Raw genomic sequence first — 57,671 nt, forward strand, 5'->3', positions numbered from 1 at the left:
CATCCGGTCCAGGAAGCGTTTCACGAGGAACACGCCCTCCAGTGTGGGTTCTGCACGAGCGGGTTCGTCATGTCCGCCCGGGACCTGCTCGCGGACAACCCGGACCCGTCACAGGAGGAGATGGAGGCGCACCTCTCCTCGAACATCTGCCGGTGTACCGGGTACCAGAACATCTACGACGCGGTGGAGCGGGCGGCCGACAAGATGGAGGGAGACTGATGTCGAAACCCGAGTCAGCCACCCTCGACGGCGAGGTCACGGAGGAGGCCGACGAGGAGACGTTCACCGGCACGGGGCTCAACCGCGTCGAAGACCGTCGCATCCTGACCGGCCGCGCGGAGTACATCCACGATGTCACGCCCGAGGCGTGCCGAAGTATGGGGCTGCTCCGGACCACCCACGCGTTCGCGGACATCGTCGACATCGACACGAGCGCCGCCGAGGACCACCCCGACTGCGACCTCGTGCTGACGGCCGAGGACATCGCCGAGGAGTACAACCCGATGCCGTGCGGTCTCGACGAGATGTCGGAGTGGGCGCTCGCCCGGGAGACGGTCCGGTTCGTCGGTGAACCCGTCGCGCTCGTCGTCGCGTCGGACCGCTACGTCGTCGAGGACCTGATCGACCGCATCGACGTGGAGTACGAGACCAGAGAGCCGGTCACCGACCCGGTCGAGGCCAGACAGGACGGGACGCTCGTCCACGAAGACCTCGGGACGAACGTGCCGGACGGCGAGCGGCTCACGTTCGGCGACGTCGACGCGGCCTTCGAGGACGCGGACAACGTCCTCGAGAACCAGTACTCCTGGGGTCGGATCTCCGGGGTCCCGCTGGAGACGGCCGGCGTCGTCGCGGAGTACGACGAGGAGACCGATAGCTTCGAGATCGACTGCAACATCCAGCTGCACACGCTCGTCGACGACACCATCTACGAGCCGCTCGGCTACGACCCCGACGATGTCGCGCTCAACGTCCCGCCGGACGTGGGCGGGAGCTACGGGACGAAGATAGCCATTCACCGCTACTGCACTCTCGCGGCGATGGCCAGCCAGCAGCTCGACGGCCGCCCGGTCAAGTACGTGGAAGACCGCATCGAGAACCTTCAGGGCGGAGACATGCACTCGTCGGACCGCGAGTACATGATGCGGCTCGCCTACGACGACGACGGGACCATCCGCGGGCTCGACGTGAACTTCGTCGACGACTTCGGGGCGTACCCCCGCTATCCGGTGAACCAGGTCCTCAAGCCGCTGTCGGTGGTCAGCAATGCGTACGATGTCGACCACGTTCGGTACAACTACGAGCTCGTGCTCACGAACAAGACCGCCCAGACCGCCTACCGCGGGTTCGGCGTCGACCCGCACCTCTACGCCCTGGAGACCGCCGTCGACGAGGCGGCTTACGACCTCTCGATGGACCCCTACGAGTTCCGCCACCGGAACCTCGTACAGCCGGATCAGATGCCCTACAAGCTCCCCACGAAGAACATCTACGACTCGGGCGACTTTCCCGAGGCGCTCTCCCGGATCCGGGACCTCGTCGAGAACGAGGAGCGGACCGAGGGTGGGCTCCTCGACCCGGAACTCGTCGAGGAGCGCCGGGCGGACGGGAAATACCGCGGCGTCAGTTACACCGTCCACATCGAGCCGGGTGTGAGCGGGGCCGACTGGACGGACCGCCAGCGTTCGGACCGGGAGGAACTCGCGGACCGCGAGATGGACGATGTCGACGAACTCCCCGAACACCTCCGCTGTGAACTCCGGGCGGACGGGACCGTTCGCGCCTCCCTCGCGACCGACTCCTCGGGACAGGGCCACCAGACACTCGTCAAGCAGCTGCTCGCCGACGAACTCGAGGTCCTGCCCAGCGACATCGACGTGGACTACCTCGACAGCGTCGAGGCACCGACCGAGTACGGCAGCGCCGCCTCCAGGATGGCGGTCATGCTGTCGGGCGCCGCGGAGGGGCTCGGGGAGCGACTCAGGAACAACCTCGAAGGGCTGGCAGCCCGACACTGGGCTGTCGACCGGGACGAGGTTACCTACAGCGACGGCGGCGTCGAGCGCGAGGACGGGGACGAGCGGCTGACGCGGGCCGACCTCGCGGCGATAGACGCCGAAACCGACGGCGACCGCCTGACCTATGCCGAGTACGACTACGAGCACCCGGCGCTCGACGTCGAGGCGTTCGGCGAGGCGTTCACCGGGAAGTACCCCGTCTACCCGACCGCCGCCTTCGCGGCTAACGCCCCCATCGTGGAGGTAGACGCCGAGACCGGCCAGGTGGACGTACTCAAGATCTACTCGCTGCGGGACTGCGGGACGCAACTCAACCCAACTATCGTCGAGGGGCAGGCCCACGGCGGGCTGGCACAGGGGATCGGCGCCGCGCTCTTGGAGGAGTTCCCCTACGACGACTCCGGCCAGCCCAAGGCGGTCACGCTCTTCGACTACTTGCTACCCTCGACGAAGAACATCCCCGAGATGCACCTCGAACACACGGAGACCCCGTCCCCGTTCACCGCGACCGGGGCGAAAGGCACCGGCGAGGGCGGGATGATAGATGGCCCCGCGAGCGTCGCGACGGCCGTCAACCGCGCGCTCGAACCGCTGGACATCGTCGCCGACCGCATCCCGATCACCCCGGACCGGCTCCGCCGGAAACTCCGCGAGCAGTAACTACCTCCCCGTCCCGGCGGTAGGGGCCGCCGGGCGGTCGATATCCCGTGCCACACTGGGGTCGCCCGTTTCGACCACGACCGCGTTCGGGCCGGTGTCGAGTATCCCCTGGTCGCCCGTGTCGCTCCCGACGGCGGCGAGGGCGGCGGCGAACGCGGCCAGTGGCTTCCCGGGGACCGCGAAGACGACCGCGTCAGGCAAGGGGGACCGCGGGCGGACGCCCGAACGGATCGTCGAAACTGACACTCAGTTGTATCTGGCAGATATTTCATTTTCAAATACTGAATAGCGTGCTGAAAATACGGATGTGAAACGGCGATCTACGAGCGGGTGAAGAGCGCCGATCTACAGCCGGAGTGTGACGGCGAACCGAATCAGATCGCGGTTGACGAGGCAGTGAATCGGGTCAACGGTCCACACGAGTGGCTACACCGTGCCGTCGCTCCGGAGCCGAACGGACTTCTCCACGTGCGGTTGTTTCAAGCGCGAAACCCGGGTATACGCTGTCGTTTCTTCGCGAGCGACAGCGGAAACACACCGCCGAACGGACCGAGTTTTTCGTCGACGGTGCGTCCTCCCTCAGTGCTACACGCAACCGCCTCGAGCTCCGATTTCAGACCGGACCCCATGGAAATCGGAATGCCATCGAACGTGTTTTTGATGGTATAAAAAGTCGAATTTTTCGCTTGCGAATGTGTTTCGAAACACGAGGTGAGAACCGGTCGAATCGTGGCTCCGAGCCTTCGCCGTCTGGCACGACCCGTGGCAACGGTGACACGACGGGGCCGAGATGTCCGACGTCGAGCGGCTTTCCAGCGGCGGCGCCCCGTTCGGCAGTCGCCCTTCCCGCTAACTGTACCCCACGATTCGCGCATACCAGACGGCGATAGGGTAACTCCAGTTGGTCGTGATTATTGGCGTAATCGAGACCAATCTGGACTGCTATCGCGTTCCACGATATCGCCGTTTGTCGGTCTCAAGCTGCTGCAGACGGACGAAATCAGCTCCGATAAACTCTATGTCGATATACGAATCCTCCCTCGCGGGGGCGTCGGAGCTTCGGTAGCTGAATATCTACAAACCGATAGAATACCTGTTCTGAGCCCGCTGAGATGACGATTGGGAGTTGATTGCATTCGGAGGCGGCCGGTACGCGATGTTGAATCACGCTACAGCCAGCAGGACCGTTCTCGACACGGTACTGGCCGTCGCTGAGGATACTTTCCGGTCGGGACGCACCAGTCAGCATGCACAGGATGCGTGACGGGTCGTGCGATCACCATTGCCGTCGGATTCGGGCCGTTCGTCGGCGGAAAGATCCACTCTGTGTGAAGACATCGACAGTCTTTGGCCGAAATGGCGCTAAAACTACCAGTTATATAAGTGATATTTTGTGCAGAATCCGAATTAATAGATTCATCTTGCAGCTATTTACACATTAATTAACGACTGTTTTTTCGGTATCTGGCAGTCGTCAGAAGGTCAAACGTAGTTACGTGGGCAGTAGGTATTCCGCCCCCTGGAAACGCTGGATCACGATGGCTGGTACCCCACCAGACGAAGAGAAAGATGACGACGAAGATGGAGCACACGTCTCCTCGTCCAGACGAACTGTGTTGAAACTCGCCGGACTGTCGGCCGTTTCCGGGCTCGGGCTCGCGACGGTTGCCCAAGAGAAGTCCCGTGCGGAGCCCACGGTGACCGGATTCACGTACGACGGGACACCGCTCGTTGCGGTCGAGAGCGCGCAGGCACCGACTGCGATTCGAGAAGTCGAGCCGAACGACAGCCGGGACGAAGCGATGCTGATCGGTCTGAACGTTCCCGTTACCGGGACACTGGCCTATAAGGAAGTGGACTGGTACGCAGTCGAAGTTTCGTCCGGCGACGCCTTCGTCGTCGAGTTCGAGCGCGCGGAGGCCTCCGGAATCACGGCAGTGGTCCTGTACGGCCCGGGCGGTCAGTTCCTCGATCAGCGCTACGTCGGACACAACGAACCCGTCAGCGTGACGGAAACGGCTTCGACAGACGGAGTCCACTACGTCCAGGTCGTCGACATCGCCGACGGTATCGATGAATACTCGATCGCGGTCAGAGACGGGACGACCAGTCCCACACCGACGACTGCAACGGCGACGGAATCGGATACGCCGTCCTCGACGCCGACCGAAACGGAGACCTCGTCGCCGACTGAAACGGAAACCCCGTCGCCGACTGAAACGGAAACCCCGTCGCCGACTCCGACCGAGGCGGCGTCCCCGGCCCCGACGGAGACGCCCTCCTCGACTCCGACGGCGACTTCGACTCCTACGCCGTCCCCGACCGACTCGCCGACTCCATCGCCGACACCGATCAGTGCCGAATACGGCCAGGTCGGCTACGGCGAATACGGATACGGCGGCGTCGTGAGCTGACGAACACGACCGTTCGAGAAACGGGACGGTTTCCGAATCGGTCCCGTTGTCGCGGTCGGCGCCGAGCCACCGGCCGGGGAGCGGTGCGGTTCTTCGGAACAGGGTCCGCGCGTCGGGCGTACCGAACTCGACTGTCAGCGCGCTCAGAGCACGCGGAAGACGCGGATCGTATCGCGGCTGGTCGGCTCGCAGAGCAGTTGCGCACAGCCCAGGTCGGTGAACACGGCCTTCCAGTTGCGATGATACAGCGGGAACTCGTCGTCGACCTGGCTCACTTCGGCCTCGCCGCGGCCGCGCTCGGGGCTGTTGCCCTCGTTCTCGGCGGTAACGAGTAGATCGCTCGTGACCCGTGTCAGCTCCTCGAACACCCACTCGTCGTCGGGGTGGATGTGCTGGAGCGTCTCGACGGAGTAGACGGCGTCGAAGGCGCCGTCGTCGTACTCCGGGAGGATCTCTTCGACCGCGCCGGTCAGGAAGGTACCCGTCTCGGCGAGTCGGGGGTACCGGTCGCCCATCACCTCGAAGGAGTCGGGGTTGATATCGATCCCGGCGAGGTTCTCGAAGCCGCGGTCGCGCAGCGACGCGAGGTGGCGGCCGGAGCCACAGCCGATCTCGAGGATCGCCGCCCCGTCGTCGAGATAGTAGTCGAACGCGTCGGCGAGCGTCTCGCTCACTTCGTTGGGACCGATCTCGGCGTAGTACTCGGGGGAGTACTCCTCCGAGCGGTCCGCCCACCCCCGTCGGTTGTCTTCGGGGTCCATAGTGGGGACTGTGTCGGCATCGTAATTAAACGCCATCGATGGTCCTCGACTAGCGGTGACAGCCCCTACGCCGCACGGGTCGCCGGTTCTCCACGGAAGGGGGAGAGAGCGAACACGGGGCTGACTACGTGTCGGAATCTCTCGTCCCCGGATCGAGTTACGGGCCCCGCACTCAAGAGTGGTCGCGTTCACGCGGATCGTCACTGTTCGCACGGCGGCGATTCTGTGTTTCTGCGCCGTCCTCGACCATCGCCTCGAAGCGGTCCAGTCCCGTCTCCAGCCTGTCGAGCCCGTTCGAGAAACTCAGGCGGAGGTGGCCCGCGCCGCCGGCGCCGAACGCCGACCCCGGCGCGGTCACGACGCCGTGGTCGGTGAGCAGTCGCGTCGCGATCTCGGTGTCCGACCCAGCGAGCCCGCTCACGTCGACGAAGGCGTAGAAGGCGCCCTCCGGTGGGGCGACCGACACGCCGTCGATATCGGCGATCCGGTCGAGGACGTACGCCCGGCGCTCGGCGAAAGCCTGGCGCATCTCCTCGACGGGCTCCTGGGGCCCGGTCAGCGCCGCGAGCGCGGCGTGCTGGGCGGGTGTGTTCACGCAGGAGGTCGTGTGTTCGCGGATCTTCGTCACCTGGCCGATCACGTCGGCGGGACCGGCGAGCCAGCCGACGCGCCACCCTGTCATCGCGTACGCCTTCGAGACGGAGCCGACGGTGAGCACCCACGACTCGCGGTCGAGTCGGTCGGCGACGGCCGCCGTGCGAGGCGGCCGCTCCGTGTAGGTCAACTCCCGATACACCTCGTCGGCGAGGACGTAGGCGCCGTGGTCGGCCGCCGCGCGCACGACGCGTTCGACCGCCGATTCCGGGAACATTCGGCCCGTGGGGTTCGACGGCGAGGTGAGCAGGACCGCGGCGGTGTCGGGACCGATCGCGTCGACGATCCGCTGGGGGTCGGGCACGAACCCGTCGTCGGCGGGCATCGGGACCTCGACGGGCGTAGCGTCGGCGAGTTTCGCCTGCGAGATGGGGTTCGGCCACGCGGGCGTCGGAACCACGACTTCGTCGCCGGGGTCGGCGACCGCGTGGATCGCCAGATGCAGCGCCTCGACGCCGCCGGTCGTGACGACGACTTCCGACTCCGGGTCGGGTCGCGGTCCGCCGTCGCGAGCGAGGGCGTCGGCCACTGCGGCCCTGAGCTCGGCGATACCGGCGTTGGCGGTGTAGTTCGTTCGCCCGGCCGTCGCGGCCTCGCAAGCGGCCTCGACCACGTGGTCGGGGGTGTCGAAGTCCGGTTCGCCGAGCTCCAGGTGGACGAGGTCGCCGTCCTGCTCGACGGCCAGGTCGAACATCTCGCGGATCCCCTGGGGTTCGACCGCTCGAACCCGCTCGGAGACGCGCGAGGCGTCGGGACCGGTGTCGGCGCGCTCTGTCATCGCCCGGATCCACCGCCGTGAGCGGCAAGTACGTTGGGATATGCACGGTGTCGGCCACGTCAGACCTGACCGCCGCGGGCCCCTGCGCGACCGTTCGGTCCCGCCGATCACTTAAATCGCCGAGCATCCCCGTGGCAACGCCGATTGTGGCGGCGACACACCGATCGCCTATGAGCCAGACGACGCAGGACGCGCCGCTCGCGCCGAAGCGTTCGGGCGCCCCGGTGATCGGCAGCGCCGTCGCGTTCGCCCGCGACCCCTACGCCCTCTACGAGGACATCGCAAGTCACGGCGACGTGGTGCGGTTCTCGTTGGGCACCTACGACATGGCGACGGTCCTCCACCCCGACGGTATCGAACAGGTGCTCGTCGACGACTTCGACCGTTTCCGCAAACCAGGGGCCGCAGCGAGCGGCGCGGACGTGCTCGCCGACGGGCTGCTCCTCTCGGACGGTGAGCAGTGGCACCGCCAGCGCACGGGACTCCAGCCGCTGTTCTACCGCGAGCGGATCGAGACCTACGCCGACACGATGGCGACCTACGCGGCCGCAGCGGCCGACGAGTGGGCCGCCGCAGACGCCGTCGACCTGGGCGATGCGACCTCGACGTACACCCTTCGCGTGCTCGGGAAGACGTTGTTCGGGATCGATACCGACGAGTACCGCGAGGCGGTGCGAGCCGGCGCCGAGGCCATCCTGGAACGGACCAGTCAGAACCCCGTCGCCATGGAGATCCCCCAGTGGCTTCCCACGCCGTCGAACCGCCGCTACGAGCGAGGGATCGAGGAACTCGACGGCGTCGTCGCGGACCTGCTGGCCGAACGGGACCCCGGGTCCGACCGCGACGACCTGCTCTCGCTGCTCGTCGACATGCGGAGCGACGGCGAGCTGGACGAGGCGGAGATCAGGAGCCAGCTCGTCACCTTCCTGTTCGCCGGCCACGAGACGACTGCGACCGCGCTGACTTGGGCGCTCGCCGAACTCGGTCGGAAACCCGGCGTCGCTCGGGGACTCCGCGAGGAGGTCGACACCGTCCTCGACGGCGAGTGTGCGACGCTCGCGGACCTGGCCGAGCTGACCTACACCGAACAGGTGGTCCGGGAGACGCTGCGTCGCTACCCGCCCGCGTCGGCGATCTTCCGGGAGACCGACGAGGCGGTCACCGTCGACGGCTACCGCATCCCGGCAGACACGTTCCTCNGTCGCTACCCGCCCGCGTCGGCGATCTTCCGGGAGACCGACGAGGCGGTCACCGTCGACGGCTACCGCATCCCGGCAGACACGTTCCTCACCTTGCCGCAGTTCCACGTCCACACCGACGACCGGTGGTGGGACGACCCCATGGAGTTCGACCCGAGCCGCTGGGACGATATTGCGGACCCGCCGGGCGACCGCCCGGAGTACGCGTACTTCCCGTTCGGCGGTGGCCCGCGCCACTGCATCGGGATGCGATTCGCGCGCATGGAGTTGCAACTCGCGCTCGCGACGGTCGCGAAACGCTGCCGGATCGTCGACGCTCCCGAGGACATCGAGGTCGCCGTCGGCTCGACCGTCCACCCCGCTGATCCCGTCGAAGTGACGCTCGAACGGCGGACGTAAGGGCGGTCCGACTGGCCCGAGCGGTCAGTACGTCTCGACGGGGACGCCCAGGACTTCGAAGTCGTCGACGTTGTCGGTGAGTACCGCGTCGTCGAGTATCTCCGCCATCGCGGCGATGTAGGCGTCGTTGCTGCCGACCCCCGCGGGAGCGCCGGCCTCGTCGTCGGCCGTCGCGAGCAGTTCGCCCGCCGTGCGTGCGACCTCCTCGTCGACCTCGATCCGCGGGTAGCCGAGCAGGCGGTTGCGGACTTCCGCCTCGGTCGTGTCGCTTCGGGCCGTCGCGACGCCGTAGTACGTCTCCGCCACGACCGGTGTCGGGAGCCACTGCATCTCGCCGCGCTCGACGAGCTCGCTCCCCTTCTCGAACGCGTCCGGGTCCTCGGCCATCAGGTCGAACAGGTACGACGAGTCGACGATCATTCCTCGTCGCCGTCGAAGGCCGCCCGCGCGGCCGCGAACCGGCCGGCGTCGCGCTCGCGCAGGTCGTCGACGGCCGCCTTCGCCCGCTCGGCCTCCTCGTCCGTCAGCAGTCCGGCCACGTCGCCGGGGTCCGGCCCGCGCGTCATCCGCCGAAGCGTCTCCTCCATGGTCTCGTCGGCCCGCTTGTGCGCCGAGAGCCACTCGTGGTACTCTTCCGAGACGCGGATGGTCTTGACCATGTCGTATATTGGGATATATGCCGTAAAGAGCGTTTCGACGGTGTAGGTGGCACCCCTCAGCGTCACTCGTCGTTCTCGCAGCCTTTGAACGCCCGCTGGCCCGACATGACCGAATCGACGGATTCGACGGCGACGCCGCCCGGGACGGTCTCGGAGTCACGAGCGATCCGCGCGATCTGCTCGGGGAGGTTGACGACGGCGGCCAGGAGGATGACAGCTGCGACGGCGACGCCCGCCGGGAGATAGAGCAGGCCCGTGAACGCGGCGACGACACCGACCCCGAGCGCGAGCGTGCCGGCGACGGTCCCGAGGATTGCCAGCGTCACGAGCAACGCCTTCCGGAGGTTGGTCCGCTGGTTGCGGCGGATCCAGTCGGCGTAGCCGTCGACGAGATATTCGAGCGCGGCCGTCTCCGAGCGGTCGCCCATCTCTTCCAGTCCCGAGGGGTCGGCGCCGACCCGCTGGCCTGCAGTCGCGTAGGTCAGTCCCGCCGCGGCCGCCGAGAGGACGAACAGCCCCGCTGCCGCGCCGACTGCGGGGTTCAACACCCCGCCGACCGCCGTCGCGTCGCTGGCGGCCGCGAAGGAGAGCACCGAGAGCAACACTCCGACGACCGCGACGTTCAGCCGGAACACCGACAGCGCCTTCGCGTCGATGTCGTCGAGCGTCGACAGCTGTGCGTCTAGCGTCCGCCGAGCCTCCTCCCGGGCGATCCGAAGCGATTCGACGTTCGGATCGTCCGACGAACCACCTGACATGTAAACCGTTTATCTCGGCAATCGTGTAATACTGTCGTCGCAACCGTTTTGTGACAGACGAACGAATACTTGGTATGGAGATCCCCGAATCGGTCCGCGACGACATCGAGTCGCGGGCGAACGTCGTCGGGACGGCGATCGGCCCCAAGCGCGTCGGTGACCGGCCGACCGACGAGGAAGCGCTCATCGTCCTCGTCGCCCGGAAACTCCCCGAAACGCAGCTGTCGGAGGCCGACCGCATCCCGACCGAAATCGAGTTCGACGACGCGAAGTGCAAGACGGACGTGCAGGAGGTCGGCGATGTGCGGACCCAGGCGACGGCCGAAGCCGAGGAGCGGCCCGACCGCGAGCGCCGCTGGCGGCCCGCGCCTGCGGGCGTCTCGTTCGGCCACGTCGAGACCACGGCCGGCACGCTCGGGAGCCCGCCGCTCGAAACTGCGGACGGCGAGACGGTCGTCTTGACGAACGCTCACGTCGCAGCGCCGATCGAGGCCGCCGAGCCAGGCGACGACGTGCTCCAGCCCGGCCCGGCCGACGGCGGGACCGAGGACGACGCGGTCGGATCGCTCGTCGAGGGCAGCGAGATCCGTCCCGACGAACCGAACACGACCGACAGCGCCATCGTCGCGGTCGATCCCGCCGACTTCGAGGACCGCGTTCTGGGGATCGGGGAGTTCGCGGGCTTCGCGGAGCCCTCCACGGACGCGACGTTCACGAAGAGCGGGCGAACGACCGGCGTGACGACGGGCGACCTGCGGGGACGCGACGCGCGGATCAGAGTCCGCGGATATCACGACGAGCCGACGCTGTTCACCGGGATCGACGTGTTCGGGCCGATGAGCGCCGCGGGCGACAGCGGGAGTCTCATCGGTATTGAGGCCGACGACGGGTTCCGAGCGACGGATCTGTTGTTCGCCGGGAGCGACCGGACGACCCTCGCGGTTCCGATGGACGCTGTCGAGGCCGAACACGGCGAGTTAACCCCCGCGGGAGCCCCTGGGGACGCGGCCGACACCGGGACCGACTGAGCGGACGCCGACCGCGGGGTGGAACCGTCAGGTCCAGCCGTAGCCCCACTCCTCCAGCTTCCCGAGGACGAGTTCAGGGTTCTCCTGGGCGACGGCCATCGCAGCCTCGGTCACGTCGGTCTTGTACACGTCTTCGCCGAGTTCAGCCTCCATCTCGGCGACGAGTTCGTCGATGCCCGACTCGACGTGGTCACGCAGGAACACCGGCCGCTGAGTCCGGCCGTCCTTGACGCCGTCGCGGGCGTGGATGTAGGGGAGCGACCGGCGCTGAGCCCCGGCGCCCGACGGTGATTCCGTCTCGCTCCCGGAACCGTCCGCCCCGTCGGCAGTTCGCGCGCCGCTTCGCTCGCCCGAGTCGTCTCTCGACGATTCGGTCGCTTCGGTCCGGTCGAGGGCGTCGTCCCGACTGGTCTCGTCGCCCTCGGGGTCGTCGCGCGCGTCGGCCGGTTCCTCCGCGAAGGGGTCGTCCGTCGATCCCTGCTTCATGCTTCCACCGCCTGCGTCTCCCGGATGCGCTCGGCGAGCCGTTCGATCTTCTCGACGGTGTCGAGTTCGTGGTCGCGCTCGCGCTCGCGGTGTTCGTCGATATAGCGAAATGCGGTACATTGCTCGGCCCAGCAGCCTTCGAGCAGCGACGACCGCTCGCGGAGGCGGATGGGGATCTCCCAGCCGTCGGCTTCGATCTCCTCGAGGAAGCGGTCCTGGTCGTTCATCCCCTTGTAGCGGTTCGGGACCACGGCGAGGACGCCCACCTCGATCCCCAGCTGGTCTTCGAGCCCGCCGACGAGCTGGTCGAGGCCCTGCACCGATTCGTAGCCCTTCCCGCTGGGTTCGAACGGGATCACGAGGTGGCGCGTCGCGTGGATCGCGTTGTGGAGCTTGATGTCGGCGGTCGCCGGCGGGTCGACGATCAGCGTGTCGTACTGCTCGTGGACGCCCGCCTCACGGAGTACGCGCAGCAGTTGTTTGTTCGGGTTCCACGACTCCCCGAAGTCCGCCGCCTCCTCCTCGCGGCGGCGCAGATGTTTCGACGCGTATTCGAGGATGTTGTGCGACGGTACGATGTCGATCCCCTCACTGCTCTTGATCAGGTCGTCGAAGTCACCGCGTGGGCGGTCGATCATGTGCCGCAGCAGGCTATCGGCCTGGTCGTCGTCGCGGTCGTCGGCCACGTCCAGCAGGTACGACAGCGACGCCTCCTGCGTGTCCAGGTCGACGACGAGCACGTCCCGACCCGCCCGCTCCTCCGCCTTCGCGAGGTTCGCGGCGAGCGTCGTCTTCCCGACGCCGCCCGCCTCCGAGTACACCGTGTAGGCCAGCATACTCGTCCAGTCTATCCGATCAGCCATAAAACTCAGTCAGACGATTTGGCTAAGCAGCTAAGCTAAGCAGCTGAGCTTAGTCGATGGGATCGTCGCACTACAGATCGGATGGGCAGGTTTCGATACAGACGCTCGCACGAAGGACCGGGCTTCTCGATAGGGGTTCGGTTTTCTCCAGCGACGGCGGAGGGGTAGCGGGAGCGTCTGCCCCAGCGGCTCGGCTAACTGTACCGGATACTCCGGTCCGATGGCTGAGTCAGCTGACGAGGTTAACTAGATCGCTAGACTATTTGGATAAGGTAATCCGATAAGCTACTCAGCTGAGCTCAGTAGCTAAACTAATCAGAGCAGCTACTTCGATTGGCTATGCGGGGCGGCTGTGCCGTGTAACTACTCCGATCGGCTGGCTCGAATAGCTGGGGCAAGTGGCGATACGACCCAGCCGTTCCGGGCTGCGAATGCGGAGAGGTGCCCAGCGGGCCACGAACTCCACGGAGGACCGGACGAAACTCCGTCGTTCACCGGAAATCCGGTGTGGGACCGACGCCGGGGCCCACCGAGTGCAACAGTCACGGGTCGCTCGACGATCGGATCGGCGCACGTATCGACCACCAGTGATCTGAGTGCCGACACCCGTGGAGACAGTGTTCGGACGAACTGCGCCGATTAATATAAGATCGGTTTCTATGACGCACATCTTATTATAATGCGGAACAGTGGCAATACACCACGCAGATCGAGAGAGAGCGCCATCACCATCTCCAGTCCTATACCTGTCGAAGACGTCCGATTTCACCTGTTTGCGAGGTGAACGTGCGGACCACGACGAGATCGGCCCCCGTCGTTCTCTGAATCGACGCGGGGTATTTGCGTTCTCGACCCCATCCGTCGTTTTGACGGGTGAAACCGTGCTTTCCGGCGATCAAGCGCCGTGATGTCGAGTACGACTGCTTCGGGATAGATAGCCGCCCCCGTATTAATTGCATTCTGTCATTTTCTGGGATTGATTTGACGATCGTCAGCTATGATCGATCGGTGCGCATCCCAGATTCAGGTTCCTCTCCCGTCGTCGACTCGGTGGCTACCCGCTCGGAGCCCACCCGGTGTGACGAGACTCGATTACCGCTCGATGCCGTGCATCCGGCGAATCTCTCGGGACATTCGGTTCGCTGATGGTCTCAACTGTTCCGAACACGATCGAGAACGGCTGTAGCGAGCGAACCCACACCGAGACAGAGTTCAATAGTTCAGCCTGCGATAGGGTGGGTATGCGGGCCAACAGACACGAGGACCGAACGGTCGTCGTGACCGGCGGGTCGAGCGGTATCGGTCGGGGGATCGCGGTCCGGTTCGCCGAGGAGGGCGCGAACGTGGTGGTCGCCGACGTGCAGCGACGACCGAGGCGGGGCGAGTACTTCGAGACGGACGCGGAGACGCCGACCGACGAACTCGTTCGAGAGGTCGGATCCGAGGCGACCTTCGTCGAGACGGACGTGAGCGATCCCGCGGAGGCCGAGGCGATGGTCCACGCGACGGTCGAGTCGTTCGGCGGGCTCGACGTGCTCGTCAACAACGCCGGGATCCACGTCCCCGGCGACTCCCAGGAACTCACGCCGGACGAGTGGGACGAGGTCGTCGGCGTCGACCTCGACGGTTCGTTCTACGCCGCCAAGTACGCGGTCCCGCACCTGACGGACGCGTCGGGCGCGCTGATCAACGTCGGGTCGGTCCATTCGAGCCAGGGCGGCGGCGGGCCCGCCTACGCCAGCGCGAAGGCCGCAGTGGTGAATCTGACGCGAGACCTGGCCGTCGAACTCGGGCCCGACTCGGTGAACGTGAACTGCATCTGCCCGGGATTCGTCAAGACCGCGGTACAGGACTACCACACCGACGAGAGCATGCAGCGGGAGATCGACCACACGCTGTTACCGGAAGTGGGCGATCCCGAGGATATCGGCGACGTGGCGGTGTTCCTCGCCAGCGACGAGGCGTCGTTCGTCCACGGAGAGTCCATCTACGTCGACGGGGGGTGGACGGCCCATCGGGTGTGACCGGACGCACGACCGGCGACTCGCCGCCGGTGACCCGCCGTCCGAACGGTCCGGCGACCTGACACTCTGGGTGAGGGTAGGCGGTCAGCAGGTCATGTCGTACCACGCCGGCGACCCGACGGTCACGTTTCCGAACCGTTCGAGCGTGAACTCGTACCTGACGACCCGGGGCGTAGCGAAGCCGACCGTGCGATACCTGGCCGAGAGCGAGCGGACGAGGCCCTCGCTGTCGACGACCGCGGCGACGGAGTAGTTCCGGGCGCCGTCGATGCCCCGAGGGACCCCGCCGTCACCGGCGACGAGATAACGCCGCTCGCCGTCGGCTCGTCCCACCGAGACGGTGACGTTCTCGGGGGAGAGCCGCAGATACCGTTCGATCGCGGCGCCCGTCGCAGTCCCGACCCGCTGTCCCGCCCTCGGAGCCGGCAGGCGGTAGTACTCCCACGTGTCCGTCCGGAACGTCTCCAGTCGCACGTGGCCCACGCCCTCGTCCACGTACTCGGTGTAGTTGTAGGCGACGCGCGTCTCCATCCCCAGGTCCACCGTGTACGACTCCGCCCAGAACCGATAGCAGTCCTCGGCGGCGACGCGAGCGGCTTGGACCGGCCGCGGTTCGACCGCACTGGCGTTCGCTCGGGTCGTGCCCCGGCGCTCGCGCCAGACGTACGACCGGTCGGTCAGCGCCTCCTGATGGGCGGCCACCAGCTCGTCGAGGTGAAGGTCGCCCCCGCCGCCGACGCCCGGCGGGAGCGCTCGCGTCTCGGTCTCCGATGTCTCCGTCGGGAGGGGCGCCGGCGTCAGCGTCTCGCGGTCCGTTCCCACCGGGTCGCCGAAGAGGCCGCTACAGCCGGCGAGACAGACCAGCGCGACGACTCCCAGCGCGCGCAACCGCATCGGCGACGGTTGGGACCCCACCGGTAAAAACACCCCCGGTGAATCGGGCGGTCCCCGGCTCACTCGTCGCTCTCCGGGGACCCGACGTGACTATCGCTCTCGGGCAGTCGGTGCCGACGTGCTCTTCTGATGGGGCTCTCCCGGCGTCCGCTGCAGTCCGGCGGCCCGTACACGCTACCGTTCCCGGTCGCACGCGCCGCGGTCAGTACATTGATGTCACCGCGCCGCGGGGTCGAGGTATGCAGATCGATGGCATGCAGTTCCACAACGTCGGCGAACTCCGTCCGCCCGGCGACGACGGCGGACAACTCGTTCAACGCGTCCCCGAGTCGGTCAGGACCGACCTCAACGAGGGCGCCCAGTCGCGGATGCGCCACCCGGCGGGCGTCGAACTCCGGTTCGTCCCCGAGGGGCCGGTCGAGTTGACCCTCTCGATGGAGCCCGGCGGGAGCGCCGACAGCGGGACCGTCCGCGTGTTCTGGGGCCCGATCCAGGGCTACGACGAGTTCGAGATCGGGACGGAACCGCGGACGTTCGAGGTCGAGATGCCCGAGAAGCTCACCCGGCTGAAGGAGTCGGTGACCGCGGACCTCGCGTTCGACCCGCGGGTCTGTCGGGTGTGTCTCCCGGGTGAACACCGCGGCGGCTACACGCTGTACCACGGCGCCAGCGGCGAGCGCCGGCCGCCGACCGAGGACGAACTGCCGGACCGGACGTATCTCGCCTACGGCACCTCCATCACCGAGGGCGAGGCGCCGCTGGGCGAACACCTGACGTACGTGAGCCAGACGGCGCGGCGACTCGACGCCGACCTGGTCAATCTCGGCTCCTGCGGCACGGCCTACTGCGACGAGGCCATCGCCGACCACGTCGCCGAGCGCGACGACTGGGACGTGGCGACGCTCTCGGTGTCGGTCAACATGGTCGGGACCTTCGATCCCGAGGTGTTCCGCGAGCGCGCCGAGAACCTGATCGACACCGTCGCGAGCGCCCATCCCGACAAACCGGTCGCCTGCATCACCATCTTCCGCTGTTCCCGGGACGTGGTCGAAGGCCACGACGAGGCGGAGACGGTCGAGCGCTTCCGCGAGGAACTCCGTGAAGTCGTCGCCGAGTCGCCCCACGACAACGTCCACCTGCTGGAGGGGCCCGAACTGCTCCCGAGCATCGACGGTCTGACCACCGACCTGGTCCACCCCGGCGACGGCGCGATGACGACGATGGCGGAGGGCCTCGCGGCCGAACTCCGACCCCTGCTTGCAGACTGACCGGTCGGTTCCCCAGGGCCGAACAGCTTAAGTGGGCGTCCTACATATGAGAACGTATGTCAAACGCTGCACGGAATGGGCCCGGACGCACGATCCAGTCGGTGGAGATAGCGTTCAATATCATCGACGTCCTTCAGGAGAAGGGCGGGGCGGGGGTGACGGAGTTGGCCGACGAACTCGACCACTCCAAGAGTACGATACACAGCCACCTGCGGACGCTGGAGGATCGGGAGATCCTCGTGCGCGAGGGGGACGGCTACCGGTTGAGCCTGCGCATCCTCGACATGGCGACGCACGTCCGCGACCAGGTGGGGAACTACGACGTGATCAAAAGCGAGGTCGACACGCTCGCCGACGAGACGGGGGAGATCGCCCAGTTCGGGATCGAGGAACACGGTAAGGTGTCGTACCTCTACAAGACGACCGGCGAGCGCGGGGTCGAGACGGCTTCCCGGGTGGGCACCCAGCAGCCGATGTACTCCACGTCGCTCGGGAAGACCATCCTCGCGTACCTCCCGGAGGACCGCACCGAGCAGATCGTCCACGCCCAGGACTACGAGGCGCTGACGCCGATGACGATCACCAGCGCCGAGGAGTTGTACGAGGAACTCGACGGGATCCGCGAGCGCGGCTACGGCATCGACGACGAGGAGAACTTCGAGGGGCTGCGCTGTGTCTCCGCCCCGGTCAAGAACGGCGAGACCGTCCTCGGCGCCGTGAGCATCACCGGCCCGTCCAGCCGGTTCACCGTCGACCGCATCCACGACGAACTCTCCGACCAGGTCCAGCGCGCCGCCAACGTCATCGAACTCAACACCAAGTTCGCCTGAGCGACGGTCTCTCTATTCTTCCCGTTCCCACGGGAGCGCGTACGTCGGGTCGTTCGCGAACCGGTCCATCGATACCGACAGCGAGACCCGGGTCCCGCTTGGGAGCGAAGTGCGGATCGCGTCGGCCGCCGCCGACGTCTCAATATTGCGTTTCTCGCCGTCGTACGCGACGCTCGTGAACTCGTGCTCGCCGTACGCGCCGGCCTGGGTGACGACCTCGCGGTCTCGACTCCCGGTGTTGACGAGCGTCAGCTCGACTCCCTCGTCGTCGATCCGTTCGACGAGCGCGGCGACGCCCTCGGGGAGTCCCGGTCGCTCGCGCGTGCCGTCGAAGTGGCGGACCTGCGCCATCACCATCCCCCCGTAGTAGACGGGCTGGGGGGCGCCCATGGTGAGATTCAGGAGGCCGCGGTGGAAGACCGGGTTTCGGTCCCGCAGGTAGTCCTCGTTCAGCGTGTCGGGTTCGCGGCCCTCCTCGGCCATGCCGTCGAGGAGTTCCTGGGTGTGATTGCGGTTCGCTTCGAGCACCCGCTCGGGGAACTCGGGGAACTCCCCCTCCAGATAGGCGAGCCACGCCCACTCGTTGCCGGCGCCGTGTTTCGTCGATGGGCGCATATCGACCTGCTTCCACTCCCGCGAGCCCCAGTCCCGCAGCCGTTCGACGCGCTCGCGGTCGTCCTCCTCCAGCGACATGTACCAGAGGTGGAACAGGTACGGGTCGTCGCGGTGGGGCTTGAACTCGTACCAGCCGTCGCGCCACAGGATCTCCCCGTCGTCCTCGCGCAGGCCCGACCCGTTGTAGTGGTAGTCGCCCTCGCCGCCGTACTTGTGCGGAATGTGAAGCGTGTCGCCCTGCTCGATGCCTTCGTCGACGAGGTGGTCGAGCTGCTGGCGGTGAAAGTCGAGGTGGTCACGGTCGCCGGTGAGGAGGGTGGCGTTCTCGGCGGCGGTCGTCGTCCCGACGCCGACGTAGTGCCAGCCGCCCCACGACCAGCCGTAGGTGCCGCCGTACCACTCGCCGTTCGTGTACTCGCCGATCTCGTCCGAGAGGCCCACGTTGTCGGGGATGATCCCGCCGTTGCGCTCGACGCGGTCCCGCCAGGCGTCGAGGTACTCCGTCACCCACTCCCGGTAGTCGCCGTCGCCGGTGTGGAGGTAGGCGTTGGTCATGAGGCTGGAGATGGCGAGATTGAGCGGGATATCCCCCTTCGAACAGCGCTCGTCGTAGATCTCGTACAGTCGCTCCTCGTTGTCCGGGTCGAGCAACTCGGTGGCCGACTCGAACTCGAGGTCGCGCCAGGGGAGGCCGTGGCTGGCCCAGCGGTAGTCCGCACCGTAGCCGCCGAAGGTCGACTGGGCGCCGAAGGCCGAGAGGTCGCTGTACTCCGGGCCGGCGCTGCCGTTCATCGGCGCGCGGACGAGCCGCCGTTCGGGGTCGTAGTTGTCCAGGTCGCTGTCGCCGAGGTACATGTCGGCGAAGCGGGTCGCGCGCTCGACGACGAGGTCGTCGTCGGGCGCGGCCAGCCCCATGTTGTAGGTGAAGAGGTTGCCCTCGCCGAGATGGAACCAGTCGCGACACTGCTCGAACTCGTCGACGACCATCGGGTGGCCGTGGGGCGTTTCCGCGCGCTCGAAGCGGTCGAGCGCGCCCTCGTAGGCCCGCTCGGCGTGGACCAGGAGCGACTCGTCGCCGCCCATCGCGTAGACGAGCGGCCAGTTGTAAAAGCCCTCTATCACGTCGTCGTAGCCGTCGACGCCGACGTGGTCGGCGGGCGGCCACAGCGGTTCGCCGTCGTCGTCGAGGTAGTCCGCGACGAACTCGTCGACCGCGCTCTCGAACAGGTCGAACAGCGTCCGCTGGCGCGTGGCCCACTCGGGCGGCTGGGCGATCGAGCGACGCGCCGCTAGCTCGTACATACTCCACTCACCGTCCCAGGCCGATATGAACATTTGGGTGGTGGCGGGTCGGACCGGTAGCGTCCGGCTCCCGGGGGGTCGGGTGACCCGGTGTGGCACCGTCGGCGGGCGAGTGGCTGTTCGGCCGGAACGGACCAGTCAGCGGTCGTCTCGGTCGAAGGAGGCAGCCAGGTCGAGGTCCAGTTCTGCGACCCCCTCGACGACCAGTTCGGCCATGCGGCGGGCGCCGTACTCGCTGAAGTGCGTGTCGTCGGTCACGCCATCGGGGTAGTTGGGGTGTTCGCCCGGCGAGAGGTGATTGTAGAGGGACTTCGACTCCTCGGCCCCGAGTTCGCTCAGGAGCGACCGACTCCGCTGGTCCGCGTCGACGAGCGGAACCTCGCGCTCCCGTGCGACCCGCCGCGTCAGTTCGGCGTAGTCCCGGTGGGTGTCTTGCGGGACGCCGTCCTCGTCGAAGTGACGGCGCGCTATCGGCGTGAGCAGGACCGGCGTTGCCCCCTGCTGGCGCGTCTCCTCGACGAACTGCTCGAGGTTGGCGACGAACGCTGCCTCGGTCGTGTACTGGTCCTTCGAGGGCACCTCGTCGTTGTGGCCGAACTGGACGAACACGTAGTCACCCTCTGTCAGGGCGCGGACCACGGGAGCCCAGCGACCTTCTTCCAGGAAGGTGCGGGTGCTGCGGCCGTTACGGGCGTGGTTCTCCACCGTCACCGACTCGCCGAGGCGTTCCGCGAACGGCGTCCCCCACCCGGTCTCGGGACGTTCGCTCGGCGTCTTCTCGGCCGCAGTGGAGTCTCCGATCAGGTAGACGGTAGTCGGCGCTGACGACATGTCGGTAGCGGTGCCCGGGACAGAACAAATGGATGTCGGTCCTGTCTGTGCGCTCGCGCGTGGCGAGCCCGGTCCGACGGGACGAACGGCCGCTCGCGCCGGGGCGCCCCCGGCGTGCGAACGCCGTCGGTCAGTCGGTCACGGCGGACTCGCGTCCGGTTCCTCGACGGCGAGCGCCCACTGCTCGACCCACTCACGCAGGCCCGAGTCGGGCACGGTCAGCGAGCGGGTGTTCTCCGGGAGCTGGGGGTAGCCGCCGACCGCGTCGACGTCGGGCACCCAGTAGTCGTACTCCGAGTCCAGCCTGTCGTTGCCGGCCCGGGTTTCGATCTCGGTGACGATCCGCGAGTCGTTGCCGGTCCTGTCGGTCGGCCGGGCACCGGCGTACGCGAGGTTGTGGCTCTCGACGTCCGCCGAGGGCATCGCCGAGAGGCTCCCCGGCCAGACCGGCCGGGAACTCACCGTCGACTGCTCGACGAACGAGACGTCCGAGTCCGTCTGCGGGTCGGCCGTGACGTTGTCCTCGCTGTAGACGGTGCCGCCGCCCTCGACGATGGACTCGCCCGTCGCGAGCAGGCCGGTGTACTTGTTGCCGACCCAGGAGGTCTCGGCGCTCCCGTCGACGTTCGCCGCCTCGTCGAAGAAGTAACAGAAATTGTTGACGACGGCCGAGCTCGTGTCGCTTTTGAGCCGCGGGATCCGGCTCCGGGACTTCGCCCAGACGTTGCCCAGCAGCGCCACGTTGTCGGCGCCGTCGCCGACGAGGGTACAGTAGTTGTGGTCCTCGCCGTCGCCGTAGGGGTCGTACAGCCCCTCGTAGATCAGGCAGTTCGACAGGGTCGTGTCGGTGGTGTCGTAGCCGACGGACATGCACTCGTCGACGCCCCACGACGCCGTGCAGTGGTCGAAGATGACGTTCTGCGTCCCGTCACCACTGTTGAACGAGTCGTTGCCCTGAATCGACCCGCTGTCACCGGGCCCGACTCGCGAGCGCAGGTGCTGGACGACCACGTCGTTCGCCTTGACCTGAAAGAGGCCCTGCGTGAGCGTGATACCCGGCGACGGGGCGGTCTGACCGGCGATCCAGCACTGGTCTGCGGTGACTTCGAGCTCGTCCCCGCCGAGGTCGATGGTGCCGGAGGTCTCGAAGACGACCAGCCGCGGGCCGCTGCCCTGCACGGCGTTTTCGAGGGCGCTCCGGGTTGCCTCGGTGACCCGGTAGACCTCGACGCCGTCGTCGAACCACGAGGGCGTCGCGAACCCGTCCGAGAGGTCGAAGTACGCGCCGTCGGTCGAGGACCCGCCGCCGCCGCTGCTCGACGTGCTGAAGGCGCTCGTTCCGGCGGTCACCGAATCACCGTCGCTCGCGGTCGCGACGGCCCGGTACTCGTAGCTCGTGCCGCCGATGAGTCCCGTCACGTCGACGCTGAAGCTCCCCGTCGACGAGCGCGACTGGGTCGACGTGTTCGTCCACGCGTCGTCGGCCGTGTCGCGCCACTCGAAGGAGACATCGACCGACGCGGCGCCGCCCAGATCGTCCAGCGAGCCGTTCAGCGTCGCCGAGTCGGCGTCGATACCCGTCGCCGAGTCGGTCGTGACGACGGGGTCGATGTCCCCGGAACCGCCGCCCGACCCGCCGCTGGGTGGGCTGGCGTTCGCTTCTTCGACCGCCAGCGCCCACTGGTCGACCCACTCCTTGAGACCGGTACTCGGGACCGATAGCGTGTGCGTCGTGCCGCTGTAACTCGGGTAGCCGCCGACCGCGGCCTGACTGTCGGGGATCTCCGAGTCCGCCGGGTCCGAGACGTTCGTATCCAGGGCCCGCGTCGCAATCTCGTCGATGACACGGGTCTCGTGGCCGATCCGGTCGGCCGGCCGGGCACCGGCGTAGTTGAGGTTGTGCCCTTCCACGTCGCCGCTCGGCATCGCGGCGAAGCCGCTGGGCCACAGCGGTCGACTCGACAGCTCCGTCGAGACGGTCTGGAACGCCCGGCCGTTCAGCCCGGGGTCGACGACCGAGTTGTCCTCGAAGTAGGCGCTGCCGTTCCCTTTGACGACGGCGTCGGACCAGTCGAAGCGACCGGCGAACGTGCAGCCGACGACGCTCGCCTCCGCGCCGCCGGTGAGCCACGACGCCTTGTCGAAGTAGTAGACCAGATTGTTCGCCAGCGCCGCGTGGCTGCCGTCCTTGTGGCGGGGGTTCCGGTCGTTGTTCTTTGCGTAGACCGTCCCCATGATCGCCACGTTGTCGGCGTCGTCGCCGATGAGCGTCCCGTTGGAGTTCTCCTCGGGGTTTTCCAGCCCTTCGGCGATCAGGCAGTTCGAGATCGTCTGGTCGGTGCTGTCGTAGCCGAGCGAGAGGTTCTCGTCGCGGCCCCAGTAGGCCGAGACGTGGTCGAAGATGACGTTCGACGTGCCGTCGCGGCTGTTGACCGGGTCAGTGCCCTCGCCGCCCTGTTCGTCCCCGCGCAACACGCGGATGTGCTGGACGATCGTGTTGTCCTGCTCGACCTGCACCATCCCGTTGATGAACGTGATGCCCGGCGAAGGGGCGGTCTGGCCGGCCACCCAGCAGTTCCCGTAGGTGATCGAGAGGTCGCCGCCGCTCAGGTCGACGACGCCGCTCTCCTCGAAGACGATCAGCCGCGGCGCGTCCGTCGTGAACGCCTCGCGGATCTCGCTCTCGTTCGCGCCGACTTTCATCACCTGGACGCTGTCGTCGAACCACGACACGTCGGCGAACCCGTCCTCGTAGTCGACGTACGAGCCGCCGGACGTGCTCGTCCCCGCGGTCGTAGTGAACGTCGCCGTCGACCCGGTGGCGGTGTCCCCGTCTTCGGCGTCGACGACCGCGCGGAACTCGTAGTCGGTCTCGCTCGCGAGCCCGTAGACCGTTTGCTCGAACGAGCCGGTCTCCGAGCGGGTCTGGGCTCCGGACTCGGTCCAGGCGTCGTCGCCCGTCTCGCGGTACTCGAAGGACACGTCGGCCGACAGCGCGCCGCCCAGGTCCTCAAGCGTCCCGGACAGCGTCGCCGACGTCGACGCGACCTCGCCGGCCGAGTCGGTCGAGACGACGGGGTCCGTGTCGGGGGCACGCGTCGCGAACGTCTCGACGAACCCCACGTCGGTGTCGCCGTCGCTCGCCGACGCGACCGCGCGGTACTCGTAGTCGGTCTCGCTCGCGAGCCCGGAGACGTCGACGCTCACGCTCCCGGGTGACGAGACGGTCTGGGAACTCGACGTGGTCCACGAAGCGGCGCCCGCCTCGCGGTACTCGAAGGCCACGTCCGCCGAGGCGGCGTTCCCGAGCGAGTCGAGCGAGCCGGTCAGCGTGACGCTCGTCGCCGCGACGGCTTCGGCCGCGCCGGTCGAGACGATCGGGAGCGTGTCGGACCCGCCGGTACCGCCGGAGACGGTTCCGGACACGTCCGGACTCCCCAGGTCCTGGTTGTTCGTCAGTGTGACCCCGGAGAGATCCGAGAACTCGGCGGTACAGAGCGTCCCGGGGTTCGCGCTGGTCACCGCGAGCCCGAGGTAGCCGTCGGTCGCGAAGTCGACCGAGGACAGCTCGGCGACCTGCGTCCAGCTCGACCCGTCGGTCGAGAGATAGGCGCTGAACGTGTCGTCCGTCCGGACGAGCCGCTGGTGCGAGGCGACCATCCGACCGCCGTTCCGGCCGGCGTCGCCGCCGTCCGAGGTCGTACTCTCGCTCGAACCGCCGGTCTCCGCGCGCCAGGAGAACGACGAGTCGTTGCCCGGCGTCTTGCGCACCATGGCGTTTCTCGCGTCGGCCGCCGTCGATTCGCGAAACATCAGTCCCGCCTTGGCCCACGAGTCGGTGTCGTCGACGCTGTCGACGCGGACGGTCACGTCGAAGTCGCCGCTGACGGGCGCGAAGTAGTAGTGTCCCTCGTCCGCTGCGTCCCAGATGTCCTCGCCTGCCCCCTCGACAGTGATCCCCGATCCGGTCTGTTCGGTCGTGGTGAACGACGACGAAGAGCCGACTCCGGTGTCGCCGTCCGCGGCGGCGACCACGGCGCGGTACTCGTAGTCGGTCCCGCTCGCCAGCCCCGAGACCTCCTCGCCGAAGCTCCCGGTCGACGAGGCGGTCTGCCCGGCAGTCGTCGTCCACGAACTCTCGCCGGACGCGCGGTACTCGAAGGCCACGTCGGCAGCCGAGGCGCCGCCCAGATCGGAGAGCGAACCGTTCAGCGTCGCCGACGACGTGCCGACGTTCGAGACCGACCCCGTCGAGACGACCACGGCGGGCTCGGTGGACCCGCCGCCGCTCGTCGAGACGCTCCCGGCGACGTCGACGTTTCCGATGTCCCCGTTGCTGGACGGCGAGAGCCCCGAGAGCTTCGAGAACTGGACGGTACTCAGCGTGCCCTCGCTGGCGCTGCAGACCGCGAGGCCGACGTAGGCGCTCGCGGCGAAGTCGATCTCGCCGGGCGAGATGTCGGCGACGAGCGTCCAGTCGTTCCCGTCGACCGACCCGTAGGCCTCGATGGTGTCCCCCGAACGGACGAGCCGCTGCCACGTGGCCCCCGTCGTCCCGCCCGAGATCTCCGCTTCGTCGCTGCCGCCGTCGGAGGTCGTGCTGACCATCTCCTCGCCGTCGTCAGAGCGCCACTGGAAGGAGGTGTCGTGACCCGGCGTCTTCCGGATCATCGCCGTCTCCGCGTCGTCGTTGAGCGTCTGTCTGACCATCAGCCCCGCCTTGGCCCAGTCGCTCGTGTTCTCCTGACTGTCGACGCGGACGGTCACGTCGAAGTCGCCGTCGACCTCCGTGTAGTAGTAGTGGAACTCGTCCGCGGTGTCCCAGATGTCTTCGCCCGCCCCCTCGATCGTTATCGTCGTCGCGGCCGAGACGTGCTCGCTCGCGTACCGCGACGCCAGTGCGCCTGTCGTACCGAACCCGATCGTTCTGAGAAACGTTCGCCTATCCTGGTGTACCATTTTGACTCACCAATGAACCCCACAAATGGAATTTTTATAAACATTTCCAATTATATCTTACTTGGTTGACCATTATAATCGTAGTTAAAACGATTGGAGCTCAGATAGTTACGTGATCGTGAGGACAGAGATCGACCGTTCGTCGACGACCGTGGGCGTCAATCCTCGCGGTTCGCCGGTTCGACTTCGCCCCAGACGGCCTCGCTGCCCTCGGTGGGGGCGGCCCACTCGACGGCGTTTCCGATCACCTGCTGGACCTCGTCCTGGTGGAGGATCGGATACTCCTCGTGGCCGGGGCGGAACGCGAAGATCCGGCCGCGGCCGCGCCGGTAACAGAGCCCCGACCGGAACACCTCGCCGCCCTCGAACCACGAGATGAACACCGTTCGATCGGGTTCGGGCACGTCGTACGGTTCGCCGTACATCTCGGTCGACGGGATCTCGAACGACTCGGGGAGGCCGTCGGCGATGGGGTGGCCGTGGTCGGCGACCCACACGCGCTCGGTCTCGCCGCCGTGACGGTACTTGATGTTACAGGTCGTCCCCATGAGCCGCTTGAACGGTTTGGAGTTCTTCCCCGAATGCAGCGGGACGAACCCCATCCCCTCGTGGACGCGGTCGACGACGCGGCTCGCGACCGCGTCGCTCACCTCGTCGTTCGCGCAGTGGGACCACCACACCAGCACGTCGGTCTCGTCGAGGACGGCCTCGGTGAGCCCGTGTTCGTCTTCGCCGAGCGTGGCCGTGCGCGTCTCGAACCCGCGCTCGGTGAGCGCGTCGGCGACGGCCCCGTGGATGCCCTCGGGGTAGCGTTCGGCGACCTCGGGCTCCTCACGCTCGTGGACGTTCTCGTTCCAGACGGTGACCTGAAGGGTCATACCTCCCCCGTCGACGCGACGGGAATAAGTCCTTTCGGCACGCCGAGGGTCGGGCGGCCCAGATCCGGACCGCGAGGATTCACTCGGCCAGCGGTCCGTCCGCCCGCGCTACGGGCGGGCTGACACCGCTGGACGGGCCGACCGGGACGACGTCGACATCGCCGTCCCGGTCGATGGTGATCTCGTAGCCAGCGTAGGTCAGTGTGACTCGGAGCGGCGCACACTCGTCTTCGCCGGAATCCACCAACGCGTTGAGCGCCTCCGGGTCCACGGCGCCGGACAGCGGCGGTAAGTCGACCGAGTTCGTCCGTTCGGCGTTCGCCACGGCTTCGAGGATCGAGACCACTGCTGTGTCGGATTCGACCATTACCCGTCCAACAGCGCCACCACGTAAAGCCGTGCTTGCCAGTCGCTCGCGGTCGGTGACGTATGCGTGTCACACTGTCGTGTTTCAGAACAGTCGAACGCCGGCCCGAACGGCCTCGTCGACCCGACGGGCGCGATAACGGAGTTCCCCAGGCCCGAACCATTACGATATTATGAGTGTAATCTCAGTACTGCCTGTCGATGATCGGGCGCGACTCACCGGACGCCGGTCGGTGATTGTCAGCGAGAAATCGGCTCGAAACAGGCTCTACGCCCCAGCAATCCGGCATTCGCACCTGGCGAACGCGACCCATTCGTTATCGGTAACCGACCGGAGCGGTCCAGAATCCGTGCATCGCCTCCATCAGCGGTGAAACCGGCGAAAACCGGATCGTCACGAATACTAGGGGTCGGTCACACAGCTCCTCACAGCGGGAAGCCACCCGAACGGGGCCGAAACCGCTTCGGATCGTTCCCCCAGAGGGAACGCTGTTCGAACACCGGATATCCGGATTTTCGGCCACTATATCGTCTGAAACGGCAAATTCCTTCGAGCCGTCTACGGGGCTGTGGCGGCCGTGACGACTGGATATCACGATTCCGCCGGCATTTCGTTCCCGTCTGCGGAACGGGGTGGGCGGGCGTGGGTCTCACATGATTTAAGCGGTCCCGCGCGAGTGGTCGCACATGGACATCGCGACAGTCGACAGCTACGCGCTTTCGTCGCCGATCGACCCGCCGCAGGACCGCCCGTTCCAGGGTGGGACTCGCAGACTGCTGAAGCGGGACGTGGTTCTGATCGTCGTCGAGAGGACCGACGGCCGGCGCGGGTTCGCGACGGCCGGCGCGAGCAGCTCCGCGATGACGGAGTACTTCGAGGGCGACTCTCAGGGCACGTTCGCCGATATCGTGGACGGTCCGGTCGCCGACGCGCTCGAAGGCGAGACGATCGGATCGATCCCCGACGCGCACGACCTGATCCGCGACGGGTCGGTTCCGGCGGGGGACGTGACCGAGGCCATCTCTGCGATCGACGTGGCGCTGTGGGACCTCCGGGGGAAGGAACACGGCGTCCCGGTCTACGAACTGCTCGCCGACGAGTACGGTACCGACCCGACGCTGGAGCTACCGTTGTACGCCAGCGCCGGGATGTACATGGAGCCGGAGGGCTTCGCCGACCAGGCCGAGCTGATCGAGGATCTGGGCTTTTTCGGCTACAAGTACCGGCCCGGGATCGGCCCCGACGGCGACCGCCGCACGGTCGAGCTGCTCGCCGACCGGCTGACCGAGACCGAGTTCATGCTCGACGTCCACACGTGGTGGAAGCTCGGCGAGGCCTACGGCCGCGAGACGGTCCGCGACCTGGTCGCCCACGCCGGCGAACACGGCGCCTACTGGGTCGAGGAGCCGGTCGAGCCCGACGACCACGAGGGCTACGTCGAGCTGGCCGAGACCGGCGCGCCGCTGGCCGGCGGCGAGAGCGAGGAGACGGCGGCGGGCCTCGTCGAACTCGGCGAGACGGGCGCCGTCTCCTTCCTGCAGGGCGACGTGCGCCACCACGAGGGGTTCACGGGCTGTCGCGAGGCCGTCGAGTTCTGCGCCGGACGCGACGCCGTCGAGTTCGTTCCCCACAACTTCGGCACGTGGATCGGCCTCGCTGCCAACGCCCACCTCGTCGCCGCCGCCCCCGAGACCCGCCTGCTGGAGTACCCCGTTTTCGAGAACGACCCCGCGCTGGCGGACGTGGGCGGCGACCCCGGGATGTACCCGTTCGACCTCGCGTTCGACATTATCGAAAGCGAACCGGCGGTCGACGACGGCGTCCTCTCGGTCCCCGAGGGCCCCGGGCTCGGCATCGAAGTCGACCTCGACGTGGTCGAGGCGTACCCCTTCGAGGACGGTCCCTGGACGGAGTTCCGCTACGACGACGAGTAACGGCGCTGGGCTCGCAGTCGGTGGTATCGGTCCGTGGGTGACCGCACGGCAGCCGCTGTTCGGTGACGCGGTGAAGAAGGAAAGCGGCGGTCCGCGCGCGGCTCGACGGCCGGGTCCGTCCCACCCTACTCGATGAGTCGATTGATGTCGTCGTCCAGTCGCTGGTACAGCTCGGCGGCTCGCTCCTCCTGTTCGGGGGTGAGCGGCCGGATCGGTTCCCGCACCGCGCCCCCGTTGAGACCGGCGAGTTCCAGTCCCTGCTTGACCGCGGCGACGCTGGAGGCGCCGGGGATCGTGTTGTCCTGGCCGGTCTCGTCGCGGAAGCGCTGGTAAGGGAGACAGATGTTCCGCAGCTCGCGGGCGCGCTCCCAGTCCTCGTCCTGCAGCGCGTCGAACAGCGCGAGGCCGACCTCGGGGCGGAAGTTACTGACGCCGGCGGAGAAGCCCTCGACGCCTTCGGCCCAGAAGGCGACCGCGTACGGTTCCGCGAGGCCGTCGACCCAGACCACGTCGTCGGCGCCGGCCGCGATCCCCGCGCCGAGTTTCACGGCGTCCTCCAGGGCGTACTTGACGCCGACGACGCCGTCGATACGGGTCAGGTCGCCGAGGTAGTCGACCGAGGGGTCGAACCCGCGGACGTACGGGACCAGCGGTCGGTCGCTCGCCGCGTCGAGTTCGCGGTAGTACTCGAGGAGGCCGCGCTCGTGGAGGTACGTGTGGTCGGGCGGCATGACCATCATCGCGTCGACACCGTGGCGGTCGTACCCCCGGATCAGCTCCGTCGCGTCCGCCGTACTCCCCCCGACACCGGCCAGGACGCAGGCGTCGTCGGGGAGCGCCTCGACGCTCGCCGCGGCGATGTCGATCCGTTCGTCCTGCGAGAGAGAGTGGTATTCACTGATGTTCGCGGTAGCGAGAAACGTTCGTATCCCTTCGTCGTATAGCGCCCCCGCGTTCTCCGCGAGCTCGTCGTAGTCGATTTCCGCGGAGTCGTCGAAAGGGGTCAGGAGGCCGACGGCGACCCCTCTCAAACGCTCCCGTATCTGGTCGTCTGACAGACGCATGGTCCTAAGATCCATGTCCTCTCTGATAAACCCATCGTCTACGGCGATCGGCGCGGCCGGCGTTCAAGCGCGGGAGGGCGTCCACGTCTCCAGTCGCTCGTAGTGCGATTCGAGCCGCTCGCGGTCCGCGTCGCTCAGTTCGACCAGTGGTCGCCTGACGGGCCCGCCCTCGTACCCGGCGAGGTCGAGGCCGGCCTTGATCACCGGGACGTTGTTGCCGTTCGGGATCGAACTGCCCGCTCCGGGTTCCTCGCGGAGGTCTTCGAGCGGGCGCAGCGCCTGCTGGATCCGTCGGGCGCGCTCGTACTGCTCCTTGTCGATCGCCTCGAACAGCGCCAGCGTCACTCGCGGCACGAAGTTCCCGACACCGGTTGTGTAGCCCGCGGCTCCCTCGATGGCGAACGGGATCGCGTAGCGTTCGGCGATCCCGTTGATCCAGGTGACCGCGCCGTCGGCGTCCTGGACCGTCTGTGCGAACTCCTTGACGTCGTCGACGGCGAACTTGACGGCGACCACCTCGTCGCGTTCCGAGAGCTCGATCAGGACGTTCCGGGAGACCTCCGGACCGCGCTTGTAGATGACGACGCCCAGGTCCGTCCCGTCGCAGATGGCGTGGTAGTACTCGGCCAGCCCCCGCTCGTGAACGTACGTGTGGTCGGGGTGCATCACCATCAGCGCGTCCGCGCCGGCGGCCTCGTACTCCGCTGCGAGGTCGAGCACCTCGCGGACGTTGCCGGCGGCGCCCCCGACGACCGTCGCCTCGTCGCCGGTCGCCTCCGCGTGCGTCTCGACGACAGCGACGCGCTCCTCGTCGGTCAGCGCGTAGTACTCCCCGGTGTTGCCGCAGGGGACGAACAGCCGCGCACCGGCCTCGTATATCCCGGCGAGGTTGTCGGCGAGGGCGTCGTGGTCGACCGCGCCGTCCGAGCGGTCGAACGGCACGGCGGTGGTGAACGCGACAGTCTCGAAGCTACTCCGCAGTCTCGTAGCGTCCATACGACCCGTTGAACGACCGCGATAATAAACGTTCACCGGGCTCCCGCCACGTGGGGGCCGCGGCACTCGGTCGACGGCCCGGCGGTCCACGCCCCGCAAGCTATATGCGCCGAGCGGTCGCGCTGTGGGACATGGAGATCACCGACCTGGAAGTCGTGGGGCTCTCGCACACCCTCCCCGAAGGCGAGGGGCTCGGCGACGCGCGCGGCTTCGGTCACGACCGGTCGACGACGCTGCTCCGTCTCGAAACCGGCGACGGCACCGTCGGCTGGGGCGAGGCGTTCGCCCCCGGCCCGATCGTCGAAGCGACCGTCGACGAACTGTTCCGCGAGACGGTCGTCGGGATGGACCCGTTCGACTCGGAGTCGCTGGCGACCCGGTCGTACACCGACCCCTACCACTTCGGCGGGAGCGTCTTCGTCCAGAGCGTCGTCAGCGCCGTCGACGTAGCCTGCTGGGACATCCGCGGGAAGGCCGTCGGCCGCCCGGTCCATCGCCTGCTCGGCGGCCGCGAGTGCGAGGAGTTGCTCCCCTACGCTTCGACGATGTACTACACCGAGCGCGACCGACCCATCGCGGAGCCGATGCGCGAGGCGGTCGACGAGGGGTTCGAGGCGGCGAAGATCAAGATCGGCGCCGACCCCGAGACCGACGCCGAACGGGTCCGAACTGCCCGGGAGATCCTCGGCGACGACGCCCGCCTGATGGTCGACATGAACGGCAACTACCGGCCCGACCAGGCGGTCCGGTCGATCCGGAAGATCTCGGAGTACGACCTCACCTGGGTCGAGGAGCCGGTCCCGCCCGAGAATCTCTCGGGCTATCGCGAGCTCAGGGAGCGGACCGACGTGCCGCTGGCGGCGGGGGAAGCCCACTACGGCCGCTTCGAGTTCAAGCGGCTGGTCGACGACCGCCTCGTCGACGTGGTCCAGCCGAACCTCGCGCGCTGTGGCGGCCTCTCGGAGGCCCGTCGGATCGCCGACCTCGCGTCAACGGAAAACGTCGGGGTGCGGCCCCACATCTGGAACAGCGCGGTCGGGCTGGCCGCCGCGGTCCAGTTCGCCGCCAGCGTCTCCGACTACCCCCACACTCGAAACGTCCCCGACCCGATGATGGTCGAGTTCGACCGCAGTCCCAACCCGCTGCGCGAGGACATCCTCGAAACCCCGTTCGACCCGAGCGGCGGGACCCTGGCCGTGCCCCAGGGGCCGGGGCTCGGCATCTCGGTCGACGAGGGCGCGATCGAGCGGTACCGCGCGGACTGACGGCGAGCGGAGTGCCACCGCTCGCTCGTAGTGCGTCAGGCTTTTGCCCACGTTCGAAGACTGTGAGAGCATGTCAGACGAGAGCGGTGCGTGCGACCAGTCCCGACAGTCCGACCGACCGTCTCGCAGAAGTGTCCTGTCGGCAACGGGGGCCGCCGTCCTGGGAGCGCTCGCGGGCTGTAGCGGTGACAGATCGGGCGAAACGCCCACGGCGGAATCGACGCCGACAGGCAGTCCCGCACCGGCGCCGACCGACACGGCGTCGCCCACGGCTACCTCGACCGACACGCCGACGCCGACGGCGACCGACCGCGACATCGAGGCGCTGCTGGCCGAGTACCGGTGTCCCGGCGGCGAGGAGTTCGACGCCGTCGTCGCGGAGGACGGCTCGGGCGACTTCGAGTCGGTCCAGGCGGCCATCGACGCCATCCCGGCAGCCACGTTCGACGGCTACCGCGTGCTGATCAAGCCCGGCCGGTACGAGGAGAAGATCCGCCTGCCGCCCAACCGCACGGACGTGACGTTCGTCGGCGAGTCGGCTGCGGAGACGGTGCTCACCTACGACGACCACGCGGACAAGTCCGACGGCAGCGGCGGCGACCTGGGCACCTCCCAGTCGTCGAGTTTCTTCGCGGACGGCTTGGACTTCACCGCGCGGAACCTCACCTTCGAGAACGCCGCGAACCCGGTCGCCCAGGCCGTCGCGATGCGGATCAGCGGTGACCGCGCGTTCTTCGACAACTGCCGCTTCCTCGGCAACCAGGACACCCTCTACAACTACGGCCGCGGCACCCGCCAGTACTTCCGGAACTGCTACGTCGAGGGCGACGTTGACTTCATCTTCGGGCTCGCGACCGCCGTTTTCGACGACTGCGAGATCCACTGTACGGACGAGGGATACATCGCGGCGCCCGCGACGCCCGAGGACCAGGCCTACGGCTACGTCTTCCGGAACTGCGAGATAACGGGTGACGCCCCGGAGGAGTCGGTCTATCTCGGGCGCCCGTGGGAGCCCTACGGGCAGGCGGTGTTCGTGAACTGCCACCTGGGGGACGTGATCCGGCCGGCGGGCTGGGAGCCGTGGGACGAGCCCGAACACGACGATAAGACGGAGACGGCCTTCCTCGCCGAGTACGACAACGAGGGGCCAGGGGCGGCGCCCGACCGGCGAGTCGACTGGGCCCACCAGCTGTCCGACGAGGAGGCCCAGCCCTACCAGTCGCTGGAGACGCTGTTCGACGGGTGGGAGATCGCCGACTGCCTCGACGGCGAGGCGTAGACGGCGGACGCCACCGGATCCGACATTTTCTTGGTGTGAGACACCGGGGTTGTGGTATGGACGTGCTAGTCACCGGTGCGTACGGTCGGTGCGGGACCGCGCTGATCGACCACCTGCACGACGACGACGGGTACGAGTTCACCTACTACAACCGCTCCGACCGACCGGACGACCACCCATACGGCGGCTACGAGACGATCGTCGGCAACGTCACCGAGGGCGAGAAGCTCCGCGAGGCCTCCGCGGACCGGGACGCGATGGTCCACATGGCCGCCTACCCGAGTCCGAGCGGCGACTGGACCGACGTCCTCGAACCCAACATCGTCGGCACGTACAACGCCTTGGAGGCCGCCCGGGAGGAGCAGGTGGAGACGTTCGTCTTCCTCTCGACGAACCACGTCGTGGGCCTCTACGAGACCGAACACGCGCCCGAACTGTACGAGCGCGACTACAGCCTCGTCGTCGACCACACCGACCCCGTCCGACCGGACTCCTACTACGGCGCCTCCAAGAGCTTCGGCGAGGACCTCTGTCGGTACTACGTCGAGGAGTTCGAGTACCCCAAGCAGGTCTACTCGCTCCGGGTCGGGACCGTCAACATGCCCGAGTACGACCACCCCTACGGGAACGCCGAGTCCGGCGTCGACGACGGCGACTTCGAGCGCGGCAGTCCCGAGTACGAGCGGGCCGTCGCGCGGATGAAGTGTACCTGGCAGTCCCGTCGCGACTTCGCTCACGAGGTGGAGTGCTGTCTCACCGACGACACCGTCGACTACGGGATCTTCTACGGCGTCAGCGACAACCAGCGCCGGTGGTTCGACCTCGAACACGCCCGCTCGTGGATCGACTACAACCCGCGTGACGACGGCGACGAGTGGGACGAACCGCCCGCCTGATTCGGCACCCCTTCTCGACGGATCGCTCGGTCTACACAGTGGCTACGAGGAAAGTAGAAACGGCGCCCCGAACGGGGCGCCGGATATCCGTGGCACAGATGGAACCGTTCCGGCGTCGCGCACCGAGCCAGCGAGGCCTGGGGCGCGAGACCGACGGTCGACCGGCGGTCGGATCCTGACAGTGGTTCTGGTTCGCGACCGGCGGCCCTGTCGCGGATGTCGACAGGGGTCCGTGAGTGAATCTGCGCGGAGTGGGGTGGTGTCGCTTGTCTGACTGTACCTCGTCCCGGTGGGGATCGGGACGAGTATCGCTTCGAAACATTAGTATATAAATCTATGCTAATAAATCATATAATTCGGCGCGGTCAGTTCCCGGGAACCCAAACGGATTTATGCGAGTGTGCCGCACGTACGCCTAATGGCGACACGTACCAACCGGAGCGGCGCGAGCGGGCTCGGAGCGCGAGCGGTGACCGAACTCAGGGAATCCGTGCTGGCGAAAGTGGCCATGCTGGGGGTCGTCCTCCTCGTCCTCTCGATATCGATCGAGACGGCGATCGGCGCCGGGTTCCTCGAACGCGGGATCTCCGCCGTCTGGGCGGTCGTCTTCCTGCTGTGGGGGACGGCGCTAGTCCTCCTCGGCGTCGTCGGACGGACGCTCATCTGGTGGCGCCGCCGGTGAGAGGTGACGGAAGTCCAGGGGTTATCGCTCGGTCAGCTGTGAGACGCTGTGTTCGCCCGGTTCCCGCGTCAGCGAGAGCCCGTCGAACTTTCTGATAGTGAACTCCCCGAGGACGTTCACCTCGCAGCCCTCCTCCAGGTGACCGCCGACGGTGCGCTCACCGTTGAACGCGGTGACGTGGAGATGGGGCTCGCCGTCGGCGATAGCGCCGCCGACGTTCGTGACCTCCCACGACCCCTCTAATTCGAGGGCGACGTTGCGGTCGGCCTGCTCGTCGGGCAGGTCCGTCCGGTCGACGTAGTGGATGTTGAGGTTGCTGAACGTGCCGATACCCGACACCACCGCGCCGGTGTCGACGTCGTGGGCCTCGCAGGCCGCCTCGATCGATTCCAGTGCCATGTCACCGCGGTCGAGACGGACGACCACGTGTCCGTCGTCGGATTCGAAGGTCTCCATACGACTCGTCCGTCTCGCCGGACGCGAATAAAGATGGCCCTCCCCGCGGTCGCGGCCGGATCGCTCGCCCGAGCGCTCACGCTCGCGGGACGAACGCCAGGCAGGTCGGCTTCGGAACCGCGCGCCGCGCCCGCTCGGTGAGTCGGCCGTCGGCGTCGACCGAGAAGGTGGCCACGTCGTAGCCGTCCCGGTTCTCGACGAGGAGGTGCCGGCCGTCCGGAGCGACCGCGAAGTCCCGGGGGTTCGCGCCGCCCGTCGGCGTGTGACCGAGCGAGCGGAGTCCGCCTCGGGCGTCGTCGAACGCGGCGAACGCGGTGACGCTCCGATGGCCCCGGTTTGAGACGTACACCGGCCCGTCCGGGTGGACGTGTACGTCGGCCGGTGCGTTCTCCGTCCCCTCGGCCGCTTCCGGGAGCGTGCTCGCGCTCGCGACGCGCTCCAGCGCGCCCGTCGCCGCGTCCCGTGCCAGCACCGTGACCGTCGAGTCCAACTCGCCGGCCAGGTAGCCGTACTCGCCGTCCGGCCCGAACGCGAGGTGGCGCGGCCCGGTGCCCGGCGGCAGGGTCACGCCCGGCGGGTCGGCCGGACGGAGTCGGTCCTCGTCGGCGTCGATCCGGTATCTCGCCACCTCGTCGGTCCCCAGGTCCGGCACGTAGAGGGAGCGACCGTCCGGGCCCGGAACGGCCGAGTGGGGGTGCGGGTCCGCCTGGCGGTCGGCGTTCGGCCCGCTCCCCTCGTGGCGGACCACGTCACAGGCCGGGCCGAGGTCACCCGCGCCGTCGAGCGGGTACATCGCCGCCGTTCCACCGCCGTAGTTGGCGACGAACGCGTAGCGACCGACCGGATCTACGCTCACGTAGCAGGGGCCGGCGCCCTCGCTCGACCGGTCAGCCAGGCGTTCGAGCGACCCGTCGCTGCGGTCGACGGCGAACGCGCTGACCGTCCCGCCGTCGGTACGGTTGGCGACGTAGACGCGGTCGCCCTGGGGATGAACGGCGAGGTACATCGGGTGTTCGACGGAGGTGGTCGCCGTCTCCGACAGCGTCCCCGCGTCGGCGTCGTAGGCGTAGACGCCAGATTCACCGTCTCCGGCGGTCGAGCAGACGAGTGCGAGGTGGTCGGCGTCGGTCACGACTCCACCCGGTTGGCCGCGACGAACGCCCAGTCGAAGTCGTAGCCCAGCCCCGGTGACTGGGGGACGCGGACGCGGCCGTCGTCGTCCAGCGGGTCGAGCGGCGTTTCGAGGAACGGCCGGTCGCCCCCGTAGTCGTAGTCGGGGTGGAGCAGGCCGCGCTCGTAGTACCGCCCGGACTCGGCCATCGCGGCGAGCAGGTGGAGGTTCGGCAGATTGCCGCCGTGGAGCTCGCACTCGACGCCGAACGCCTCGTAGGCGCGGATCGCCTTCAGCGCCGGCGTGATGCCGCCCACGTCGTGGACGCCCACCCGCCCGATGTCCGCGGCGTCCCGGCGGAGCCACTCGGCGCGGGTCTGTGCGCCGCCCTCGGCCGTCTCGGGACCGACGACCGGCACGTCCACGTTCCGCGTCAGCCACTCGTAGGAACCGGTCGAGTGCTCGTCCATCGGCTCCTCGAACCAGGCGAAGTCGAGATCGGCGAGCGCGTCGCCGATCCGCTTCGCCTCGGTCCGCGCGTAGAAGTGATGGGAGTCGAGCATCAGTTCGACCTCGGGCCCGACGCGCTCGCGGACGGCCCGACAGGCCGCGACCACCCGCTCGGGGTCGGCGTCGTAGGGCGGCATCCAGGTGTGGAGTTTTACCGCGGGGTAGCCGCGGTCGACGAGCGTCTCCGCGAAGTCGGCGTACGCCTCGGGCGTTCCCAGGCCGCCGGGGTCGTCGTCGCCGACCATCGTACTCGCGTAGGCGGGCACCCGCTGGCGGTGGCCGCCCAGCAGCCGGTAGACGGGTTCGCCGTAGTGCTTGCCGGCGGCGTCCCACAGCGCGCAGTCGACCCGCGACACGGTCGTCTCGCTCAGCGTCGCGCGCCGCAGTCGGCCCATGCGTCGCAGCCTGCGACGGATCCGCTCGCGCTCGCGCGGGTCCTCGCCGGCCAGCGTCTCGCTCGCCAGGTCGTTCGTCGGTTCGTGCCCGCCGAGGCAGTAGCCGTCCGGCCCACCGTCGACCGACACCCGCGTGATCCGCTTGACCCGCTCCACCGGCGGTCCCGGGTGAGCGTGACCCTTCTCGTCACGCGCCTTCGCGGACTCGCAGGTGAAGGCGATCGTCTCGACGTCGCTGATCTCCATCTGCGCGTGAGTTCGCGTCGGCGTGTGTTAACGGTTCCCCTGACGCACCGAAAGGTCCATTGTGTGCCACCGTGACTCACAGCTATGGACCGACGCGCCTTTCTCGCGACAGCAGCGGCAGTCACGGCCGGTTGCGGCCGGGCCGGGACCGACGACACCCCGACGGACGCGACCGGAGCAGCGACCGGCTCGGACGGGACAGCGACTCCGACGGTCGCGTCCACGACGACTCCGACGGCCCCACCGGCGTCGGTCGCGGTCACCGACCTCTCGGTCCCCTCGACGGTCGAGATCGGAACCGAGGGGACGCTCTCGGTGACGCTGGAGAACTCCGGGGGACGCTCGGGGTCGTTCACCGCAGCCGTCGAAGCGAGGGTCGGAACTGGCGAGTGGGCGAGCACGGACGCGACCGTCGAGGCCTCGGTTCCGGCCGGGGAGACGGTCTCCGAGACCGTCGCCCTCCCGCCCAGCGGGTACGTCGAGCCTGCGTCCTACCGCCTGACTGACGCCGACCCCGTCGCGCGGACCCGGTTCGTCGCGCGGGAGATCGCCGTCGGCGAGACGCACGAGCTCCCGAACGGTGTGGTGCTCTCGGTGAGCGACGTGGTGGTCGGCGAGGGGTACACCTACGAGGGGAGCGACGGCGAGACGAGCGCGGACCCGCCCGGCGGCGACAAGTGGGCCGTCGGGACGGTCCGGGCCGAGAACGTCGGCGACGAGGCCGCGCGGGCGCCGCTGGTCTCGGACTTCGCGTTCTATCGGGCCGACGAGGAGTACTCCTACCGCCACCTCGGCGACAACCGCGACCGCTATCGCGGTGGCGAACTCGCGCCGGGTGAAGTCAGCGAAGGCGATCTGCCGACGAACGTCCCCGTCGACGCCGAGCGCGGTGATCTCAGGGGCCGATACGACGAGACCCTCGACGGCGGCCGCGTGACCGTCAACTGGCTGCTCGACGAGTGAGCGCGGCGAAGCGACCGTTCTGCGGCGATATCCGACTAGGCTGCGATAAAAGAGCGACCGCGCTCAGTCGTCCGAAGGCGCGGTGCCGGCGGCGTCGTCGGTGTCGGTCCCGAACCCGTCCTCGTCCTCGTCGACGATGGACGGGCTCGACCAGTACTCGTGGTTGTCGACCATCCGGAAGCAGGTGCCGCGATGCAGCGGGCTCGCGGTGTCGGCGTCGTACGACTCGGGGGTCTGCTCGGCGCAGACCTCCCGGGCCTCCGGACAGCGCGTGTGGTAGCGACAGCCCGACGGGGGGTTCGTCGGGTCGGGGATGTCGATCTCGCGGATCGGCGACTCCTCCGCCCGCTCCTCCGCGGGGTCGAGTTCCGGCGTCGCCCAGCGCAGCGCCTGCGTGTAGGGGTGCTGTGGGTTGTTGATCACCTGCTCGGGCGGACCGATCTCGACCAGTTCGCCCAGGTAGAGCACGCCGATGCGGCCGCCGGTGCGCTCGGCGATGTAGCGGGCGTTCGAGAGGTCGTGGCTGATGAACAGGTACGACGTGTCGAACATGTTCTGTAGCTCGATGAGGAGATCCATCATCTCGACGCGCAGGCTCACGTCGAGCGCCGAGACGGGCTCGTCGGCGAGGATGACCTCGGGGTTCATCAGCATCGCGCGGATGAGCGCGACGCGCTGCTGTTCCCCGCCCGAGAGCTGGTGAGGGTAGCGCTCGTAGTAGTCCTCCGGCGGTGTCATGCCGACGTGTTCGAGCATGCTCATGACGCGCTGGCGGCGGTCGTTGCCGTCCAGGTCGTCGTGCCAGCGCTTCAGCGGTGCTTCGAGGATCTTGTTGTTGCGCCGGTGGGGGTTCAGCGCACTGCCGGGGTCCTGGTGGACGATCTGCAGCGAACGGCGGATCTCGCTCCAGGAGACGGAGCCGTCCCCCTTGCCGTCGCGCACGTCCCAGATGTCCTTCCCGCGGTAGTTGACGCTCCCGCCGGTCGGGCGCTGGAGGCCGACGGCGGTCTTGCCCAGCGTCGTCTTCCCACAGCCGGACTCGCCGACCAGCACGACCACGTCGTTCTCGTAGATGTCCAGGTCGATGCCGTCGACGGCCTTGACCGGCGGCGCGTCGTCGAAGAAGTCGAGCATGCCCGACTCCTGGTCGAAGTGGACTTTCACGTCGTCGAGCGACAGTACGGGCTCCTCGCCCGCGCGGTCGGTCGTCTCGCGGGCCGCCCGGCTCGGCGCCTCGGCGTCGGGCTCGGTGAACTCGTCCATGGGGATCTCCTCGGCGGCGTGCTCCCAGTGGTGACAGTGGACGAACCGGCCCTCGCCGGCGTCGTACGGCCCGGGGTCCTCGTCGATACACTTGTCGGTGGCCAGCGGACACCGCGGGTGGAACGAACACCCCTGCGGAACGTTCACCGGGTCCGGCGCCGACCCCTCGACCGGCCGCATGTTCTCGATGGGCGATTCGAGGTTCGGCGTCGACTTCAGCAGCTTCCGCGTGTAGGGATGGGCCGCGTCCTCGAGGATCTCGTCGGTCGGCCCGAGCTCGACGAACTCGAAGGCGTACAGCACGCCGACCCGATCCGCGATGTCGGCCACCAGCGGCAGGTCGTGCGTGATGAAGACGATCGTCAGGTCGTAGCGCTCCTTGAGGTTCTCCAGCAGCGAGATGATCGACCGCTGCATCAGCAGGTCGAGCGCCGCGGTCGGCTCGTCCATGACGAGCGCCTCGGGTTCGAGGATCAGGCTGAGCGCGATGAGCGCGCGCTGTTTCATCCCGCCGGACAGCTCGTGGGGGTAGGAGTCGAGCACCCGGTCGGGGTCGAGATACAGGTCCGAGAGGATCTGGCGAGCCCGGTCCATCCCCTCCTGTACGTCGTAGTCGTGTGCCTCCAGGGTCTCGACGAAGTGGGTCTCGATGTCCCGGACGGGGTTGAACGAGCTCATCGCACCCTGGAACACCATCGACACCTCCTCCCAGCGGTAGGCCTTGCGCTCGGACTTGCTCAGTTCGAGCACGTCGAGCGACTCGCCGTCGCCGGGGTTGTAGGTGATGTCGCCGCGCAGGTGGCCCGGCTCGACGACGGCGTCGAGCAGCGCCGAGGCGAACATCGACTTGCCCGACCCGCTCTCGCCGACGACGCCGAGCACCTCGTTGCGCTCGATGTCCATGTCGACGTTGTCGAGCACCCGTGACTCGCCGCGTTCCATGCCGAACGAGACCGTCGTGTCTCGCATCTGCAGGATCGGGTCGCTGTGCGCCACCGTCCGTTCGTAGTCAGTCTCGGAAACGGTCATCTCAGACACTCCCCACTTCGCCAGTCAGTTCCTCGTCGCTCTCGCCGTCGGGCACGGTGTCACCCGACCGCTTCTCGTGGCGGGCGCGGACCCGCGGGTTGAAGACGCGGTCCAGCGACTGCCCGAGGAGGATCAGGCCGATCGAGAAGACGATGATGGCGATCATCGGCGTCAGGAACCAGTGGAGCGCGCCCGGTCGAACGTGGGCGTTCGACTGGTACGCCTGGTTGAGCGTGATCCCCCAGTTCAGTTTCTCGAACGGCAGGATGCCGAGGTAGTACAGCCCGACGGCCGAGAAGATCACTCGGCGGGCGGCGTTGGTCAAGTTGATCACGACGAACGGCATCAGGTGCGGGACGATCTCCTTGAAGACGATGTCCCGCGAGGGGATGCCCATCGCCCGCGAGGCTTCGACGAACGACTCCCCGCGCAGCGTCAGCATCTGCGACCGGATCGCTCTCGCGAGGCCGCCCCAGGCGGCGATACTCAACAGCAGCCCGACCGTGTAGGGGTTGCTCCCGATCGGCAGCAGCAGCGCGAGCACCATCACCGTGGGGAACCCGGGCAGGTTGATGAAGATGTCCGTGATCGACGAGAGGACGGTGTCGACCCAGCCGCCCTTGTAGCCGGCGACGGCGCCGACCAGCGTCCCGACGCCGACGGTCGCCAGCGCGCCCGCGAAGACCATCTTCAGGATCTCGGTCGTCGAGAAGACCACCTGCGAGAACAGGTCCCGCCCCATCTGGTCGGTCCCGAGCGGGTAGTCCCAGTTCTGGAAGGGCTTCGCGAGCGCGCCCGCCTCGCCGACCTCGGTCGGTTCGACGATGTGCGGCCCGGCGATCCCCACGAAGAGGTACGTGAAGACGATCGTGAAACCGATCCGGGCGCGCCAGTCCGTCCAGACGATGAAGAACGGCGCTCGGATGTACGAATCGTAGATCTTCCGCAGCTTGTCGAGGCGCGTCTCCTCGACGGAGGAGACGACCTCGAAGGGCGATTCGACGCCGACGCTTCCGCCGTCGGCCCGGACGGGCTCGCCCTCGGCTGGCTGGTCCGCGTCGGCGGCCCCGTCGCGCGAGGGGATCGACTCCAGCGCCTCGGCGTGGTCGGTCCGTTCGGGGCCGTCCCCGTCTGTCGCGTCGGTCATCGCTCGGTCCCTCCGTCGCAGTGTGCGTGTCGCGAGTAGTTCATATCAGTAGACCTCACTTTCCTGTCCCTTCGCCCGCGGGTCGAGGTAGCCGTAGGTGAGGTCGGCCAAAAGCAGCGCGAAGACGACCGCGAGCGTGATGACGACGAACCCGCCCATCATCAGCGGGTAGTCCCGCTGGTAGGTCGCCGACAGCATGTACCAGCCGATACCGCGGTACTGGAACACCTGCTCGAGGATGACCGACCCGCCGAACATCTCGCCGATGCCGATCAGCAGCGTCGTGTACATCGGGAGGATCGCGTTTCGGGCGACGTACTGCGTCGAAATGGTCACGTCCGAGAGCCCGCGGAGCCGGGCGACCCGCAGGTAGTCCTCGCCGAGCACGCGGATCGCGTTGCCACGCATGCCCAGTGAGGCGACGCCCGAGGCGACGATCATCGACAGTATCGGCAGCGCCGCGTGTCTGACCACCCCCGATATGTACGGCCAGGTCAACCCGGGATCGACCCCCGTCGGCCGCCGGCCGCCGACCGGGAACCAGCCCCAGCGGTACGCCATGAAGATGAGCAGCATGATAGCCAGCACGTAGAACGGGATCGAACCCATGAGGATCGCCCACGAGGTCAGCCCCACGTCCAGTTTCCCACCTTCCCAATAGGCCATCAGCGCGCCGACGGAGATACCGATGAAGAAGCTGATGAACGTCGCCCAGCTCAACACGAACAGGGTCCACGGCAGCGCCTGTGCGATGATGTCGACGACCGTCTCCTGATAGTACGTCGACCGCCCGAGGTTCCCCTGGGCCATATTTATCATGTAGTCGACGTACGCCGCCGGGATCGGTTTCGTCGGGTCGATACTCAACCGGAGTTCGACGAGCTCGCGCGCTCGCACCGGGTCCATCCCCCGCCGCTCCAGCTGCTGTATCATCGCGCCCATCGGATTGCCCGGCATCATCCGGACGATCACGAACGAGAGCGTGATGACCACCCACGCGGTGAACGCTGTCTGCCCTAATCTGCGCAGACGCCAGTCTATGTTTACCATGATCCTACTACTCATACGGTAGTGGTTCCGACCCTCTTCAATGTATCCCTCCGCGTGCGCGGGGCCGACCCCTATCGACCCGCCGACTGCCGGGTCGGCGGCGATCGGTCGCCGTTTCGCGCCGCAAGGGTCAGAACGGCTCCCAGCCCGTCCGGATGACGATCGCGGCGGCGACGAACGACAGCGCGACCGGGACCAGCGTCAGTTGCGCGGTGACGTACGGTGCCGTGCCGGGGTCGAGGTAGTAAAAGGAAAAGGCGAGCAGGAGCAAAAAGAGGATGTCTACGCCGAGTATCACCTTCGCGGCGGATCGCAACAGTCCCATATCCACCGACTGAGCGCGAGCGCACATAAGCGTTCGCTCGGGGGCACGCGCGGAAGCGGAACGGAGAAAAAAGACGGATAGATCGGAGCCGCGGCGGTCGGCAGGTCGATGCGTGGGTGGTCGGGAGTCAGTTACCGGTGTAACTGATGCCGTCGCCGACCTTCGTCGCGATGAACAGCGCGTCGTCGATACCCTCGGTGATCTCCGGGGCGGCGTTGAGCGACCAGTTCTGCGTGTTGAACGCGCCCGCGTCGGGCTCGTACATGTTCTCGTGCTCCGGGACGTGCTGGTTCCACCACCACATCAGCTCCTTGTGGTACTCGGAGTCGCCGGTGGTCTGCCAGCTCTGGATGTGTTCGGCGACGTTGATGTCCTTGGTCCCGGACGAGCCCTCGGGATCGCCGATGGGCATCGGGATGGTCTGTTCCATCGAGAACTGCGCGAGGCTCGACAGCCAGTCGACGACCAGGCCCGGCGCCCACATCGCGGTGATGCCGTTGGCAGAGGAGCCGTCGGGGATCATCTCGTACTCGCCATTCTGTCGGCGCTCGTCGAACGTCGCCGTGTCGACGGACTCCTGGGTGACGCTGATGCCGAAGTCCTCCAGGTTCTTCTGGAGCACCTGGAAGTCGACGCGCTCGGTGGCGTTGAGGAAGCCCAGCTCGAACTGCTCGCCGTCGGGGGTCAGCCAGTTACCGTTGCTGTCCTGTTCGAAGTCGGACTTGCGCAGGTACTCGGCGGCCCGTTCGGTGTTGTTCTGGCCGTACATCTCGAAGTCCTGGACCCACTCGGTCGACTCGTGTTCGCCGAGTTCGAGGATGCGGCCCGGGACGCGGCAGGGCGGCCACTCGAAGCGACGCTTGACGCCCTGGAGGAGCTGGTCGACGCCCTGTCGGTTGAAGACGTGACAGATTGCCTTCCGGACGTTGCGGTCGTTGACCGGCGTGTCGTAGTCGTTGTTGGCCCCGCAGTTGAACGTGAACAGGCTGTTGGCCGAGCGCGCCTCGCGGTAGAGCGAGTGCGTGTCGGGCAGCTGGCCCTTGAGGTCGTCCTGCACCGGGAACCCGCCGGCCGTGGCGTCGATCTGGTTGCTCGCGTACGGCTGGACCGGCTGGTTCGTGTTCGGGAAGTTCCGCATGGCGAACTCCCGGAAGTTGATGTTCTCGGCGTTGGGGTGGTCCTCGTAGAGCTCGCAGACGATGATGTTGTCACCGACGTCCGCGATCTGGAAGGGACCGTGGCCGATCGGGTTGTCCGTGATCTTCGGGTAGCTCGTCGTCGTGATCTCCTCGATGACCGCCGTCTTGTCGTCGCCCGAGCTGTTCCGGAGGCGGTCGTGCCAGTCGCTCCACTGGTCGTCGTCGTGCTTGGTGAAGACGCCGCGGGCGAGGTTGCCGTGGTAGTCCGCGATGGTGTTCTGCATCGCGAACTTCGGCGCGTACGGCGTGTGGAGGTTGACGCGGACGAGCTGGTCGTCGACCGCCTCGATGCTCTCCATCGCGACGTGAGCGTTCTCCCCGTCCTCGGCGCTCGCCTTGAGGATCTCCAGCTCGATCTGCTGTTCCATCGCGTAGTCCTGGGCGACGAACTGGTCCCCGTTGTGCCACGTGTAGTCGTCGCGGAACGTGGCCTCGAGCGTCGTGTCGTCCGTCATCTCCCAGTCCTCGATCATCACGTTGATGATCTCGTCGGCCGACGGACTGTAGGCCGCCGGGCGGTCCATGATCGCCGCGCCGGGCCACCAGCAGCCCGTCTGGGCCGGGTTCCACGGATTCAGGTGCCGTTCGGGCGGCGCCGCGTCGGCGTGGTCGAACAGGCGGAACCGGGCGTCGTTGACGCCGGACATGCCGTCGCCGCCGTCCCCGCCGTCGCCACCGTCGCTCCCGCCGTCGCCACCATCGCCACCGTCGCCCGAGGTCGGTGTCGAATCACCGTCGCCCGAGCACCCGGCGAGCATGATGACGCTCCCTGCTGCGCCGGCACGGAGGAAGTCGCGTCTCGTACTCGCTTCTGCCCGCCAGTTGTCAAAGTCTGGCATGCACCGACCTTGCACATCGCCCTATATATAATTAACTATATTGACGGATACTTTCGGGAAAACCGGCGTCGAAATCTGGGGTCGGGCCGCCGACGACCGGGTGGGTGAGACGGGATCCGGGCCCACGGCCGGGACCGATCGGCGGGCGCGCGCCTCGCTCCGGCAACTTTAACGGGTGGCCTCGCATGGAGTGGAGTATGTCTGAGGAGCGCGGTTCCGACAGTGGCAGTGATCGGACTCGCAGTTCACCCGTGACCCGGCGTCGACTCCTCGCGCTCGCCGGCGCTGGTGTGACAACTGGCCTCACCGGCTGTAACGCGCTCGGCGACGGTTCGACCGACGAACCGGCCGGGACGGACTCTCCGGCGCCCGCGGAGACCGCCGCGCCGACGGACGCACCGACCGCCGATCCCACGGCGACGCCGGCGACCGCCCCCACGGAGACGGCGACGGAGGCCCCGTCGGGGTTCGACGCGTCGGTCCTCGACGACTCGCCGAGTTCCCACGTCGCCCCGACGGACGGCTTCGCGGACGCCTCGTGGCTCTCGGGTGCGATGCCCGAGGTCGTGAAAGTCACCACCCTCGACGCGTCGGGCGAGGGGTCGCTCCGCTGGGCGCTGAACCGCGAGGGTGCGCGCATCGTCGTCTTCGAGGTCGGCGGCGTGATCGATCTCGAGGGGCAGTCGCTGTCCGTCTCGCGACCGAACGTCTTCGTCGCCGGCCAGACGGCGCCGTCGCCCGGGATCACGCTCGTCCGGGGCGGCATCACGGTCGGCGCCGACAACGTTATACTCCAGCATCTCCGTGTGCGCCCCGGAGACGACCTCTCCGGGCCGATCGACTCCATCGGCAACGAGGGCGGAGCGAACGTCATCGTCGACCACTGCTCAGCGACGTGGGGCACCGACGAGACGGTCTCGACGAACGGCGGCGCGGAGAACCCGGAGATCACCTACTCGAACAACCTGATCGCCGAGGCGCTCAACGACTCGATCCACCCGAAAGGCGAACACGGCTACGGGACGCTGGTGATGGACCGGAGCAAGCGGGTGACCATCGCGGGGAACCTCTGGGCGAACAACGTCGCGCGCCACCCCCGGCTCAAGGGCGGGTCGACCTCGGTCGTGGTGAACAACGTCGTCTACAACTACGAGCGGGCGACCAACCTCGGCGGTGGCGTCGCGGACGAGACCCGCTCGTCCATCGTCGGGAACGTCTTCCTCGGCGGCGAGCAGACCGACCCGACCGAGCCAGTCGTCGGCACCACGTTCACGGACGACGACGGGCCGGTCAGGGCCTTCATTGCGTACAACGAGACCGAACCGGCGTCGATCCCGGTCACCCGCTCCGGGACCGCCATCGACCTCGTCAACGAGCGCCCGCTCTGGCCCGACGGTCTCACCGCCGTACGGGGCGCCGACGCGTACGACGGTGCCATCGGGGCCGTCGGCGCCCGGCCGGCGGACCGCGACACCATCGACCGACGCATCCTCACGGACGTCGAGGCGCGCGAGGGGAGTGTCATCGACAGCCAGGAGGACGTCGGCGGCTACCCCGACTTCGAGCCGACCGAGCGCGCCCTGGACGTGCCGGACACCGGCCTCGCCGAGTGGCTCCGCGAGTTCACCGTCGCCGTCGAGCAGGGCTGACGCGCAGGGCGGCGACCACGGCGTCCCCGGGCGGCCGGGGCGCCGACCAAGCGTGTTACGTCTCTCCGTTTCACATCGAGAAACGAACGGCGGACGCCGAACAGCGGGCGCTCGCGTCCGATTTCGGCGGCCCGTTCTACGCGCGCCCCGCCTCACCCTGTCAGTTCTCGCCCGCCGAGGCTATCGGACGAGGGCTACGCTCGCTCGTCGGGAACGGGGCGGGAAAAATGAACGTCGCGGTCGGAGTGCCCGTCAGTCGCGGCGGGACGCGGCGACGAGCGCGGCGGCGAGCAGCGCGACGACGGCAGCACCGACGCCGAAGCCGGGGCCGTCGCCGGACGTGGTCTCCATGCCCTCCGCGGGCTCGTCGGTGGCCGTCGGCGTGCTACTGGACGGCTCGTCGGTGGCCGTCGGGGTCGGGTCCGGGGTCGCAGTCGGCGTGGCCGTCTCCGTCGACTCGACGGTGTACGCGCCACTTGCCGCGATCACGGAGCCCTCGACCTCGTACGGGTCGTCCTCGGCGGGGAAGTCGAAGGCCTGGTTGCCGTTGGTGTCTTGATGGGCGACCACGTAGAGAGTCGCGTCCTCGGAGACCGCCTCGTCGAGCGCAATCTCCAGGTCGGTGCGTTCGCCCGACTCCAGGAACTCGGTGGCGCCGACCGTCGGGCCGAGCTGGCTGCCGGTGTGGACGGAGACGAACCCGCCGTCGCTCAGTTCGACGGAGTCGACGACGACCGACTGCCCGTCACCGGCCTGGTCGCTCATCGAGATGCTCGCGGTCGGCGGCGCGACGACCTCGGCGGTCGTCTCCAGCGTGTAGACCGGCGAGTCCGGCGGGTCCTCGATACGCGAGGCGTTGATCACGAGTTCGGTGCCGTACTCCAGGCCGCTGGTGTCCATCGTCACCGACACCGAGGAGTTGGGCATCGAACCGGGGATCTTGCCGGCCATCACCGGACCGGAGCCCTCGTTGACGATCTCGCTCCAGGACTCGGAGACGTTGGCGTCCGGCGAGGTGACGTCGATCGTCCACTCGGCCCCGGCGGCGATCTGGGTGTTCAGCGTGATCTCCGCCTCCTCGGTCTGGGAGACCTCCACGGGGTCGCCGTTGTCGACCCACGTCTCGGCTTCGAGCGTCTCGAACGTGACCGTCTCCGTCAGGTCGCCGTCCTCCGTCTCGACGGTCATGGTCCCCTCGTAGGTCTCACCGGGCTCCATCGAGACCGGCTCGCCGTCCCGGTAGAGGACTGCCTCGTTGGGGTCGATGTAGACGAACACGCCCTGCGACTCGTTGTCGTAGACGCGCTCGTCCGCCATGTCGGGGTCCTGCACGACCGTGACCCCGGAGGCGTTCCGCGCCAGATCGAGTTCCTTGGGCTCGCCGTCGGCGTTCGTCTGGACTAGCTCCAGCGAGAGCGGCGAGTTCACGAACTTCTGGTTGGCGTTGCGGCCGGGCGATTTGGAGATCGCCGGGAACACCGACTGACTCGTCTCGTAGTGGAGCCACATCGCGTCCCAGGCCTCGGCGCCCTGCGGGTCGTAGGCGAGCGAGTCGTCGTGGCCGACCTCGCCGTCACCGATGCTGTTGGCGATCTCGGCGGGCGTCGAGTAGTCCTCGATACCGTAGGGCAGCCCCAGCGGCTTCCCGTCGCTCAGGTTCGCCGACCCGATGGTGTAGTCCGGGTCGATGATGTCCTGGACCGTCCCCGAGGAGTTAGCGACCGGGATGCGGTTGTCCTCGGTCAGGTACTCGTCGTCGTCGCGGGGCGTGCCCGGCGCGTACAGCGTCAGGTCGAACGACTGGTCCTCGCGACCGGAGAGGTTGAACGCCGCGGTGACGGGCCCTTCGGGGATGGTCCCCTCGGTGTCGCCGCCCAGTTCGTAGTTGCCCTCGAGTTCGACCGTCTCGGTCTGGGTGTCGCCGTTCTCGAAGGTCAGCTCCATCTGCATCTCCGTCCCGGCGGCCAGCGTGGCCGCGCCCGAGACCTCGGAGGTGAAGCGGTTGCCCGGCTCGTAGGACTCGTTGAGGGTCCCCGTGCCGTCGACCAGCTCGAAGTTCGTCGAGACGGTCTCGCCGTGGATGTCGAAGGTCGCCTGGTACTCCTCGCCGGTCGAGAAGTCGACCGCCTCGCCGTTCTCCGTGAGCGTCGCGCGGTTCGGGTCGATCCAGACGTAGACGCCGGTGTCCGGGTCGTCGCCGACCGACCAGTCGCCCTCGACCTCCTCGGTGTCGCCGAGGACGACCACGGGCGGAATGTCGGCGCTGGTGTTCTCCTCGACCGGCGCGGGCTCGAAGCCCCGCTGGTTCGCGGAGACGTTCAGCTCCTTGTCGCCGCCGACCTGACTGACGTCGACGCTCCAGTTCTCGCTGGCGAGGAAGTTCTCGGTGACGACGCCGTTGTCGTCGGGGTCGAGTTCCTCGACGCCCGAGGTCTCGACGTGGACGACCGCCATGTCCCAGTTACCGCCCGGGTTGCGGGCCGTCGAGTTGTCGACGCGCATGTGGGCGTCGCCCTCGGCGTTCGTGATCATCTCCAGCCCCGGCGAGTCGCCGGAGTACTCGTTGGGCGGGAACGGGTACGGCCCGTTGCCGTCGCCGTCGTCTCGATACCACGAGAGCGTCAGCGACTTGGCGCTCTCGTTGTCGACTTCAACGTGTTCGGACACCGAAGCCGACCCCTGTGCAGTTGTCGCGTCCGAGACCGCGCCCGCTGTCGCCGCGGCGGCCGGTACCATCGACAGGACCACCACGAACGCCAGACAGACAGCTCGGAACCCATGAGTTTCTCGTGTCATACTTGCTGTGAACGTGATTCAACTCCTACAATGCTCTCAGCCCCTTAAAAAACCTCGTGTTTTTGTACCACGAGACGCCGTCACATACCGTTCGGCGAACAGGTTTCGCCTGTCCCGGGAAGTCGGCCACGAGGGGGGCGGGCGGCCGCGGGTCGGTCACTCGAAGACGCCGTCGAGGAAGGGGAACTCCTCGGCGATGGCGAGCCGCTCGTTCCGCCGGCCCGACTCGTAGGCGGCCATCGTCACGACGACGGCTTTCAGGCCGTCGAGCGCCGTCGCGGGCGGCTGTTCGCCGGTCTCGACGGCGTCGAGGAACGCCCGACCCTTGCTGAGGCGTCGGTCGTAGCCCGAGTAGGGGTCCTGTACCGTCCCGTCGGCGTCGATGGTCGTGCCCGTCCGGTCGTCCCACTCGCGGCCTTCGAGGTAGACCGCGCCCTCTTCGTCCCAGATGTGGACGTGCTCGCGCGTCCGAGCGACGACGCCCGTGTCCGAGACGTTCGCCATCGCGCCCTCCGCGAACTCGATGATCGTCGAGGACTGCTTGTCGAAGACCTGGTCGTCGTCGTGGAAGTCGACGTAGGCGTTGACGTGGGTGGGCGTCAGTCCGGTCGTCCAGAGGATGGCGTCGACGACGTGAGTCCCGACGTTGAGCAGGTGGCCGCCGCCGGAGAGGTCGGGGTCCATCCGCCAGTCCTCCATCGTCTCGTAGTAGGACTGCCAGTCGTGGGTGATCTCGCCCGTGATGAACCGTGGCTCGCGGTCGCCCAGCGCCCAGCGGTCGCGCGCGAGGTCGTAGGCCGGATTGAAGTGCCGTTGATAGCCGACCATGAACGTGCGGTCGCTCTCCTCGGCCCGCGACCAGAGGTCGTAAGCGTCCTCGACGCTCGTGGCGAGCGGTTTCTCGCAGAGCACGTGGAGACCGCGCTCCAGCGCGGCCGAGGCCTGTCGGTAGTGAAGCCCGTTGGGCGTCGCGATGCCGACCGCGTCGAGCGATTCGGCGTCGAGCATCGCCTCGTAGTCGAGGTACTGCGCCGACGCCGAGACGGACAGCTCCGCGCCCGCTTCGGCCAGGCTCTCCTCGTTCACGTCCGCGAGCGCGACCAGTTCGCTCCCGGACAGCTCCTCGAACTGCCGCCCGAGTCTGATACCGAGGCTCCCGACACCCGCGAGTCCCACCGATAGCGTCTCCGATCGGTCGTCCATAACGGCTCTCAGTTGACCGGATCGGCCATTAACTGTTTCCCCTCGCCGGCGCCCGCCCACATCGAGGCCCCATCGTCGACCGGACCGCCGTCGGCTCGTGCCGATATACCCCAGAGAGGAACGGAGAACAGCGCCTATCACCGCGTGGAGACCCCCGGATCCCACCTGAAGGAGCTCCTCGACCGATTTGCGTCCGGATTCTCCCCTCCCGAACGCTATCGAGACCGCCGCGGGCTCGTTTCGGTACGCCCCTGTCGACCACCTGCAATTACAATCGTAATTCTGGAAGGGGTGGCCGTCGGGGACTCGCTTACGGATTACAGACGTACGACTGTAATTCCAGCCGTCCGAGCGGACCCGTATCCGTTCGCTCTGCCAGCCAGTGGGGGGACGACACCCGACGACCCCCCGGCGCGAACCCCGTGGTGGACGGTCGAAGCGACGCCGATCGTCCGCCAACCGTTCTCACAGCGGGAACGCGTCGGGATCGGTCGACGACGGCCGAAACACGCCGAACGGGCCCAGAGCGGCCCGTACTCCGCACCCATCCGATCGCGACGCGCGAACGGACCGGACGGGATCGAGCGTACGCGTTCCGCACCCGGGAACGGCTGTCGAATATCACCTGTTCGTCCCGCAGACGGCTCGAATCCGTCGAAATACCGGTCCGGAGACAGCCCAGGAATGGGAACGAGTGACGGCGAGTGACACCGATCGGGCCGCGGGACGGACATATCGGTCCAAAAAGACTAATATGGTGGATTCGAACGGGTTAGGACAGACGCCATGAACCCTGATAGACGAACCTTTATCCGTACGCTGGGGGCCGGCTCGATCGCCGGGCTCGCGGGCTGTTCCGCGTTGTCCGGCGGGGACGGGACAGCGACACCCGACGGCGACGCGGACCCGACGGACAGCGAGGAGACGCCGACGGCGACGCCCGACCCCGAGGAGACCGGCACCACCGCGGACGCGGAGGGCGGTGGCGGCGGAGACGGGCCGACGATCATCACGATGACAGCCGGCGGTGCCGACATCTGGAACTCCACGGACCTGGGACACATCTACTACGCCGAGGTCAGCGGTGACTTCGACGCGCGAGTCGAGGTACGCTCGCTCGAGAACACCAACCCCCACGCCAAGGCGGGGCTGATGGCTCGGGCGTCGCTGGACCCCACCTCGCGGAACGTGATGGTTCGCAATCGCGCCGGTTACGGGACGTCGACCCAGTGGCGCCCCCAGGACGGCGCGGGCTCGACGAGTACCACGTCGGAGGACGGGGCGCCGCTCAGCCGGGTCGAGGGCGGCATGATGGAAAACGCGCCCTGGCAACGCCTCGAACGCGTCGGCGACACGATCCGCGCGTACGGCTCCGAGGACGGCGAGGACTGGCGGCTGATGGTCGAGCTGACGACCGACCAGATCGACCTCCCGGACACGGTCGTCCTCGGCCTCGCGGCGACGAGCCACGACAACGCCAACGCGACGACCGCGAAGTTCCGCAACCTCTCGGGCGTCGAACCGACGGACAACCAGGACCTCGGTTCTCCGATCGTCGGCGGGAGCGTCTCGGTGGCACAGGCCGCCGTCGTCTCCGACCTCGCCGCGGACTCGTCGGCGGACGCGGCGACGCTCAGCGGGACCCTGGAGAGCATGGGCGGCGCCGACAGCGTCGACGTGCGCTTCGAGTACCGCGAGGCGACCACCGACGAGTGGTCGGCGACCGACGCGACGACTCTCTCGGAGCCCGGGTCGGTCGAGGCTGAGGCCGGCGACCTCACCCCCCGGCGCTACTACCAGTTCCGGGCCGTTGCCGCCACCGGCGACCAGGAGTTTAGCACCGTCGCGAACCTGTTCTCGACGCCGAGCGGCTCCGACGGCGGCTCCGGAGAGGGACCGGCCAGCAGCTCCAGCTTCGACCCCTCGGACGGGTTCGCCGACTTCGCGTCGTGGGTCGACGACGACACGCCGCTCGTGGTCGTCGACGAACCGACCCGCGAAGCGCTGGCCGCGGCGACCAGCATCCCCGGCCCGCGCGTCGTCGTCTTCGAGACCAGCGGCACCATCGACCTCGGTGCAGAGGACCTCAACGTCCGCAACGACCAGTGCTGGATCGCCGGTCAGACCGCGCCGTCGCCGGGCGTTACCCTGATCCGGGGCGGCGTCTGGCTCTACGGCAACGACTGCGTCGTCCAGCACGTCCGCGTGCGGCCCGGGACGGCGGGCATGGAGCGCGGCGACGGCTGGCAGCCCGACGCCATCGAAGCGGCCGACGACACGACGGGCAACGTCATCGACCACTGTACCGGCACGTGGTCCGTCGACGAGAACATCAACGTCGGCTACGACACCAGCGACTCCACCGTCTCCAACTGCCTGATCGCCGAGCCGCTCAACGACGCGACCCACGCGAAGGGCGAACACGGCTACAACTCCATCGTCGGCGACCGCGCGAAGAACGTCACCGCCGTCGGCAACGTCTACGCGCTGGGCACCGACCGCAACCCCCGCCTCAAGCAGGGGACCGAGACGGTCATCGTCAACAACTACATCCACCACTACCACGACGGGATGTGGGCGGACCCCGAGACGAGCCACGCCATCGTCGGCAACGTCTTCGAGGACCCTCAGACCGACCAGCCCAACCTCTTCGGCGAGGGCGAAGTCTACGCCGAGGACAACGTCCAGGCCGGCGACGGCGACGTGCCCATGATAGGCGAGGGCATCTCGCAGCTGGACTCGCGGCCCCACTGGCCGGAGGCGCTGACCGCCGTCGCTTCCTCGGCGGTCGCGTCCCACAATCTGGAAAACGCCGGCGCGCGGCCGGCCGACCGCACCGAACACGACGAGCGGATCGTCGCGAACATCCGCAACGGCGAGGGCGGCGTCATCGACAGTCAGGAGGCCGTCGGTGGCTACCCCGAACTCGAAGAGAACACCCACTCGCTCGACGTGCCGACGACCGGCCTGAAGGCCTGGCTGCGCGAGCAGGCCCTCGCCGTCGAACCGTAACACGGGCCGTCCGGCTATCCCCGTTCTCCGCTCTCTCGACGCTCAGCGGTCGCTCGTCGTCGAAACTCGACTCCCGCGCATCGTCGGCGAGAATCGGAGCCGTCTCAGACCCAGTCGGTCGACTCGTGCTCGACGGCGGGCGCCGCGACGCCGTCGGCCAGGTCGCCGTGGTTGCCCGCGAAGGAGATGCGGCCCGACTCGTCGCCGCGGACCCGCAGGAAGGTCCCCTCGCCCGTCCAGTCGCAACCGCTGACGAGCGTCTCGTCGACGCCGCGGATATCGACGATCGGGGTCTCCTGGTCGCCGTCGACGTGCAGCCCGTCGATCGAGACGCGACCCGTCTCCTCGAAGGCGAGCGCGGGACCGTCGGCGGTTCGGATACGGACGTTCGAGAGGGAGATGTCCGTGATGGACTTGCAGAACAGGCCGTGGCGCTGGTCGAAGCCGTCGGCCATCGCCGGCGAGAGGTCCGTCGCGTCGAGCGAGCGTGTCGCGTCGATCTCGACGTTCGAGAAGGAGATGTTCTCGAAGCGCTGCTCGGGGAGCCCCGCGAAGAAGCCGGCCGTCTCGACGTCGCGGGCGATGATGTCCGAGTAGGCGATGTTGCGGACCATCGGCGTCGACTCGTCGACGGGGATCGGGTCGCTGTCGATGTCCATGAAGTAGTACCCGTTGATGGTGAACGGACAGGCGACCCGTCGCATGACGAGGTTGTCGAAGCGGCAGTCCTCGACCACGCCGCCGCGGCCGCGCTGAGTCTTGATCCGGATACCCCGGTCGGTGTCGGTGAACGTGCAGTTGCTGACGGTCACGTCGCGCACGTCACCGGACATCTCGGAGCCGATGACGACCCCGCCGTGACCGGCCTCGACCGTGCAGTTCGTCACGGTGATCCCCGAGGCCGGGCGGCCGATCCGGCGCCCCTCCTCGTCCTTGCCCGATTTGATGCAGACGGCGTCGTCGCCGGCGTTCAGATAGCAGTCGCTGATCCGGACGTACCGCGAGGAGTCGATGTCGATCCCGTCGCCGTTGGGCGCGTCCGCCGGGTTCTCGACGTTCACGTCGTGGAGCGTCACGTTGTCGGAGTAGACGACGTGGGTGTTCCAGAACGGGGAGTTCCGGAGGGTGATCCCCGAGACGGAGACGTTCGTCGAACGGTCGACCTGGAACAGGGGCGGCCGGAGCGTGAAACTGCTCACGTCGTCGGCCTTGTCGTTCGCTTCGTGGAACGAGTCGAGGCGGTCGGCGAGCGAGGCGGGCAGCTCGTCGTCGTCGACGCCGTAGAACTGCCACCAGTAGTCGCCCTGGCCGTCGACGGTGCCACGGCCAGTGATCTCGACGTTCTCGGCCTCTGCGACGAGCAGACAGGGGTGGAAGCCGGTCTGCTCCCACCCCTCCCAGCGGCTCTCCCGGGCCGGGAACGCCTCGTGGTCACGGACGAACGAAAGGGTCGCGCCCGCCTCCAGCTCCAGCGTGGTGTGGCTCCCGACCGTGAGCGGGCCCGTCAGGTACTTCCCGGACGGGACGACCACTGTCCCACCCGTCCCCGCGCACTCGTCGAGGGCGGACTGCAGGGCGGCCGTGTCTCGCTCGTCCCCGGTGCCGACGGCACCGAAGTCTCTCACGTCGCGTCTCCCGTCGCTGTCGGTCATATTCCCACGATCACCGACCCGAGTGATAAAACTTCCCACCCTCGCCACGACGCCGACGGCCGGTCGTCCGTTCGGCCCGCCTCGGTCGAACCGTCAGCGCTCGCCGACGCTCCCGTCGGCGCGGCGACCGAGCGGGCGGGAGAAAGACAAGTCCCGGCCGTCGAACTCGGCGACCGTCTCCTCGTCTATCTCGACGCCCAGGCCGGGGCCGTCGGGAACGGCGATGAACCCCTCCGACACGTCGAACATCTCGGGGTTGTCGACGTAGCGGAACGCTCCGTCGGTCGAGTGGAGGACCTGCTCCTGAACGAGCGCGTTGGGGACGGCGGCGTCGATCTGGAGCGAGGCGGCGGTACAGACCGGCCCCATCGGGCAGTGCGGTGCGATCGTGGCGTCGTAAGTCTCGGCCATATCGGCGATCTTCTTCGTCTCGGTGATGCCGCCGGCGTTGGACACGTCCGGCTGGACCACGTCGACGGCGTCGGCCTCCAGCAGCGGCCGGAAGTCCGAGCGGGAGTACAGCCGCTCGCCGGTCGCGATGGGCAGCCGGGTCGACTCGGCGATCCGCGGCAGGGCGTGGTCGTGTTCCGGTGTCACGGGCTCCTCGACGAACATCGGGTCGTATGGTTCGAGCGCCGCGGCGAGCTGGCGCGCCATCGTCTTCGACGCCCGGCCGTGGAAGTCGACGGCCACGTCCACGTCGGACCCGACCGCCTGGCGCACGGCGCCGACGATATCGGCCGCGGCCTCGACGCTTGCGGGCGTGTCGATGGGTTCGAGCCCGCCGGTCGGGACGAGCTTCAGCGCCCGGAAGCCGGCGTCGACCTCGCGCTCGGCGGCGCGGGCGGCGGCCGCCGCGGGGTCCTCGGCGTCGTCGCGGTGGCCCCGAACGTGCTGATACGTGCGGACGCGCTCCCGGGCCGGGCCGCCGAGCAGTTCGTACACCGGCGCACCGAACTCCTTGCCCTTGAGGTCCCACAGCGCCTGGTCGATGCCGGCGATGGCGCTCATGTGGATCGGTCCCCCGCGGTAGAAGCTGCTCCGGTACATCGCCTGCCAGTGGTCCTCGATGGGAGCGGGGTCCGCTCCGAGGACGTACTTCTCCATCATCTGGTCGACCGCGGCCGGCGTCGCCGACGGCGCCGTGCCCTCGTAGTGCCACTTGGTGTACGGTTCGCCCCAGCCGACGCGCCCGTCGCTGGTCTCCAGTTTCAGGAGCTGCCAGCGCGGCGGTACCTCGTAAAGCTCGTAATCAGTGATCCGCATCTGCCATCGACTCCACAGCGCAGGGTCATGAATCTACGTCCCCGTGTCTCCCGACGAACGGCCAGACCCCGTCGGCGTAGTACCGGTGGCCGCCCTCACCCTCGTAGAGTTCGCAGCGGTCCGCCGCGTCGACCGCGTCGTAGATCGCTTCCAGTCGCTCGAAGGCCCGACGGGCTCCCTCGATCGGGAAGATAGAGTCCTCGACGCCGTTGACGGCGACGAACGGCCGCGGCGCGACGAGGCCGGCGATGTCCCACTGCTCGCCCAGGCCGAGGAGGCCGGGGACGTAGTTGCACTCGCAGTGGTCGACGGCGGCGATCGAGTCCTCGAACGAACAGAAATACGACGACACCGCGGCGATGTCGACGCGTTCGTCGACGGCCGCGGCGAACAGCGCGGTCGCGCCGCCGCCGGAGTGGCCCGTCACGACGACCCGGTCGTCGTCGAACCGGTCGTCGGCCTCGACGAAATCGAGCAGGCGCGTCACGTCCCACACGCGGTCGCCGGCCAGCGACCGCCCGAACAGTTGCGCGTGGAGTTGCAGCGTGTGACAGGTGCGATAGCCCAGCTCCTCGTCCTCGCGGTTGGCGAGGTCTCCGAGTCCGCGAGTCGTCGGTGCGAGCGCGGCGTACCCGCGTTCGACGGCCTGGACGGCCACGTCGCGCTCGTCTTCGCGGACCTGCCGGCGCTGCTCGTCGGTCGCCGGCCGGCCGGTGGCGACCGCTCGGCCGCCCTCGCCGTGGCCGTGGAGCGTGACCGCGACGGGATAGGGCGGATCGCGGTCGTCGGGGAGGAGAAT

At 67.9% G+C, this 57,671-nt stretch carries 45 protein-coding genes (2 of these 45 only partly in view); 16 read left to right on the forward strand and 29 right to left on the reverse strand.

Going from position 1 to position 57,671, the window contains the following annotated elements:
* Nucleotides 1-219, forward strand: partial view of a (2Fe-2S)-binding protein gene (locus C475_RS21445; RefSeq protein WP_006886014.1) — the 3' end only. 291 nt of this gene lie to the left of the window's left edge; only the last 219 of its 510 coding nucleotides appear in the window; its start codon lies off the left edge, out of view; the stop codon is at nucleotides 217-219.
* On the forward strand, nucleotides 219-2,678 hold the full coding sequence (locus tag C475_RS21450) for a xanthine dehydrogenase family protein molybdopterin-binding subunit (protein ID WP_006886015.1): 2,460 nt from the start codon (nucleotides 219-221) through the stop codon (nucleotides 2,676-2,678). Before C475_RS21445 ends, C475_RS21450 begins: the two co-directional genes overlap by 1 nt.
* Here the strand turns inward: C475_RS21450 and C475_RS21455 are convergent, their stop codons facing one another.
* Nucleotides 2,679-2,924, reverse strand: a complete 246-nt coding sequence (locus C475_RS21455) for a hypothetical protein (RefSeq protein ID WP_152436572.1) — start codon at nucleotides 2,922-2,924, stop codon at nucleotides 2,679-2,681.
* 1,292 nt (nucleotides 2,925-4,216) lie between these two features.
* Here C475_RS21455 and C475_RS23565 point away from each other — a divergent pair.
* Nucleotides 4,217-5,092 carry a hypothetical protein gene (locus C475_RS23565; protein ID WP_152436573.1) on the forward strand — a complete coding sequence of 292 codons (876 nt, stop codon included), beginning with the start codon at nucleotides 4,217-4,219 and terminating at the stop codon, nucleotides 5,090-5,092.
* A 143-nt stretch (nucleotides 5,093-5,235) separates the two neighbouring features.
* On the opposite strand, the gene C475_RS21465 is transcribed toward C475_RS23565, so the two are convergent.
* The gene (locus C475_RS21465; protein ID WP_006886018.1) at nucleotides 5,236-5,853 is read right to left on the reverse strand and encodes a class I SAM-dependent methyltransferase; all 618 of its coding nucleotides are present in this window, start codon (nucleotides 5,851-5,853) and stop codon (nucleotides 5,236-5,238) included.
* Between the two features lie 172 nt (nucleotides 5,854-6,025).
* Nucleotides 6,026-7,285: a pyridoxal phosphate-dependent aminotransferase gene (locus C475_RS21470; RefSeq protein WP_006886019.1), complete on the reverse strand. Its 1,260-nt coding sequence runs from the start codon at nucleotides 7,283-7,285 to the stop codon at nucleotides 6,026-6,028.
* A gap of 170 nt (nucleotides 7,286-7,455) precedes the next feature.
* On the opposite strand from C475_RS21470, the gene C475_RS21475 reads away from it, so the two are divergent.
* Entirely contained in the window at nucleotides 7,456-8,883 is a 1,428-nt protein-coding gene (locus C475_RS21475) for a cytochrome P450 (protein ID WP_006886020.1), read from the forward strand.
* A gap of 24 nt (nucleotides 8,884-8,907) precedes the next feature.
* Here the strand turns inward: C475_RS21475 and C475_RS21480 are convergent, their stop codons facing one another.
* From C475_RS21480 to C475_RS21490, 3 genes are all read right to left on the reverse strand, one after another.
* Entirely contained in the window at nucleotides 8,908-9,303 is a 396-nt protein-coding gene (locus C475_RS21480; RefSeq protein ID WP_006886021.1) for a PIN domain-containing protein, read from the reverse strand.
* Nucleotides 9,300-9,542, reverse strand: a complete 243-nt coding sequence (locus tag C475_RS21485; RefSeq protein WP_006886022.1) for a hypothetical protein — start codon at nucleotides 9,540-9,542, stop codon at nucleotides 9,300-9,302. The genes C475_RS21480 and C475_RS21485 overlap by 4 nt, the downstream gene beginning before the upstream one ends.
* Nucleotides 9,543-9,604: 62 nt before the next feature.
* Nucleotides 9,605-10,300: a hypothetical protein gene (locus tag C475_RS21490; RefSeq protein WP_006886023.1), complete on the reverse strand. Its 696-nt coding sequence runs from the start codon at nucleotides 10,298-10,300 to the stop codon at nucleotides 9,605-9,607.
* A 74-nt stretch (nucleotides 10,301-10,374) separates the two neighbouring features.
* On the opposite strand from C475_RS21490, the gene C475_RS21495 reads away from it, so the two are divergent.
* Entirely contained in the window at nucleotides 10,375-11,328 is a 954-nt protein-coding gene (locus tag C475_RS21495; RefSeq protein ID WP_006886024.1) for a hypothetical protein, read from the forward strand.
* Between the two features lie 27 nt (nucleotides 11,329-11,355).
* Here C475_RS21495 and C475_RS21500 read toward each other — a convergent pair whose 3' ends face one another.
* Nucleotides 11,356-11,814 (reverse strand): hypothetical protein, encoded by a 459-nt coding sequence (locus C475_RS21500; protein WP_006886025.1) that lies wholly within the window; start codon nucleotides 11,812-11,814, stop codon nucleotides 11,356-11,358.
* On the reverse strand, nucleotides 11,811-12,650 hold the full coding sequence (locus tag C475_RS21505) for a ParA family protein (RefSeq protein WP_006886026.1): 840 nt from the start codon (nucleotides 12,648-12,650) through the stop codon (nucleotides 11,811-11,813). Before C475_RS21505 ends, C475_RS21500 begins: the two co-directional genes overlap by 4 nt.
* Nucleotides 12,651-13,918: 1,268 nt before the next feature.
* Between C475_RS21505 and C475_RS21510 the strand changes: the two genes are divergently transcribed.
* Nucleotides 13,919-14,701, forward strand: a complete 783-nt coding sequence (locus C475_RS21510; RefSeq protein WP_006886027.1) for an SDR family NAD(P)-dependent oxidoreductase — start codon at nucleotides 13,919-13,921, stop codon at nucleotides 14,699-14,701.
* Between the two features lie 84 nt (nucleotides 14,702-14,785).
* Here the strand turns inward: C475_RS21510 and C475_RS21515 are convergent, their stop codons facing one another.
* Nucleotides 14,786-15,595: a hypothetical protein gene (locus tag C475_RS21515; protein ID WP_006886028.1), complete on the reverse strand. Its 810-nt coding sequence runs from the start codon at nucleotides 15,593-15,595 to the stop codon at nucleotides 14,786-14,788.
* 239 nt (nucleotides 15,596-15,834) lie between these two features.
* Here C475_RS21515 and C475_RS21520 point away from each other — a divergent pair, with 239 nt between their 5' ends.
* Nucleotides 15,835-16,863, forward strand: a complete 1,029-nt coding sequence (locus C475_RS21520; RefSeq protein WP_006886029.1) for an SGNH/GDSL hydrolase family protein — start codon at nucleotides 15,835-15,837, stop codon at nucleotides 16,861-16,863.
* A 56-nt stretch (nucleotides 16,864-16,919) separates the two neighbouring features.
* A complete protein-coding gene (locus tag C475_RS21525; protein WP_049931148.1) occupies nucleotides 16,920-17,693 on the forward strand; it encodes an IclR family transcriptional regulator in 774 nt (257 codons plus the stop codon).
* A 12-nt stretch (nucleotides 17,694-17,705) separates the two neighbouring features.
* Here C475_RS21525 and C475_RS21530 read toward each other — a convergent pair whose 3' ends face one another.
* The 5 genes from C475_RS21530 to C475_RS21550 form a co-directional block, all read right to left on the reverse strand.
* Nucleotides 17,706-19,610, reverse strand: coding sequence for a hypothetical protein (locus tag C475_RS21530; RefSeq protein WP_049931150.1), 1,905 nt, complete (start codon nucleotides 19,608-19,610; stop codon nucleotides 17,706-17,708).
* A 138-nt stretch (nucleotides 19,611-19,748) separates the two neighbouring features.
* A complete protein-coding gene (locus tag C475_RS21535) occupies nucleotides 19,749-20,441 on the reverse strand; it encodes a rhamnogalacturonan acetylesterase (RefSeq protein ID WP_006886032.1) in 693 nt (230 codons plus the stop codon).
* A 138-nt stretch (nucleotides 20,442-20,579) separates the two neighbouring features.
* Nucleotides 20,580-25,400, reverse strand: a complete 4,821-nt coding sequence (locus C475_RS24760; protein WP_006886033.1) for a DUF1349 domain-containing protein — start codon at nucleotides 25,398-25,400, stop codon at nucleotides 20,580-20,582.
* Nucleotides 25,401-25,558: 158 nt separating this feature from the next.
* Complete coding sequence (locus C475_RS21545; RefSeq protein ID WP_006886034.1) at nucleotides 25,559-26,278, reverse strand: ThuA domain-containing protein; 720 nt, start codon at nucleotides 26,276-26,278, stop codon at nucleotides 25,559-25,561.
* Nucleotides 26,279-26,357: 79 nt separating this feature from the next.
* Nucleotides 26,358-26,645, reverse strand: coding sequence for a HalOD1 output domain-containing protein (locus tag C475_RS21550; protein WP_049931152.1), 288 nt, complete (start codon nucleotides 26,643-26,645; stop codon nucleotides 26,358-26,360).
* A gap of 686 nt (nucleotides 26,646-27,331) precedes the next feature.
* Here C475_RS21550 and C475_RS21555 point away from each other — a divergent pair.
* Complete coding sequence (locus C475_RS21555) at nucleotides 27,332-28,579, forward strand: mandelate racemase/muconate lactonizing enzyme family protein (protein ID WP_006886036.1); 1,248 nt, start codon at nucleotides 27,332-27,334, stop codon at nucleotides 28,577-28,579.
* Nucleotides 28,580-28,704: 125 nt separating this feature from the next.
* On the opposite strand, the gene C475_RS21560 is transcribed toward C475_RS21555, so the two are convergent.
* Together C475_RS21560 and C475_RS21565 are read right to left on the reverse strand one after the other, a co-directional pair.
* Nucleotides 28,705-29,643, reverse strand: a complete 939-nt coding sequence (locus C475_RS21560) for a dihydrodipicolinate synthase family protein (RefSeq protein ID WP_049931153.1) — start codon at nucleotides 29,641-29,643, stop codon at nucleotides 28,705-28,707.
* A gap of 63 nt (nucleotides 29,644-29,706) precedes the next feature.
* Nucleotides 29,707-30,639 (reverse strand): dihydrodipicolinate synthase family protein, encoded by a 933-nt coding sequence (locus tag C475_RS21565; protein WP_006886038.1) that lies wholly within the window; start codon nucleotides 30,637-30,639, stop codon nucleotides 29,707-29,709.
* A 131-nt stretch (nucleotides 30,640-30,770) separates the two neighbouring features.
* Here C475_RS21565 and C475_RS21570 point away from each other — a divergent pair, with 131 nt between their 5' ends.
* From C475_RS21570 to C475_RS21585, 4 genes are all read left to right on the forward strand, one after another.
* Nucleotides 30,771-31,904 (forward strand): mandelate racemase/muconate lactonizing enzyme family protein, encoded by a 1,134-nt coding sequence (locus C475_RS21570; protein ID WP_006886039.1) that lies wholly within the window; start codon nucleotides 30,771-30,773, stop codon nucleotides 31,902-31,904.
* A 70-nt stretch (nucleotides 31,905-31,974) separates the two neighbouring features.
* Complete coding sequence (locus C475_RS21575) at nucleotides 31,975-33,183, forward strand: pectinesterase family protein (protein ID WP_006886040.1); 1,209 nt, start codon at nucleotides 31,975-31,977, stop codon at nucleotides 33,181-33,183.
* A gap of 56 nt (nucleotides 33,184-33,239) precedes the next feature.
* Nucleotides 33,240-34,079, forward strand: a complete 840-nt coding sequence (locus C475_RS21580; protein ID WP_006886041.1) for an NAD-dependent epimerase/dehydratase family protein — start codon at nucleotides 33,240-33,242, stop codon at nucleotides 34,077-34,079.
* 418 nt (nucleotides 34,080-34,497) lie between these two features.
* Complete coding sequence (locus tag C475_RS21585) at nucleotides 34,498-34,761, forward strand: hypothetical protein (RefSeq protein WP_006886042.1); 264 nt, start codon at nucleotides 34,498-34,500, stop codon at nucleotides 34,759-34,761.
* A gap of 21 nt (nucleotides 34,762-34,782) precedes the next feature.
* Here C475_RS21585 and C475_RS21590 read toward each other — a convergent pair whose 3' ends face one another.
* The 3 genes from C475_RS21590 to C475_RS21600 all read right to left on the reverse strand — a co-directional run bounded on the left by C475_RS21590 (nucleotide 34,783) and on the right by C475_RS21600 (nucleotide 37,479).
* Nucleotides 34,783-35,217: a PPC domain-containing DNA-binding protein gene (locus C475_RS21590; protein WP_006886043.1), complete on the reverse strand. Its 435-nt coding sequence runs from the start codon at nucleotides 35,215-35,217 to the stop codon at nucleotides 34,783-34,785.
* Between the two features lie 76 nt (nucleotides 35,218-35,293).
* Nucleotides 35,294-36,349, reverse strand: a complete 1,056-nt coding sequence (locus tag C475_RS21595) for a lactonase family protein (RefSeq protein ID WP_006886044.1) — start codon at nucleotides 36,347-36,349, stop codon at nucleotides 35,294-35,296.
* A complete protein-coding gene (locus C475_RS21600; RefSeq protein ID WP_006886045.1) occupies nucleotides 36,346-37,479 on the reverse strand; it encodes an enolase C-terminal domain-like protein in 1,134 nt (377 codons plus the stop codon). Before C475_RS21600 ends, C475_RS21595 begins: the two co-directional genes overlap by 4 nt.
* A gap of 84 nt (nucleotides 37,480-37,563) precedes the next feature.
* Here C475_RS21600 and C475_RS21605 point away from each other — a divergent pair, with 84 nt between their 5' ends.
* Nucleotides 37,564-38,442, forward strand: coding sequence for a hypothetical protein (locus tag C475_RS21605; protein WP_006886046.1), 879 nt, complete (start codon nucleotides 37,564-37,566; stop codon nucleotides 38,440-38,442).
* A 63-nt stretch (nucleotides 38,443-38,505) separates the two neighbouring features.
* On the opposite strand, the gene C475_RS21610 is transcribed toward C475_RS21605, so the two are convergent.
* The 5 genes from C475_RS21610 to C475_RS21630 all read right to left on the reverse strand — a co-directional run bounded on the left by C475_RS21610 (nucleotide 38,506) and on the right by C475_RS21630 (nucleotide 45,294).
* Nucleotides 38,506-40,734, reverse strand: coding sequence for an ABC transporter ATP-binding protein (locus C475_RS21610; RefSeq protein ID WP_006886047.1), 2,229 nt, complete (start codon nucleotides 40,732-40,734; stop codon nucleotides 38,506-38,508).
* Between the two features lies 1 nt (nucleotide 40,735).
* Nucleotides 40,736-41,881 (reverse strand): ABC transporter permease, encoded by a 1,146-nt coding sequence (locus C475_RS21615; RefSeq protein ID WP_006886048.1) that lies wholly within the window; start codon nucleotides 41,879-41,881, stop codon nucleotides 40,736-40,738.
* Between the two features lie 45 nt (nucleotides 41,882-41,926).
* The gene (locus tag C475_RS21620; RefSeq protein WP_082223399.1) at nucleotides 41,927-42,931 is read right to left on the reverse strand and encodes an ABC transporter permease; all 1,005 of its coding nucleotides are present in this window, start codon (nucleotides 42,929-42,931) and stop codon (nucleotides 41,927-41,929) included.
* Nucleotides 42,932-43,061: 130 nt separating this feature from the next.
* The gene (locus tag C475_RS21625) at nucleotides 43,062-43,256 is read right to left on the reverse strand and encodes a hypothetical protein (protein ID WP_006886050.1); all 195 of its coding nucleotides are present in this window, start codon (nucleotides 43,254-43,256) and stop codon (nucleotides 43,062-43,064) included.
* Between the two features lie 127 nt (nucleotides 43,257-43,383).
* Entirely contained in the window at nucleotides 43,384-45,294 is a 1,911-nt protein-coding gene (locus tag C475_RS21630) for an ABC transporter substrate-binding protein (RefSeq protein WP_049931156.1), read from the reverse strand.
* Between the two features lie 197 nt (nucleotides 45,295-45,491).
* On the opposite strand from C475_RS21630, the gene C475_RS21635 reads away from it, so the two are divergent.
* On the forward strand, nucleotides 45,492-46,943 hold the full coding sequence (locus C475_RS21635) for a pectate lyase (RefSeq protein WP_152436575.1): 1,452 nt from the start codon (nucleotides 45,492-45,494) through the stop codon (nucleotides 46,941-46,943).
* Between the two features lie 252 nt (nucleotides 46,944-47,195).
* Here the strand turns inward: C475_RS21635 and C475_RS21640 are convergent, their stop codons facing one another.
* Entirely contained in the window at nucleotides 47,196-49,739 is a 2,544-nt protein-coding gene (locus C475_RS21640) for a DUF7282 domain-containing protein (protein WP_152436576.1), read from the reverse strand.
* A 156-nt stretch (nucleotides 49,740-49,895) separates the two neighbouring features.
* Nucleotides 49,896-50,942: a Gfo/Idh/MocA family protein gene (locus C475_RS21645; protein WP_006886054.1), complete on the reverse strand. Its 1,047-nt coding sequence runs from the start codon at nucleotides 50,940-50,942 to the stop codon at nucleotides 49,896-49,898.
* Between the two features lie 786 nt (nucleotides 50,943-51,728).
* Here C475_RS21645 and C475_RS21650 point away from each other — a divergent pair.
* On the forward strand, nucleotides 51,729-53,954 hold the full coding sequence (locus C475_RS21650) for a DUF1349 domain-containing protein (protein ID WP_006886055.1): 2,226 nt from the start codon (nucleotides 51,729-51,731) through the stop codon (nucleotides 53,952-53,954).
* A 104-nt stretch (nucleotides 53,955-54,058) separates the two neighbouring features.
* Here C475_RS21650 and C475_RS21655 read toward each other — a convergent pair whose 3' ends face one another.
* The 3 genes from C475_RS21655 to C475_RS22660 all read right to left on the reverse strand — a co-directional run.
* Entirely contained in the window at nucleotides 54,059-55,606 is a 1,548-nt protein-coding gene (locus C475_RS21655) for a glycoside hydrolase family 28 protein (protein ID WP_006886056.1), read from the reverse strand.
* 93 nt (nucleotides 55,607-55,699) lie between these two features.
* Nucleotides 55,700-56,872, reverse strand: a complete 1,173-nt coding sequence (gene dgoD, locus C475_RS21660) for a galactonate dehydratase (protein WP_006886058.1) — start codon at nucleotides 56,870-56,872, stop codon at nucleotides 55,700-55,702.
* A 25-nt stretch (nucleotides 56,873-56,897) separates the two neighbouring features.
* A protein-coding gene (locus C475_RS22660; protein ID WP_006886059.1) for an alpha/beta hydrolase family protein crosses the window boundary here: on the reverse strand, nucleotides 56,898-57,671 show its 3' portion. Its footprint extends 309 nt past the window's final position; the window shows 774 of its 1,083 coding nt (coding positions 310-1,083); the start codon falls outside the window, past its right edge; the stop codon is at nucleotides 56,898-56,900.

It is taken from the genome of Halosimplex carlsbadense 2-9-1 (genome assembly GCF_000337455.1).
In the GTDB taxonomy this organism is placed as follows: Archaea; Halobacteriota; Halobacteria; order Halobacteriales; family Haloarculaceae; genus Halosimplex; species Halosimplex carlsbadense.

Bases quoted from the DNA above. Each gene is read 5' to 3' on its own strand.
- C475_RS21545 (WP_006886034.1), bottom strand. From the start codon at position 26,278: ATGACCCTTCAGGTCACCGTCTGGAACGAGAACGTCCACGAGCGTGAG.
- C475_RS21495 (WP_006886024.1), top strand. From the start codon at position 10,375: ATGGAGATCCCCGAATCGGTCCGCGACGACATCGAGTCGCGGGCGAAC.
- C475_RS23565 (WP_152436573.1), top strand. From the start codon at position 4,217: ATGGCTGGTACCCCACCAGACGAAGAGAAAGATGACGACGAAGATGGA.
- C475_RS21505 (WP_006886026.1), bottom strand. From the start codon at position 12,650: ATGCTGGCCTACACGGTGTACTCGGAGGCGGGCGGCGTCGGGAAGACG.
- C475_RS21465 (WP_006886018.1), bottom strand. From the start codon at position 5,853: ATGGACCCCGAAGACAACCGACGGGGGTGGGCGGACCGCTCGGAGGAG.
- C475_RS21530 (WP_049931150.1), bottom strand. From the start codon at position 19,610: ATGTACGAGCTAGCGGCGCGTCGCTCGATCGCCCAGCCGCCCGAGTGG.
- C475_RS21470 (WP_006886019.1), bottom strand. From the start codon at position 7,285: ATGACAGAGCGCGCCGACACCGGTCCCGACGCCTCGCGCGTCTCCGAG.
- C475_RS21585 (WP_006886042.1), top strand. From the start codon at position 34,498: ATGGCGACACGTACCAACCGGAGCGGCGCGAGCGGGCTCGGAGCGCGA.
- C475_RS21650 (WP_006886055.1), top strand. From the start codon at position 51,729: ATGAACCCTGATAGACGAACCTTTATCCGTACGCTGGGGGCCGGCTCG.
- C475_RS21570 (WP_006886039.1), top strand. From the start codon at position 30,771: ATGGAGATCACCGACCTGGAAGTCGTGGGGCTCTCGCACACCCTCCCC.
- C475_RS21645 (WP_006886054.1), bottom strand. From the start codon at position 50,942: ATGGACGACCGATCGGAGACGCTATCGGTGGGACTCGCGGGTGTCGGG.
- C475_RS21655 (WP_006886056.1), bottom strand. From the start codon at position 55,606: ATGACCGACAGCGACGGGAGACGCGACGTGAGAGACTTCGGTGCCGTC.
- C475_RS21630 (WP_049931156.1), bottom strand. From the start codon at position 45,294: ATGCCAGACTTTGACAACTGGCGGGCAGAAGCGAGTACGAGACGCGAC.
- C475_RS21510 (WP_006886027.1), top strand. From the start codon at position 13,919: ATGCGGGCCAACAGACACGAGGACCGAACGGTCGTCGTGACCGGCGGG.
- dgoD (WP_006886058.1), bottom strand. From the start codon at position 56,872: ATGCGGATCACTGATTACGAGCTTTACGAGGTACCGCCGCGCTGGCAG.
- C475_RS21515 (WP_006886028.1), bottom strand. From the start codon at position 15,595: ATGCGGTTGCGCGCGCTGGGAGTCGTCGCGCTGGTCTGTCTCGCCGGC.
- C475_RS21525 (WP_049931148.1), top strand. From the start codon at position 16,920: ATGTCAAACGCTGCACGGAATGGGCCCGGACGCACGATCCAGTCGGTG.
- C475_RS21490 (WP_006886023.1), bottom strand. From the start codon at position 10,300: ATGTCAGGTGGTTCGTCGGACGATCCGAACGTCGAATCGCTTCGGATC.
- C475_RS21635 (WP_152436575.1), top strand. From the start codon at position 45,492: ATGTCTGAGGAGCGCGGTTCCGACAGTGGCAGTGATCGGACTCGCAGT.
- C475_RS21620 (WP_082223399.1), bottom strand. From the start codon at position 42,931: ATGGTAAACATAGACTGGCGTCTGCGCAGATTAGGGCAGACAGCGTTC.
- C475_RS21535 (WP_006886032.1), bottom strand. From the start codon at position 20,441: ATGTCGTCAGCGCCGACTACCGTCTACCTGATCGGAGACTCCACTGCG.
- C475_RS21615 (WP_006886048.1), bottom strand. From the start codon at position 41,881: ATGACCGACGCGACAGACGGGGACGGCCCCGAACGGACCGACCACGCC.
- C475_RS21640 (WP_152436576.1), bottom strand. From the start codon at position 49,739: ATGACACGAGAAACTCATGGGTTCCGAGCTGTCTGTCTGGCGTTCGTG.
- C475_RS21480 (WP_006886021.1), bottom strand. From the start codon at position 9,303: ATGATCGTCGACTCGTCGTACCTGTTCGACCTGATGGCCGAGGACCCG.
- C475_RS21610 (WP_006886047.1), bottom strand. From the start codon at position 40,734: ATGACCGTTTCCGAGACTGACTACGAACGGACGGTGGCGCACAGCGAC.
- C475_RS21600 (WP_006886045.1), bottom strand. From the start codon at position 37,479: ATGGAGATCAGCGACGTCGAGACGATCGCCTTCACCTGCGAGTCCGCG.
- C475_RS21625 (WP_006886050.1), bottom strand. From the start codon at position 43,256: ATGGGACTGTTGCGATCCGCCGCGAAGGTGATACTCGGCGTAGACATC.
- C475_RS21555 (WP_006886036.1), top strand. From the start codon at position 27,332: ATGGACATCGCGACAGTCGACAGCTACGCGCTTTCGTCGCCGATCGAC.
- C475_RS21550 (WP_049931152.1), bottom strand. From the start codon at position 26,645: ATGGTCGAATCCGACACAGCAGTGGTCTCGATCCTCGAAGCCGTGGCG.
- C475_RS21590 (WP_006886043.1), bottom strand. From the start codon at position 35,217: ATGGAGACCTTCGAATCCGACGACGGACACGTGGTCGTCCGTCTCGAC.
- C475_RS21605 (WP_006886046.1), top strand. From the start codon at position 37,564: ATGGACCGACGCGCCTTTCTCGCGACAGCAGCGGCAGTCACGGCCGGT.
- C475_RS21520 (WP_006886029.1), top strand. From the start codon at position 15,835: ATGCAGATCGATGGCATGCAGTTCCACAACGTCGGCGAACTCCGTCCG.
- C475_RS21485 (WP_006886022.1), bottom strand. From the start codon at position 9,542: ATGGTCAAGACCATCCGCGTCTCGGAAGAGTACCACGAGTGGCTCTCG.
- C475_RS21500 (WP_006886025.1), bottom strand. From the start codon at position 11,814: ATGAAGCAGGGATCGACGGACGACCCCTTCGCGGAGGAACCGGCCGAC.
- C475_RS24760 (WP_006886033.1), bottom strand. From the start codon at position 25,400: ATGGTACACCAGGATAGGCGAACGTTTCTCAGAACGATCGGGTTCGGT.
- C475_RS21450 (WP_006886015.1), top strand. From the start codon at position 219: ATGTCGAAACCCGAGTCAGCCACCCTCGACGGCGAGGTCACGGAGGAG.
- C475_RS21565 (WP_006886038.1), bottom strand. From the start codon at position 30,639: ATGGACGCTACGAGACTGCGGAGTAGCTTCGAGACTGTCGCGTTCACC.
- C475_RS21580 (WP_006886041.1), top strand. From the start codon at position 33,240: ATGGACGTGCTAGTCACCGGTGCGTACGGTCGGTGCGGGACCGCGCTG.
- C475_RS21575 (WP_006886040.1), top strand. From the start codon at position 31,975: ATGTCAGACGAGAGCGGTGCGTGCGACCAGTCCCGACAGTCCGACCGA.
- C475_RS21560 (WP_049931153.1), bottom strand. From the start codon at position 29,643: ATGCGTCTGTCAGACGACCAGATACGGGAGCGTTTGAGAGGGGTCGCC.